Source organism: Pedobacter sp. MC2016-14, from assembly GCF_020991475.1.
Lineage (GTDB): Bacteria > Bacteroidota > Bacteroidia > Sphingobacteriales > Sphingobacteriaceae > Pedobacter.
Genome location: NZ_JAJMPA010000004.1, coordinates 288,357 through 346,027 on the forward strand (window position 1 = coordinate 288,357; position 57,671 = coordinate 346,027).

General features: G+C 39.6%; 43 protein-coding genes (2 of these 43 cut by a window edge). 7 read left to right on the forward strand and 36 right to left on the reverse strand.

Going from position 1 to position 57,671, the window contains the following annotated elements:
* From LPB86_RS19600 to eno, 3 genes are all read left to right on the forward strand, one after another.
* On the forward strand, positions 1-548 hold the 3' portion of the coding sequence (locus LPB86_RS19600; RefSeq protein WP_230693115.1) for an ABC transporter ATP-binding protein. Its footprint begins 220 nt before the window's first position; the window shows 548 of its 768 coding nt (coding positions 221-768); the start codon falls outside the window, past its left edge; the stop codon is at positions 546-548.
* A gap of 4 nt (positions 549-552) precedes the next feature.
* On the forward strand, positions 553-1,644 hold the full coding sequence (locus LPB86_RS19605; RefSeq protein ID WP_230693116.1) for an ABC transporter permease: 1,092 nt from the start codon (positions 553-555) through the stop codon (positions 1,642-1,644).
* Between the two features lie 124 nt (positions 1,645-1,768).
* Positions 1,769-3,064, forward strand: a complete 1,296-nt coding sequence (gene eno, locus LPB86_RS19610; RefSeq protein WP_230693117.1) for a phosphopyruvate hydratase — start codon at positions 1,769-1,771, stop codon at positions 3,062-3,064.
* A gap of 99 nt (positions 3,065-3,163) precedes the next feature.
* Here the strand turns inward: eno and LPB86_RS19615 are convergent, their stop codons facing one another.
* Entirely contained in the window at positions 3,164-3,907 is a 744-nt protein-coding gene (locus LPB86_RS19615; RefSeq protein ID WP_230693118.1) for a murein L,D-transpeptidase family protein, read from the reverse strand.
* A 154-nt stretch (positions 3,908-4,061) separates the two neighbouring features.
* Between LPB86_RS19615 and LPB86_RS19620 the strand changes: the two genes are divergently transcribed.
* Complete coding sequence (locus LPB86_RS19620; protein ID WP_230693119.1) at positions 4,062-6,143, forward strand: hypothetical protein; 2,082 nt, start codon at positions 4,062-4,064, stop codon at positions 6,141-6,143.
* Here LPB86_RS19620 and LPB86_RS19625 read toward each other — a convergent pair.
* The 21 genes from LPB86_RS19625 to LPB86_RS19725 all read right to left on the reverse strand — a co-directional run bounded on the left by LPB86_RS19625 (position 6,140) and on the right by LPB86_RS19725 (position 31,919).
* Positions 6,140-6,439, reverse strand: coding sequence for a septum formation initiator family protein (locus LPB86_RS19625; RefSeq protein WP_230693120.1), 300 nt, complete (start codon positions 6,437-6,439; stop codon positions 6,140-6,142). The two genes, LPB86_RS19620 and LPB86_RS19625, sit on opposite strands and share 4 nt — an antisense overlap.
* 113 nt (positions 6,440-6,552) lie before the next feature.
* Positions 6,553-7,296 (reverse strand): 3-oxoacyl-[acyl-carrier-protein] reductase, encoded by a 744-nt coding sequence (fabG, locus tag LPB86_RS19630; RefSeq protein ID WP_230693121.1) that lies wholly within the window; start codon positions 7,294-7,296, stop codon positions 6,553-6,555.
* Positions 7,297-7,324: 28 nt separating this feature from the next.
* Positions 7,325-8,380 carry an agmatine/peptidylarginine deiminase gene (locus tag LPB86_RS19635; RefSeq protein ID WP_230693122.1) on the reverse strand — a complete coding sequence of 352 codons (1,056 nt, stop codon included), beginning with the start codon at positions 8,378-8,380 and terminating at the stop codon, positions 7,325-7,327.
* A complete protein-coding gene (locus LPB86_RS19640) occupies positions 8,364-9,239 on the reverse strand; it encodes a carbon-nitrogen hydrolase (protein ID WP_230693123.1) in 876 nt (291 codons plus the stop codon). Before LPB86_RS19640 ends, LPB86_RS19635 begins: the two co-directional genes overlap by 17 nt.
* Positions 9,240-9,306: 67 nt before the next feature.
* Positions 9,307-9,510, reverse strand: a complete 204-nt coding sequence (locus LPB86_RS19645; protein ID WP_230693124.1) for a cysteine-rich CWC family protein — start codon at positions 9,508-9,510, stop codon at positions 9,307-9,309.
* 256 nt (positions 9,511-9,766) lie between these two features.
* A complete protein-coding gene (locus LPB86_RS19650) occupies positions 9,767-12,151 on the reverse strand; it encodes a ribonucleoside-diphosphate reductase subunit alpha (protein WP_230693125.1) in 2,385 nt (794 codons plus the stop codon).
* A gap of 69 nt (positions 12,152-12,220) precedes the next feature.
* Positions 12,221-13,195 carry a ribonucleoside-diphosphate reductase small subunit gene (locus tag LPB86_RS19655; RefSeq protein WP_230693126.1) on the reverse strand — a complete coding sequence of 325 codons (975 nt, stop codon included), beginning with the start codon at positions 13,193-13,195 and terminating at the stop codon, positions 12,221-12,223.
* 396 nt (positions 13,196-13,591) lie between these two features.
* Positions 13,592-14,023: a septal ring lytic transglycosylase RlpA family protein gene (locus tag LPB86_RS19660; protein WP_230693127.1), complete on the reverse strand. Its 432-nt coding sequence runs from the start codon at positions 14,021-14,023 to the stop codon at positions 13,592-13,594.
* 138 nt (positions 14,024-14,161) lie between these two features.
* The gene (locus LPB86_RS19665) at positions 14,162-14,653 is read right to left on the reverse strand and encodes a methionine-R-sulfoxide reductase (protein WP_230693128.1); all 492 of its coding nucleotides are present in this window, start codon (positions 14,651-14,653) and stop codon (positions 14,162-14,164) included.
* Positions 14,654-14,795: 142 nt separating this feature from the next.
* Positions 14,796-15,668 (reverse strand): succinate--CoA ligase subunit alpha, encoded by an 873-nt coding sequence (gene sucD / locus LPB86_RS19670; RefSeq protein WP_230693129.1) that lies wholly within the window; start codon positions 15,666-15,668, stop codon positions 14,796-14,798.
* Positions 15,669-15,745: 77 nt separating this feature from the next.
* Positions 15,746-17,017, reverse strand: a complete 1,272-nt coding sequence (dctA, locus tag LPB86_RS19675; RefSeq protein ID WP_230693130.1) for a C4-dicarboxylate transporter DctA — start codon at positions 17,015-17,017, stop codon at positions 15,746-15,748.
* A 139-nt stretch (positions 17,018-17,156) separates the two neighbouring features.
* The gene (locus LPB86_RS19680) at positions 17,157-19,451 is read right to left on the reverse strand and encodes a GH92 family glycosyl hydrolase (RefSeq protein WP_230693131.1); all 2,295 of its coding nucleotides are present in this window, start codon (positions 19,449-19,451) and stop codon (positions 17,157-17,159) included.
* A gap of 71 nt (positions 19,452-19,522) precedes the next feature.
* The gene (locus tag LPB86_RS19685; protein WP_230693132.1) at positions 19,523-20,947 is read right to left on the reverse strand and encodes an alpha-L-fucosidase; all 1,425 of its coding nucleotides are present in this window, start codon (positions 20,945-20,947) and stop codon (positions 19,523-19,525) included.
* A gap of 17 nt (positions 20,948-20,964) precedes the next feature.
* Complete coding sequence (locus LPB86_RS19690; protein ID WP_230693133.1) at positions 20,965-21,651, reverse strand: basic secretory family protein; 687 nt, start codon at positions 21,649-21,651, stop codon at positions 20,965-20,967.
* Positions 21,652-21,668: 17 nt separating this feature from the next.
* Positions 21,669-22,880, reverse strand: a complete 1,212-nt coding sequence (locus tag LPB86_RS19695; RefSeq protein ID WP_230693134.1) for a DUF4998 domain-containing protein — start codon at positions 22,878-22,880, stop codon at positions 21,669-21,671.
* 23 nt (positions 22,881-22,903) lie between these two features.
* Entirely contained in the window at positions 22,904-24,172 is a 1,269-nt protein-coding gene (locus tag LPB86_RS19700) for a DUF4959 domain-containing protein (protein WP_230693135.1), read from the reverse strand.
* A 27-nt stretch (positions 24,173-24,199) separates the two neighbouring features.
* Positions 24,200-26,122, reverse strand: coding sequence for a RagB/SusD family nutrient uptake outer membrane protein (locus tag LPB86_RS19705; RefSeq protein ID WP_230693136.1), 1,923 nt, complete (start codon positions 26,120-26,122; stop codon positions 24,200-24,202).
* A 12-nt stretch (positions 26,123-26,134) separates the two neighbouring features.
* On the reverse strand, positions 26,135-29,353 hold the full coding sequence (locus tag LPB86_RS19710; protein WP_230693137.1) for a TonB-dependent receptor: 3,219 nt from the start codon (positions 29,351-29,353) through the stop codon (positions 26,135-26,137).
* A gap of 173 nt (positions 29,354-29,526) precedes the next feature.
* Entirely contained in the window at positions 29,527-29,952 is a 426-nt protein-coding gene (locus tag LPB86_RS19715; RefSeq protein WP_230693138.1) for an L-rhamnose mutarotase, read from the reverse strand.
* Between the two features lie 2 nt (positions 29,953-29,954).
* Positions 29,955-30,869 carry a hypothetical protein gene (locus tag LPB86_RS19720; RefSeq protein ID WP_230693139.1) on the reverse strand — a complete coding sequence of 305 codons (915 nt, stop codon included), beginning with the start codon at positions 30,867-30,869 and terminating at the stop codon, positions 29,955-29,957.
* A 12-nt stretch (positions 30,870-30,881) separates the two neighbouring features.
* The gene (locus tag LPB86_RS19725) at positions 30,882-31,919 is read right to left on the reverse strand and encodes a LacI family DNA-binding transcriptional regulator (RefSeq protein ID WP_230693140.1); all 1,038 of its coding nucleotides are present in this window, start codon (positions 31,917-31,919) and stop codon (positions 30,882-30,884) included.
* Between the two features lie 327 nt (positions 31,920-32,246).
* Here LPB86_RS19725 and LPB86_RS19730 point away from each other — a divergent pair, with 327 nt between their 5' ends.
* On the forward strand, positions 32,247-34,535 hold the full coding sequence (locus tag LPB86_RS19730) for a GH92 family glycosyl hydrolase (protein WP_230693141.1): 2,289 nt from the start codon (positions 32,247-32,249) through the stop codon (positions 34,533-34,535).
* 27 nt (positions 34,536-34,562) lie between these two features.
* On the forward strand, positions 34,563-35,522 hold the full coding sequence (locus tag LPB86_RS19735; RefSeq protein ID WP_230693142.1) for a hypothetical protein: 960 nt from the start codon (positions 34,563-34,565) through the stop codon (positions 35,520-35,522).
* A gap of 57 nt (positions 35,523-35,579) precedes the next feature.
* Here the strand turns inward: LPB86_RS19735 and LPB86_RS19740 are convergent, their stop codons facing one another.
* The 10 genes from LPB86_RS19740 to LPB86_RS19785 form a co-directional block, all read right to left on the reverse strand.
* Entirely contained in the window at positions 35,580-37,031 is a 1,452-nt protein-coding gene (locus LPB86_RS19740; protein ID WP_230693143.1) for a trypsin-like peptidase domain-containing protein, read from the reverse strand.
* Positions 37,032-37,043: 12 nt separating this feature from the next.
* The gene (locus LPB86_RS19745; RefSeq protein ID WP_230693144.1) at positions 37,044-38,450 is read right to left on the reverse strand and encodes an alpha-L-fucosidase; all 1,407 of its coding nucleotides are present in this window, start codon (positions 38,448-38,450) and stop codon (positions 37,044-37,046) included.
* A gap of 4 nt (positions 38,451-38,454) precedes the next feature.
* A complete protein-coding gene (locus LPB86_RS19750) occupies positions 38,455-39,597 on the reverse strand; it encodes a TlpA disulfide reductase family protein (RefSeq protein ID WP_230693145.1) in 1,143 nt (380 codons plus the stop codon).
* 69 nt (positions 39,598-39,666) lie between these two features.
* Positions 39,667-40,650 (reverse strand): hypothetical protein, encoded by a 984-nt coding sequence (locus LPB86_RS19755; protein ID WP_230693146.1) that lies wholly within the window; start codon positions 40,648-40,650, stop codon positions 39,667-39,669.
* Positions 40,651-40,669: 19 nt separating this feature from the next.
* Positions 40,670-42,109, reverse strand: a complete 1,440-nt coding sequence (locus LPB86_RS19760; RefSeq protein WP_230693147.1) for a PKD-like family lipoprotein — start codon at positions 42,107-42,109, stop codon at positions 40,670-40,672.
* Positions 42,110-42,119: 10 nt separating this feature from the next.
* A complete protein-coding gene (locus LPB86_RS19765; RefSeq protein ID WP_230693148.1) occupies positions 42,120-42,980 on the reverse strand; it encodes a DUF4843 domain-containing protein in 861 nt (286 codons plus the stop codon).
* 10 nt (positions 42,981-42,990) lie between these two features.
* Positions 42,991-44,457 carry a RagB/SusD family nutrient uptake outer membrane protein gene (locus tag LPB86_RS19770; RefSeq protein WP_230693149.1) on the reverse strand — a complete coding sequence of 489 codons (1,467 nt, stop codon included), beginning with the start codon at positions 44,455-44,457 and terminating at the stop codon, positions 42,991-42,993.
* Positions 44,458-44,470: 13 nt separating this feature from the next.
* Complete coding sequence (locus tag LPB86_RS19775; protein ID WP_230693150.1) at positions 44,471-47,941, reverse strand: SusC/RagA family TonB-linked outer membrane protein; 3,471 nt, start codon at positions 47,939-47,941, stop codon at positions 44,471-44,473.
* Positions 47,942-48,115: 174 nt separating this feature from the next.
* Positions 48,116-49,312 (reverse strand): FecR family protein, encoded by a 1,197-nt coding sequence (locus LPB86_RS19780; RefSeq protein WP_230693151.1) that lies wholly within the window; start codon positions 49,310-49,312, stop codon positions 48,116-48,118.
* Between the two features lie 123 nt (positions 49,313-49,435).
* On the reverse strand, positions 49,436-50,017 hold the full coding sequence (locus LPB86_RS19785; RefSeq protein WP_230693152.1) for an RNA polymerase sigma factor: 582 nt from the start codon (positions 50,015-50,017) through the stop codon (positions 49,436-49,438).
* Between the two features lie 170 nt (positions 50,018-50,187).
* Between LPB86_RS19785 and LPB86_RS19790 the strand changes: the two genes are divergently transcribed.
* On the forward strand, positions 50,188-51,177 hold the full coding sequence (locus LPB86_RS19790) for an AraC family transcriptional regulator (RefSeq protein WP_230693153.1): 990 nt from the start codon (positions 50,188-50,190) through the stop codon (positions 51,175-51,177).
* A gap of 55 nt (positions 51,178-51,232) precedes the next feature.
* Here LPB86_RS19790 and LPB86_RS19795 read toward each other — a convergent pair whose 3' ends face one another.
* The 4 genes in view from LPB86_RS19795 to LPB86_RS19810 are tightly spaced (at most 26 nt apart) and all read right to left on the reverse strand, a layout consistent with a single transcriptional unit that may run on beyond the window.
* Positions 51,233-52,363 carry a TlpA disulfide reductase family protein gene (locus LPB86_RS19795; RefSeq protein WP_230693154.1) on the reverse strand — a complete coding sequence of 377 codons (1,131 nt, stop codon included), beginning with the start codon at positions 52,361-52,363 and terminating at the stop codon, positions 51,233-51,235.
* 26 nt (positions 52,364-52,389) lie between these two features.
* On the reverse strand, positions 52,390-53,520 hold the full coding sequence (locus tag LPB86_RS19800; RefSeq protein ID WP_230693155.1) for a TlpA disulfide reductase family protein: 1,131 nt from the start codon (positions 53,518-53,520) through the stop codon (positions 52,390-52,392).
* A 5-nt stretch (positions 53,521-53,525) separates the two neighbouring features.
* Positions 53,526-54,980 (reverse strand): RagB/SusD family nutrient uptake outer membrane protein, encoded by a 1,455-nt coding sequence (locus LPB86_RS19805; protein ID WP_230693156.1) that lies wholly within the window; start codon positions 54,978-54,980, stop codon positions 53,526-53,528.
* A 13-nt stretch (positions 54,981-54,993) separates the two neighbouring features.
* A protein-coding gene (locus LPB86_RS19810; protein ID WP_230693157.1) for a SusC/RagA family TonB-linked outer membrane protein crosses the window boundary here: on the reverse strand, positions 54,994-57,671 show its 3' portion. 883 nt of this gene lie beyond the right edge of the window; the window shows 2,678 of its 3,561 coding nt (coding positions 884-3,561); its start codon lies beyond the right edge, outside the window; its stop codon occupies positions 54,994-54,996.

Consider the following 57,671-nt stretch of genomic DNA (forward strand, 5'->3'; position numbering starts at 1 on the left):
AGGCTAGCGATATTAAGCAAATTATAGGCGTACAGCTTCAGGCAGCAGGTTATTACCCAAACTTAAATCTGGTAGAGCTGATGGAGCTTTTTTCCGGTTTGTATGGTGTAAAGGTGAAGCCAATGGAAATGCTGGAGAAAGTAAACCTGCAAGATAAAGCTAAAGCAAAATATAAAGCGCTTTCTGGGGGACAGAAACAACGGTTCTCTATTGCCACCACACTCATCAACGCCCCGCAAATTATTTTTCTGGATGAACCTACAACAGGTCTTGACCCACAGGCGAGGCGAAATCTATGGGACTTAATCATTGAGATCCGAAAAAATGGGACTACGGTTGTCTTAACTACACACTATATGGATGAGGCCGAGCAGCTTTGCGACCGCGTAGCTTTTGTGGAACGTGGAGAAATCATTGCATTAGACACGCCCGACAACCTGATAGACCAATTGGTAAACAGTGGGTTTGAACGTAAAAAAGAAGTTAAAAAAGCCAATCTTGAGGATGTATTTATCAACCTGACAGGTAAAGAATGGCGAGAAGGATAGCGTTATGAAACAAAAATACAACCATACTACAGCTACACTGGCTCTGGCCAAAGCTAGTTTCCGCTCCATCATGCGGAGCCCCTCAGCAGTAGTTTTTACCTTGGCATTCCCCCTTATCTTTATCCTTGTTTTTGGATTTTTGGGTGGAGGCGGCACCAAGGTTGACCTTGGAATTACTCCTGGATCTAACCGGCAAAATCCAGTTATAAAAGCATTAGAGCAAAGCTCCGTAATTCGTCTGTCTACGAATTTAAAACAGGAAGAGCTGGACAACGGCTTACTGAAAGGCAATTTAGACGGCGTTATTGATGTGCAAAAAAATCAAGCTGGCATGCCAGCCTATATTGTAAATGTAACCTACACTTCTGCATCACTTGACAAAGGAAACATCTTGAAATCTGTATTAAACAATCTCTTGTACACCCTGAACATCAAAGACCTTAAACCTACTGTAGCTGAAATACGCGCCAGCACTATGCAAGGCCGCACATACAGAACAATAGATTTTATACTCCCTGGTCAGCTTGGCTTCTCACTGTTAAGTACTGGTGTATTTGGTACTGCCTTTGTATTTTTTAATCTTAGACAAACCCTGGTCATCAAACGTTTTTTTGCCACACCAGTTCGCAAATCCAGCATCGTACTTGGCGAAGGCATCGCCAGAATTGGCTTTACTTTACTCGGCGCAATTTTCATCATTCTTCTAGGACATTTCTTTTTCAATTTTACTTTGATTAATGGGGCGCTTACTGTACTCAATATGCTGGTACTTGCCACACTTGGCGTTATCGTGTTTATGGGATTTGGATTTGTGGTTTCCGGGCTGGCAAAAAGTGAAAGCACCATCCCGCCCATTTCCAACATCATCACCTTACCACAATTCTTGCTATCAGGCACCTTTTTCTCTATAGACAATTTCCCTTCCTGGCTGCAACCAATCAGCAGGGCTTTACCACTAACTTATTTAAATGATGCGATGCGTAAAGTAGCCTTTGAAGGCGCAGGATTGTGGGATGTTAGAATGCAGATATTGATCATATTGATCTGGGGACTCGGCATCTATGCGCTTGCTGTAAAGGTTTTTAAATGGGAATAACAACAAAAATACCTGCATTACCTTCGATAATTTAAAATTTATTATAACTTTGAATTTTCACCTACTAATTGTATATTTTACACTAAGCAGGTTTAATAGAAATTAAAAACATAAAACCAATAGAATGAGCTTAATAATTGATGTCCATGCAAGACAAATCCTTGATTCGCGTGGCAATCCTACGATTGAAGTTGACGTAATTACAGAAAATGGTATCCAAGGTCGTGCGGCAGTACCATCAGGTGCTTCAACAGGAATGCACGAGGCTGTAGAACTGCGTGATAATGACAAATCTGTATACATGGGCAAAGGTGTTTTAAAAGCCGTTGCCAACGTAAATGAAAAAATTGCTCCGGAATTAAGAGGTGTTGATGTATTTGAGCAGAATGCAATTGATAGCATCATGCTTAAATTGGATGGCACTGCAAATAAAGGTAACCTGGGTGCAAATGCCATTTTAGGTGTTTCTTTGGCTGTGGCAAAAGCAGCTGCACAGGAAAGCCGTCAGCCTTTATATCGTTATATTGGCGGTGTTAATGCAAATATTCTTCCAATCCCAATGATGAACATCGTTAACGGTGGTTCTCACTCAGATGCACCTATTGCTTTCCAGGAATTTATGATTATGCCAGTTGGTGCATCTTCTTTCTCTGAAGCATTGAGATGGGGCACTGAAGTTTTTCATAACCTGAAAGCAATTCTACATGATCGCGGACTTTCTACTGCTGTAGGTGACGAAGGTGGTTTTGCACCTACTTTTGAGGGTACAGAGGATGCGGTTGAAACCATCATCAAAGCAATCGAAAAAGCTGGATATAAAGCTGGTGAGCAGATTTATATCGCATTTGATTGTGCTTCATCTGAATTCTATAAAGACGGAAAATACGATTACACTAAATTTGAAGGTGAAAAAGGTGCTATCCGTACCAGTGCGGAGCAAGCAGAATACCTGGCTCAGTTATCTGAGAAATATCCTATTCTTTCCATTGAGGACGGTATGGACGAGAATGATTGGGAAGGCTGGAAATTATTAACCGATAGAATTGGCGATAAAGTTCAGTTGGTTGGTGATGATTTGTTTGTAACCAACGTTACACGTTTACAAGACGGTATTGACAAGAAAACAGCTAACTCTATTTTAGTAAAAGTAAACCAAATCGGTTCTTTAACAGAAACAATTAATGCCGTTTCTTTAGCACAAACCAATGGTTACACTTCAGTAATGAGTCACCGTTCCGGCGAAACAGAAGATACCACTATAGCGGATCTGGCAGTTGCGTTAAACTGTGGCCAAATCAAAACTGGTTCTGCTTCACGTTCTGACAGGATTGCAAAATACAACCAGTTGTTACGTATTGAGGAGGAACTAGGTGCTGCAGCACGTTTTATCGGCAAAGACTTCAAATTCCTGAAGAAATAATACATTTCATCAGATCTCTCATAGATGCATTGCATCGAAATGAGGATTAATTTTAAAGATGAAGGAAACCTAACCGGCGGGCAAGTCCCCGCCGGTTTTTTATTTAAAGCTGTAGCCCATTTTTTTATCCTCTATTACATTTGGCAACTTTTTGTGCCGTTCAAAATACGTGTAGCCCTCCTGTAACTGCTCCCAAAACGCCTTGTGCCGGGGATAATATTTTAAATGAGCGGCTAAATTTTTGTCCGTCATTTTACAAGGAAATATGCTCACCGGGATCTCCACTTGCCCGGCATCCCTGGCCTCAATAGCCATCACATAAATTTCCTTGATCAATTCGTCTGTTAATGGAATACATCCTACAGTTACACAATTTCCATGAATATAAATTTCGCTGCCCGGCTTAACATTATTAACATCACTCCTGGCATAATCCACCTGATTAGGATAGTTAATCCCCAGAGACAAATAAAAATTACTTTGAGGGTTAAATGCTATGATATGATAAAAACCCTCGGGGGTCTGCCTGTCTCCCTCTCTTAATTTTGGCCCTGGTAAACCAGAATGCTGGCAAAAATGATAGCTTTTAAAAAGTTGGTATTTATCTCCGTCTGTATTTTGCAACCACAACTCCAAAATGCCCTCACTTTTAAATGCCCTTATACACATTTTAAATCCAGGATTAAAGCCTTTCATTTTCAGCTCGCTTTGTAAAGCAGGCCATTTATCCTGGTAAGCAACTTTTACCCGCTCAAATTTCATTTGCTGCTTTTTAAAACCTCCTTCTGTAAATGAATTTCCCATTGCAAGAATGATACTTAAGATAAATACTGAAACTTTCATCCGTTTATAATTTGCTTTTTATTTGTGATGAAGCTTAACATGACCTTAATCATTTGATTGTAGTTTTAAAAGACCGTGATGGTTTCATATTGTACAGTTTATGCAAACAAGTTACGTGTAAATTTTAAAAAATTAGCATCTTTACGATAATGCTATGAGTAATGCTGTGAATCTTTATTATTTACTTGGTCTTCCCGCCTGCCTGATAATCGGTATTGCTTATGCATGGCTCTTGTATGGCCATACAAAACAGCTAAATAAGCATTTACGCTTTTTACTGGCTACTTTCAGGGCAATAGCAGTAATGCTTGTATTGTGGTTATTATTTTCACCCTTGATACGTCAAATTTCTTATACGCTTGAAAAACCCATTCTCGTTATCGGACAGGACAACTCCATTTCTGCGGGAAATGCGCCTTCGGCTTTCAATAAAAAAAAATATGAAAGTGATTTAAAAACCTTGACTGAGCGGCTCTCCAGGAAGTTTGAAGTTCAAGTCTATAATTTTAGTGATAGTGTAAAGTCTGGCTTAGATTTTAATTATCCCGGAAAAACCAGCAATGCTGCCCATTTTATAAAAACCATTAACAATAAATACTTAAACCGTAATATTGGAGCTGTGGTATTGGCTACAGACGGCATCTTTAACCGGGGCGGAAACCCCATCTATGACTTAAATAATCTAAAAGCACCCGTATATACCATAGCACTCGGAGACACCATCCCTAAAAAGGATTTGCTCATTGCGAACGTCAACTATAACAATCTGGTTTACCTTGACAACGAATTTATTGTTGAAGTACAAACCGAGGCCTATGAAAGCAAAGGCGAAAACACCAAACTGTCTATCTTCGAAAATGGGAAGCAAATCCAGGGGCAGCAAATCCAACTCAATTCAAACGCATTTACAAAAAGCATTGCAGTTAAAATAAAGGCTACAAAACCCGGCTTCCATAAATACACCCTCAGTTTAAGTAAACTTGAAAACGAAGCTTCTTTAAAGAACAACAATCAGAATATTATCATAGAAGTAATAGATGACAGACAAAAAGTGCTCATTGCCGGCGCTGGGCCACATCCCGACATCGCAGCACTAAAACAGTCCATTACATTAAATAAACACTATGATGTTAATGTGGTGCTAAATGCAGATCTAGATACCGTAAAGCCTGCCAATTATGGCTTAGTGATTCTTTATCAGCTTCCTTCTGCTGGCTATAATACTGCCAATTTTAATAAAAAGCTAAAGGAAAGCAAAGCACCTGTCTGGTACATCACAGGTGCACAAAGTAATTTCACGTTATTCAATCAGGAACAACAAGCAGTTACCTTAGCATTAAGTTCAAGTGCAATTCTGGAAACATTTAGCAATGTTAATCCTGCTTTTAGCACTTTTAGCCTTGATGAAAATGCAAAAAGAACCATCAGTCAGTATGACCCCTTACAAATTCCCAGGTTAAAGGTAATTCTCAATACAATGGCCGACGTAGCCATACAACAACGTTTAGGCAAAAGCAACACTACAATACCACAATTGTTCTTTACAGCGCTCAATGGAAAAAAAACAGCATACTTAATTGGAGAGGGGCTGTGGAGATGGAGGTTATCCGAAGCGAAAAGTAGAGAAGAAGCAAAAGTCTTTAACCAGTTGATGTCGCAAACCGTACAATACTTATCTGTTAAAGACGACAAGCGAAAGTTCAAAGTAACACCGATTAAAAATGCATTTGATGAGAATGAAAGCATTCTGCTGAATGCTGTTCTCTATAACGATAGTTATCATCCTGTAAATGCACCAGAAGTAAACATTCAAATCCAGGACGAGCATAAAAAAACATTTAACTTTAGTTTTTCCAGATTAGAATCGGCTTACCAGCTAAATGCAGGTCCACTACCCGGAGGCAATTATTCATATACTGCCAATACGCAGCTAGGCAGCAAAAAATACAGTAGCACAGGAGCTTTTTATGTAAACACGTTGCTGGCAGAGTATCAGCAAACCATTGCAAACCATCAATTGCTATACACCATCAGTCACCAAAACAATGGAAAAATGTATGGCCCTGAAAATCTTTTGCAAATATTAAATGATCTGGAACAAAACGAGCAGATTAAAACGTTAAGTTATGAAGATAGAAAATTTGAAGAACTCATCAGCTTTAAATGGATTTTTGCAATCATCATAACGCTTCTTACCCTAGAATGGGTATTGAGAAAAAGGAATGCTGAAGTTTAATCTTTTGGTGCTTCATGTACAATCACAAAAACATCCTCATTGTCTTTTTTCATGAAATACTTTTCCCTTGCAAATTTCTCCGCTGTTTTTAAATCGGTATTCAGTTCATCAAGATCCTTTCTGATATGAGCAATCTCTTTCACATAAAAGTCCTTTTCTTCCTGCATCTTATTCACCTGCGATTTGTATTCGTACTGCGATAACATATCATTTTTGTCAAAAAACAACATCCATACAACGAAAGCCACTACAATGAGGAAGTATTTGTTACGGATCAATTCGAGTAAACGATTCATATTCACAAATATATGTTTTTCTTTATCAAACAATTGCAAAGCACAATTTTTATTAGATAACCAATCAGCCGTTTTAAAAGCGGCTGATTGGTTATAAGTTGAATTTCATTAAACTATAGCATACCTCCGCAAACAGATAATACCTGTCCGGTTACATAAGCACTCATATCAGATGCTAAAAACAAACATGCGTTTGCTACATCTTCCGTTTCTCCCGCACGTTTTAGCGGTATACCATCTTCCCAGCCTTTTACAACTTTAGGATCCAATACATCAGTCATTTCTGTACGGATAAAACCCGGTGCCACAACATTGGTACGGATATTACGTGATCCCAGTTCCTTAGCTACAGACTTAGAGAAACCAATTATTCCAGCTTTAGAAGCTGCATAATTAGCCTGACCAGCATTCCCCTGTACACCAACAACCGAACTCATATTAATGATAGACCCTTTACGGGCTTTCATCATAATCTTAGAAACAGCTTTAGTTACGTTAAATACCGATTTCAGGTTAACGTCCATTACATCGTCCCAGTTCTCTTCAGTCATGCGCATCAGCAAACCATCCTTAGTAATACCGGCATTGTTAACCACGATATCTACGGTGCCAAACTCGGCAACAATGTCGTTTATAAGTTGCTCCGCTTCATTAAATTTAGAAGCATCAGAACGGTAACCCTTAACCTTAGTCCCAAAACTTTGCAATTCCTGTTCCAGGGCCAATCCTTTCTCAACAGAAGATAAGTAGGTAAATGCAACATTGGCACCATGTTCAGCAAATTTCTCCGCTATCTTGCGGCCTATTCCTTTAGAAGCACCAGTAATCAGTGCCGTTTTTCCTTCTAATAGTTTCATTATATCGTTTAGTTATTCTTTTATTAAATTATACGAGGGGTTCCTGCTGACTTAAACAGTGGAAACTACCCAATCCCCAGATGATATCTGTTGAATCTATGCCAACTACCTTACGATCAGGAAATACACCCTGAATAATCTCCAATGCAATTGAATCATTAACATCTCTAAACGTAGGCACAATAACAGCTGCATTTGCAATATAAAAATTGGCATACGATGCAGGCAACCGTGTATCCTCATGGATCACTGGCGAAGGCATTGGCAATTCTACGATATTTAAAGGCATACCGTTAATTAAACGCATTGCTTTTAATTCTTTCAGATTTTCCTGAAGTAACAGATAGTTTTCATCCAAGGGATTCGACTCAATTACTGTTAAAACGGTATTTGGATTAACAAAACGGGTAATGTCATCAATATGACCATCAGTATCGTCACCAACAATCCCGTCACCAACCCAAAGCACCTGTAAGGCACCATAGCATTCCAATAAATATTCCTCAATTTGCTCCTTACTCAAGTGTGGATTTCTATTTTCGTTAAGCAAACAAGCCCTTGACGTCAAAATTGTACCTGCGCCATTAAATTCAACAGATCCTCCTTCCATTACAATTCCCGGATTGAATACCGGTAAATTGAAATGATCGCCAATCCGAGTCGGAATCACATCATCAAGTTCAAATGGAGGATATTTACCACCCCATGCATTATAACCCCAGTCTACAACCACCTTCTTTTGCTCCGAAGCCGGATTAATTAAAAATGCCGGCCCATGGTCACGACACCAGGCATCGTTGCTGGGATTAAAATAAAACTCAATCTGAGCAAGGTCTGCCCCAGCTTCCTGTAATTTACCAATCGCAAATGCCTTGGTTTTTTCATCATTAACATTGATCCTTACCTTCTCTCCCTGTGCTACTACTTTAATAAATTCGCAGTAAGGCGCATAAATGCTCTCAATTTTACCAGGCCAGGAAGCTTCCTTATGTGGCCATGTAAGCCATGTAGCCTCATGTTTTTCCCATTCAGCCGGAAAACGGTAACCAGCCCTTCTTGGCGAGTGATCAAACAGACTCGTCATCTATATATCTTTTTGTAATTTGTGCATAACTATCAATTCTTCTGTCACGTAAAAACGGCCAGTGGGTCCGGTAACTGTCAGATTTGGACAAATCCAGTTCCACAACCTTTAGCTCCTCTTTATCGTGTGATGCCTGGTACAGCAATGACCCAAAAGGATTGGATACAAACGACCCTCCCCAAAAGGAAACGCCAGCTTCTTCTCCTACCCTGTTGATGCTCACCACAGGTACACCATTGGCAATGGCATGAGCGCGTTGCATAGTCTGCCAGGCATTGTATTGTTCAACGTTGGTATCTTCGTCTTGTGTAGTCGCCCAGCCTATTGCAGTTGGATATACCAAGAAATCCGCCCCCATTAAAGCAGTTAAACGTGCAGCTTCCGGATACCACTGATCCCAGCAAATCAGCACGCCAATCTTCGCATATTTTGTCTTAAAAACTTTGTATCCCAGATCACCAGGAGTGAAGTAAAATTTCTCATAAAACCCAGGATCATCCGGGATGTGCATCTTACGGTATTTACCTAAATAACTACCATCTGCATCTAATACAGCCGTGGTATTATGGTATAAACCTTCCGCTCTTTTTTCAAACAAAGAGGCTACAATTACCACATTAAGTTCTTTAGCCACCACAGACAAAACATCTGTAGATGGGCCGGGAATGGCCTCTGCAAGCTTAAAGTTTTCATAGTCTTCTTCATCGCAAAAATAAAGCGAAGTAAATAGCTCTTGCAAACACACCACTTGCGCGCCCTGAGCAGCAATTTCGCGGATTTTCGCAATCGCTTTATCTAAATTTTCCTGTTTATTATTGCTGCAGCTCATCTGCACCAATCCAACTTGTACTTTAGCCATTCTTAGTTAACAAATAATTTGTCGCAAAGTTAACCAAAATAAATAAAAGTAGGGCCGTTCAGATCGGCTATGATGCTATAGCATCTTTATATTCCTGCTGTAGTTCAAACAGACATTTTGCACAAAGACAACCATCATATAACTCACTGATGTATTGTACCTCATTTAAATTGAGCTGCACAGCACTACACTGACATTTGGTGTAAGAATTAGCCTTGCACTCTATGGGAGTACTGCATCGTTCACAAGATATGATTTCGTGCTTAGCCATTTGGTGTAACGAGTTTGGATTAAGGAGTAAGGAATAAGGATGAAAAGATTAGATGATTACCCGGCAAAGTTTGTGATGGAGTAAGGAATAAGGATTAAGGATGAACAGATTAAAGATTAGCTGATTACCCCGCAAAGATAGCAAAAACAAAAAAAGGATCAAAGCTGGTGTGCGCTCTGATCCTTGTTCTTTATTCTATTAGTCCCTGGTCTTTATTCTACTAGTCCTTGTTCTTTATTCTATTAGTCCTGATCCTCTAACCCGAGCAGCTAATGCAGCCCTCTTCCATAGAACAAACAGGTCCATCAGTAATCTCTTCAGCTACCTGTGCTGCTTCCATATGTTCAGGAATTACCGGCTCCATATTTTTACCAGCCTGGTTCTCTACTGTAAACTTAACAGCTTGAGAAGCCGCTTGTGTACGCAGGTAATACATACCAGTTTTCAATCCTTTTTTCCATGCATAGAAGTGCATAGAAGTCAGTTTTGAAGTATTTGGTGCATTGATAAATAAGTTTAAAGATTGCGACTGGCAAATGTAAGCACCACGGTCTGCAGCCATATCAATGATACTTCGCATTTTAATCTCCCAAACAGTTTTATACAGCTCTTTAATGTAATCAGGAATCTCGGCAATGTCCTGGATAGAACCATTCGCTAAAATAATCCTGTCTTTCATTGCAGGGTTCCATAAACCTAAAGCAACAAGATCTTTTAACAAGTGTTTATTCACAACCACAAACTCACCGCTCAAAACACGACGAGTGTAGATATTAGAAGTGTAGGGCTCAAAACATTCGTTATTGCCCAAAATTTGCGAAGTAGATGCTGTAGGCATTGGCGCAACCAATAAAGAGTTATAAGCACCATCTTTCATTACTTTGGTACGCAAGGTATCCCAGTCCCAACGGCCACTATCCGGAGTTACATTCCAAAGGTCAAATTGAAACTGGCCTTTAGATAAAGGTGAACCTTCAAAACTTTGGTAAGGGCCATGTTTTACAGCAAGGTCATTTGATGCAGTCATTGCCGCAAAATAGATGGTTTCAAAAATCTCTTTGTTCAAAATACGGGCACCTTCACTTTCAAAAGGTAAACGCATTAAAATAAATGCATCCGCAAGACCCTGTACACCCAAACCAACAGGCCTATGGCGCATATTTGAATTTCTTGCTTCCTCTACCGGGTAATAATTATGGTCAATAATTTTATTCAGGTTAATCGTTGCCTGATAAGTCACGTCATATAACCGCTGGTGGTCAAACTCACCATTCACTACATATCTTGGCAAGGCTAAAGAGGCAAGGTTACAAACGGCAACCTCATCTTTAGAAGTGTATTCTATAATCTCTGTACATAAGTTAGAGCTTTTAATCGTTCCCAGGTTTTGCTGGTTAGATTTACTGTTAGCAGCATCTTTGTATAACAAATAAGGTGTACCAGTCTCAATTTGCGAGTCTAAGATCGCAAACCAAAGCTCTTGTGCTTTAACTACTTTACGTGCACGTCCTTCCTTCTCATAACGCTCATATAAAGCATCAAATTCCGAACTATGGCAATCTGACAAGCCAGGAGCTTCATCAGGAGAGAATAAACTCCAGTCGCCATTCTCTTCCACACGTCTCATAAACAAATCGCAAACCCATAGTGCATAGAACAAATCACGCGCACGCATTTCCTCTTTACCATGGTTTTTACGCAAGTCAAGGAAGGCAAAAACGTCGGCATGCCAAGGCTCTAAGTAAATGGCAAAAGCACCTTTACGTTTACCTCCACCCTGATCCACATAGCGGGCAGTATCGTTAAATACCTTTAGCATTGGCACAATACCATTACTGGTACCGTTAGTTCCACCAATATAAGCGCCTGTAGCACGGATGTTGTGAATACTTAAACCAATTCCTCCTGCACTTTGTGAAATCTTAGCAGTTTGTTTCAGCGTATCATAAATTCCTTCAATACTATCATCCTGCATAGTTAACAAAAAGCAAGACGACATTTGAGGTTTTGGAGTAGCAGCATTAAATAAGGTAGGAGTAGCATGTGTAAACCAACGCTCGCTCATCAAATTGTAGGTAGCAATAGCACTATCAATATCTTCTTTATGGATACCTACTGCAACACGCATAAATAAATGTTGCGGACGCTCTACAATCTGGCCTTCAACTTTTAGCAAATATGATTTTTCCAGGGTTTTAAAACCGAAATAGTCAAAACCAAAATCCCTGTCGTAAATAATGGTACTATCAAGGATATCAGCATTTTCTTTGATTACTTCCCATACATCATCTGCAATCAGAGAAGAAGGTTTACCTGTTTTCTCATCAATATAATTATACAGCATTTCCATCGTTTTAGAAAACGACTTGGTGGTATTTTTATGCAAGTTAGACACTGCAATACGAGAGGCTAAAAGAGCATAATCAGGATGCTTGGTTGTCAAAGAGGCGGCAGTCTCCGCAGCAAGATTATCAAGTTCTGAAGTTGTTACGCCATCGTACAATCCTTCAATCACCTTTTTAGCCACATCAATTGGATCAACCAATTCCGCGTTAAAACCATAACATAACTTTTCTATCCGGGCAGTTATCTTATCAAATCTCACCGCTTCTTTGCGGCCATCTCTTTTTAGTACAAACATATTTTTCAGGTATTAAGTAGTAATTCTTTATTAGTAGTTTGAGAACGCCAAATAAATAGTTGTAGCTGGCTAAAAATCGTCATCCAGAGAAAAAGCCGCAGCTTTATCTTCAGAAGAGGTCAGCACACCACTTTTCTGGTAATCTCCTACCCTTTTTTCAAAGAAATTGGTTTTCCCCTGCAGGGAAATCATTTCCATAAAGTCGAAAGGATTGGTTGCGTTATATATTTTGCTGTAACCCAATTCCTGCAACCATCTGTCAGCAACAAATTCAATATACTGCGACATCAATTTAGCATTCATGCCAATTAAGGCAACAGGAAGCGCATCGGTGACAAATTCTTTTTCAATTTCCACGGCATCGCTAATGATTCCATGAACCTGCTCTTCGCTCAATTTATTTTTCAGCATTCCATACAACAGGCATGCAAATTCACAATGAGAACCCTCATCTCTTGAGATAAGTTCATTGCTAAATGTCAATCCCGGCATCAGTCCGCGTTTCTTCAACCAGAAAATAGAACAGAAAGATCCGCTGAAGAAAATCCCTTCAACTGCTGCAAAAGCCACCAATCGTTCCGCAAAATTACCGTTATCAATCCAGCGTAATGCCCATTCTGCCTTACGCTTAACGCAAGGTACAGTTTCTATAGCATGAAACAGACGGTCTTTTTCTTCCGGATCTTTAATGTAAGTATCGATCAGTAACGCATAGGTCTCCGAATGGATATTTTCCATCATGATCTGGAAACCGTAAAAGCAACGGGCCTCAGGCAATTGAACCTCGCTCATGAAATTTACCGCAAGGTTTTCATTCACAATTCCGTCACTGGCAGAAAAGAAAGCAAGAATATGAGAAATAAAATGTCGCTCACCATCATTAAGGTTATCCCAATGTTTCTGATCGTCAGACAAGTCAATTTCCTCAGCAGTCCAGAAACTCGCCTCACTCTTTTTGTACATTTCCCAGATGGCTGGATATTTAATAGGCAATAAAACAAACCTGTCTTTATTTTCCCTTAATAATACTTCTTCTTCTTGCATATGCACCAGTTTTATAAATGTAAATAATCCACAAAGTTCATTCAATATTCCCCATAAATCTAAATCGTCAACCAAGCCGTATTTAACTAAAGGATTTAATTGACCTGAATAAGATCGTCAAACCTCAAATAATTAAATACCAACACCTTAACAAGAAAAATTGTAGTGGTTTGTATATGAACGTTGTGTTAACAAATATAAAGTAAGCGAGCTCGGGTTCAGCAGAATAGTTCTTAACAAGCGTCCATTTTTATCCACAGCATGAGGAGAAAATGACGCATTTATTACGCTAAAAAATGCCGCATTGTAGGTTTTTACAGTGCGGCATTTGTATATAAAATTTGTGGAAAATTTTAAAAAACTGACTTTAACCGGGTTAAAGTTAAAGCGGAGGACTTAATCTGCCTCTTCGTCTTCAGGAAGTGTATAACTAATTTCTACACGTGACTGCCCCATCCTGTAAAACCCAAGTTCTTTAGCTGCGCCTTCAGAAATATCAATCATATATTTTTTTGAATGAGGGCCTCTGTCGTTTACTTCTACCTCTACAGACTTACCATTGCTAAGGTTGGTAACCGTTACAATAGTTCCAAATGGCAAATGAAGGTGAGCGGCAGTCATCTTTTTAGCACGATATTTTGCTCCACTGCTTGTACGTCTTCCTTCAAACTTTTTAGCGTAATAAGTAGCAAAACCGGTTTTGGTAATGGTGTTGTCAGATTTGCCGGAAATTCCGGTCCTTTTGGTTTTATCAAGGCTGCTCAATGCTGGATTTTCATCCTGCGCAGTGCCTGTATTTTGTGCGAATCCTGTAAAGGAAAGTAACATACCGCATAACAATAAACAATACTTCATCTATTTACTTTAGTTGGTGAGCAGGCAAACATAAACAAACAAAATGCTTAGAAACAAAAAATGCCTAAGGATTTATCCTCAGGCACACCTAAAATTTCCTCCTTAATTAAACTATTTCTTATCAGGAACAAATTTCATAGAAATAGAGTTCACACAGTTCCTTGTATTCTTCGCTGTAAATCCTTCACCAAAGAAGACATGCCCCAGGTGCGCCTTACAATTCGAGCAAACAATTTCTGTACGCATGCCATCGGCATCGGGAATCCTGATCACAGCACCTTTAATTTCATCATCAAAACTTGGCCATCCGCATTCCGACTCAAATTTTGACTCAGAACGGTATAACGGAGCATCACAACGCCTGCAAACATATGTACCTTTTTCTTTATTGTTCAGCAGCTTTCCGGTACCCGGATACTCCGTGCCTTTATGCACAATTACAGCTTCTTCCTCTTTCGTTAATTTATTCCACTCCATACGGTTTGTCGTTTTTTTAGGTAGTACTACCTCTTTAGTTTTTTCTTGTTTTTGAGCGCAGGCGAGCAGACTGCTTAGCCACAACATTCCGCCCAATACCACTGTTTTACCGATCATTGCATTCATAGCATTTGTGTATATACTAATATACGCTTAAGGAGGCACAATAGTTTAGCTGCATTGCCATAATTCAGTCATTCAGTTCAGGCCAAAAAAAAAGCCCCGGTGATGTTGTCACCAGGGCTCCTATATCAAAACTTGTATTTGCTTACTTGTTCATCAATGCTACCATAGCAGCACCAATTTCAGCAGGACTTTCTACTACAGTAATCCCACACTCTGCCATAATTTTCATTTTAGCAGCAGCAGTATCATCAGCACCACCAACAATGGCACCAGCATGCCCCATTCTACGACCCGCAGGTGCAGTCTGACCAGCGATAAAACCTACTACAGGTTTCGTACCGTTATCTTTAATCCAAAGTGCAGCTTCAGCTTCCATACCGCCACCAATTTCACCAATCATGATGATACCTTCAGTTTCAGGATCGTTCATTAGCAATTCAACAGCTTGTTTAGTGGTAGTACCAATAATTGGGTCACCACCAATACCAATTGCAGTAGAGATGCCCATACCAGCTTTTACAACCTGGTCAACAGCCTCATAAGTTAAAGTACCTGATTTAGATACCACACCAATTTTACCTTTTTTAAAGATAAAGCCTGGCATAATACCCACTTTAGCTTCATCTGCAGTAATTACACCCGGACAGTTAGGACCAATCAGGATACAATCTTTATCAGAAATATATTCTTTAACCTGAATCATATCCTTTGTCGGGATACCTTCAGTAATACAAACAATCACTTTAATTCCAGCCTCAGCAGCTTCCATTACCGCATCTGCAGCAAAAGCAGGTGGCACAAAAATAATAGACACATTGGCACCAGCCTGATCTACAGCATCTTTAACAGTATTAAATACAGGTTTATCAAGATGCGTTTGACCGCCTTTACCAGGAGTAACCCCGCCAACAAGATTAGTTCCGTATTCTATCATTTGCGAAGCATGGTATGAACCTTCATTTCCGGTAAAACCCTGAACAATAACTTTCGAATCCTTATTTACTAAAACACTCATGTTTCTATTTTTTTGTTGCAAACCTAAGTAAAATGGAATGCAATATCAAGTCCATAATTATTTAAATGAGCCATTAATTAAACATTCTCCTCTGCCTTTTCTATTGCGGCAGGCTGAATAGCCAGCTGATACTTAGCCTCATCAAATTCGTTCTCACTTTTTGCAATTACAATTGTAGCAATTCCATTACCTATCATATTGGTGATTGCGCGGGCTTCAGACATAAATCTATCTACACCCAGCAAAATTGCGATGTGCTCAACTGGCATGATTTTAAGCGCAGTTAAAGTAGAAGCCAATACAATAAATCCACTTCCCGTTACCCCTGCAGCACCTTTACTCGTTACCATTAATACGGCCAGTACAGAAAGCTGCTGCCCTATGCTCAGCGATACGCCAAAAACCTGACACAAAAATATAACCGACATAGAAAGGTAAATCGCAGTCCCGTCCAGGTTAAATGAATAACCGGTAGGGATAACCAATCCTACCACAGATTTTTTACACCCAATGGCTTCCATCTTCTGCATCATACTGGGCAAAACCGATTCAGATGAAGAGGTACCCAAAACAATCAGAATTTCCTGGCGAATGTATTTCAAATATTGCCAAAGGCTAAATTTATAATAACGGCAAATGCCGTTGAGTACCACAAAAATAAACAGGATGCAGGTTAAATAAACCGATCCCATTAGTTTGGCCATTGGCAATAGGGTATGCAAGCCATAAGTTCCCACACTATAAGCCATACCACCAAAGGCACCCAGCGGAGCGAAACGCATCACTACTTTCATGATGTTAAACAGCACTTTGCTGATTTTCTCAAAAGTACCCAGCAAGGATTTGCCATCTTCAGCAAGTTTACTCAATCCATAACCAAAAAGAATCGCAAAAAAGAGAATTTGCAAAATGTCGCCCTTGGTAAAAGACTCAAATACATTATGAGGAATAATGTGCGAAATAAATTCCAGCCAATTGATCCCACCTGCCTGATCTGCGTAAGTCTGGATTTTAGAGCTATCCCCCTGCGGCACCTTAATCCCTTCACCAGGTTTTAATACATTGGCCACTACCATACCTATTGCAATGGCCAATGTGGTTACAATCTCAAAATACAACAAAGCCTTTCCACCAACACGTCCTACTTTTTTCATATCCCCCATATGAGCGATACCTAAAACGATGGTAAAAAATATAATCGGCGCAATGAGCATGCTGATCATATTGATAAAACTTTGACTGATCAACTTAGCATGTGGTGCAAAACCGGGAAAAAACGCACCTACTGTTACGCCAAGCGCAATCGCCAGCAGCACTTGAAATGTTAAGTTCGAAAAAATAGATTTCATGCCGCTATGATACCATATTAATTGGTATTTAGCAAATTGGGCTTAGGTCCCATCACAAATTCTAGTGTACTATACGCTTGTGAAGAAGCCATCATGATCTTAATCACAATGGCTTCCTAAAAGAATTAATCAGAGTTGTTTATTTTTCTGCAGAAATGGAATAGGGAAAATCTTCCTGTTTTGTTCCACGTAATGTATTGGGCTGGTCAGACATATCGATGTCAATAGTAGCCCCCTTCATCAATGAGGCATGACTAATCCAGTTCTTCCCATAAAGCCTACCATTGTACTTAAATGCCTTAATGTACTTATTCGATGCACTGTTTGAGCTGGCATTTATGATCACTTTTTTACCGTTCTCCAAATTCAAAGTTACTTTTTTAAACAAGGGTGCACCCAAAACATACTGGTCTACCGCTGGCGTAACGGGATAAAATCCTAAGGCAGAAAATACGTACCAGGCAGACGTTTGTCCGTTGTCTTCGTCACCACAATAACCATCCGGTGTAGCTTTGTACATCCTGTTCATCGTCTCCCTCGCCCAGTATTGGGTTTTCCAGGGTTGACCCGCATAATTGTACAAATAAATCATATGCTGAATCGGCTGGTTGCCATGTGCGTATTGACCCATGTTTGCAATTTGCATTTCTCTGATCTCATGAATCGTGCCTCCGTAATAACTATCGTCATACACAGGAGGAAGGGTAAATACTGAATCCAGCTTCTCGATGAACTTATTTTTTCCGCCCATCAGCCTGGAGAGGCCGTCAATATCCTGAAATACCGACCATGAATAATGCCAGCTGTTGCCTTCTGTAAATGCATCTCCCCATTTAAAAGGATTAAATGGCGACTGGAACTTACCATCCTTATTTTTGCCGCGCATCAAACCACTGGCCGGATCAAATAGTTTTTTATAGTTCATCGCCCGGTTTTTATACACCTCAATCTCAGCGGCAGGTTTACCCAGAGCTCTGCCCAATTGGTAAATGGCAAAGTCATCATAAGCATACTCAAGCGTCCTGGCGGCATTTTCATTAATATTTACATCATACGGCACGTAGCCAAGTTCATTGTAATACTTAACACCAGCACGACCAACAGCAGTCATCGGTCCTTCATTATTGGCCCCGTGTTTTACAGCTTCCCACAAAGTATTAACGTCATATCCCCTCAGGCCTTTAATATAAGCATCAGCAACCACAGCGGCAGAATTATTACCAACCATTATGTTCGCATACCCAGGACTCGACCATTCCGGCAGCCATCCCCCTTCTTTATAATCATTGGCCAAGCCTTCCTGCATTTCCTTATTGATTGCGGGGTACATTAAATTTAAGAAGGGATATAGTGCCCTGAAAGTATCCCAAAAACCTGTACCACCAAACATATATCCAGGTAAAACATTGCCATTGTATGGACTCCAGTGTACTACCTTATTGCTGGCATCCAATTCGTACAATTTATTCGGAAAAAACAAGGTGCGGTAAAGGCAACTGTAAAAAGTACGTTTCTGATCCAGGGTACCACCTTCAACAGTTAAACGGCTCAGGGTTTTGTTCCATATACTTTTTGCCCTGGCTTTAGTCTGCTCAAAATTGTCGCCTGTCAATTCCCTTTTTAAATTAAGTTCTGCCTGCTCAATGCTGATAAACGAGGAAGCCACCTTCAGATTTACCCTTTCGGCTTTAGTTGTTTTAAAACCGATCACAGCACCAGTATGATCTGCAGTCTGTTCTAAAACATCATTTAAAAGATCGTTTCCCTTAAAAGTATTGGCAGATGCAAATGCTTTATCAAAATAAATCACAAAGTAGTTTTTAAAGTTCTTAGGAGTTCCATGTGCATGTTTTGTGCTGTAACCCACAATTTTTCGTTCAGCAGGAATAATTTTAACATATGACCCTTTATCAAACGCATCTACAACAACATAAGATTCCTCTGATTTAGGGAAAGTAAATCGGAACTGCGCTGCTCTTTCAGTAGGCGTAATTTCAGTACTAACATCCGCATCAGCAAGATAAACACTATAATAATAAGGTGTTACGGTTTCAGATTTGTGCGAAAACCAGCTTGCACGGTCATCTTCCTTAAATTTTAGCTTACCCGTTACTGGCATAATTGAAAACTGACCGTAATCGTTCATCCAGGGACTTGGCTGATGCGTTTGCTTAAATCCGCGGATCTTGTCAGCGTCATAGGTATACTGCCATCCATCTCCCATTTTTCCCGTTTGCGGGGTCCAGAAATTCATGCCCCAGGGTAAAGCAATGGCTGGGTAGGTGTTTCCGTTAGAAAGGTCAATTTTAGATTGTGTACCCATTAAGGGATTAACGTAAGCTACCACATCTTCTTCCGCAAGAGCTTTTTGAGCTGATGCCTGGTTAAGAAAGAAGAAAGCAATCATCACGTTAAAAAGAAAAAAGTGTTTCATCAGATTATATTTGAGTTTTATCTTTGATAAAGTTATAACATTATTATTTACTAACTGAACAATAACCAGAATTACAACCTTCGTTCATTATAAACACCAAATTCAGCAATTGATGGGTTAGATTTAGACCCATCTATCAAGATCCTAACTTTCCCTCCCCATACGCTTTCAAACCGATGAATTTTTACTTTATTCGTTTCATTTCCTGAAGTAAGCGGCTTCCATACCCCATTCGAAAAATACTCTAGTCTATAACTATTAATATTCGGTCTCCTTTCAGTAATTACGATCGTATTAAATCTTTGATCTTTTTGAAGGTCAATTTCAAACCAAGGATTTTTAACCGAAGGATTAGAACTCCAGGAAGTGCCAAAATTATCATCATTACCAAAGTCCATAATATTCATATCATCACTCCAGCTGCCATCAGCAGGTTTAAATTTAGCCAGGTTCGGTGAAATGATCGGTGCCGGTCCTTCCGGGAATTTAGGTAAAGATGAAACTGGCTGGTATAGTTTACCCATTTCTTTCAGTGCAACTATAGCATTGTCATCAATCAATCCATCACGATTCGGTGCAACATTTAAAAGAAAGTTACAATAGATCTGATTATATGGAAGGGCATTCTCCTTAATCATTTTTTCAGGTGATTTCACCGCTGTTGTTGGGAATGACTCTTTCCAAAACCAATTCTCCTGTAAAGGCAGGCAAGCAAGTGCAGGAAGACGGTTGCTTTCTTTCGAAATGTGTTGACCCGCACCTTGCTCATAAGATTTGATATCTGTATAAAATAATGCTTCTGCTGGATATTTTGCAGAATTTAAGTCCATCACTACGCAACTTGGCTGAAGAGATTTTATTAATGTATACATTTCTTCAAAAGGAACATCATCATAGGAAATTCTTGACCAAGGCGCATCCCAGCCATCTATGATTAGCGCCTTAATTTCACCATAGTTAGTCATCAATTCAGTAAGCTGTTGTTTAATCATTTTTATATGGACCGGAGTAATATGCCCAGGGCGCAATTTATGGTGTGTGTCCAGAATAGAATAATAAAGTGCTACTCCCAGGCCCTGCTTGCGAAAAGCATTTACATATTCCCGTACCACGTCTTTTTTATACGGGCTGTTCATCACACTATAATCTGTAGTTTTAGTATCCCAAATTGCGAAACCACTATGGTGCTTTGTTGTTAAACAACCATAAGACATATTTGCCGACTTCGCTGCTTTAGCCCATTGCTCAGCATTTAATTTCTTTGGGTTAAAAATTGACGGAGAAGCATCCGGATCAGCCCAATCATCATTCATATAAGTTGGGATATTGTAATGGATGAACATTCCAAAACCTAAATTTACAAAATCCTGTTGTGCTTCTCTTAACGAAACCGTCGGTTTTTTTGTATCCTGCGCATAACTAGTGATACTGATGCAAAGACCTGCTATAACAGCAAGGACCATCGTTCTTATCATATTAAAGTTTCCTGTTTTCATTTGCGTATTTATTGTGTTTATGTTGTTTTAGATGCTTGTTTGGCATAATCATCCCAAAGCGAGTCTAATGACTTACCAGTTTGTTTTTCCCAAAAATCATTGGTGAAGGTTTTGGCACGAAGTAATTTGTCTGCAGATTTAACCAGACCATTGTGTTCTGCTTCCAGCCAATTTAAAAAGCCTGCCGTCACACGGTAGCTATTGGTATAGCTAAATGAACTTTTAAAAGCCGGCAAAGACCATCCTGCTCCTTTATTATCCACGCCAAATTTAAACCGTACGTAGTCTGCAATTCCTTCTGTTAACCATCCCGGACCACTGCCATTTGGGTAGGCCTGTACAAGATGCATTACTTCGTGGGTTAATAGATCTGTATCCTCAGGATGTTTTTCCAACCAAGCCTGACTGATTACAATAGCGCCATTGTTTGCATAAGCAACACCGTCATAAAGACTATCTACAGATACTTTTACATTTCTTGTGGCGTCCTTATTGAAAGTCTTAACAAGTTTTGGATAAACCTTGAAAAACACCTCTATCAAATGTTGGTTCACGGCTTCGTTATGCCAGGAGCTTGGAGTGACGAAAGTAAGGTTAAATCCTTTTTTCGAAATCAGTTTAGTTGTATTGGCAGAAATCCTGCTGCTGTAACACAGCAACAGGATGAAAGAAACCAATAATGGTTTTAAAATTTGTTTTGTCATTTCTATTTTTGTCCTTGTTATTTATACCAGAAAGATACTTCACTGATGTTACTATAGGCAGCATCTCCACTTGAGGTGCCAATTACCCTGATTCTAATGTATCGCACAGGAATTGAATTTTCATCAAACTTCACTTTATATGGTGCTTTCCCATCATCAGTACGAGTCACATCTTTCAGTAAACTCCAGCCCCTGCCTTGCATTTCCTGGCTCCATCCAGCTACGTTTGGAGGGGTTGCTGTAATCGTTGAGGCATCTAAAACCGATACTCCCCAAATCTCAAATCTAACTGGATTATTACAACAGTCGCGACCTATAATTTCAAACTGAGATAAACCAGTATATATTTTTCCTAAATCAAATGTCAACTGATGCGGAAGCGGATGGCTTCCATCACTGTGAAAGATATCCGGATACCCTGTTGGACTAGTGTTTCCATTCCATATTTGACTAAGAGATGTTGAGCCGTTGTAAGTACCCACATCATTTGTAACATGAACTTCCTTAAATAAGGATTTGTCTAACGGAATAATAATATTTGACAGACTTGTATAATCTGTAGTCGTGAATATGTCAATAGCATTACTTACAGGCTTGTAACTTGATTTGTATAAAATTGGTGTACCTGATTTATAACCAGGCAGATAAATTGAGTATACAGAAGAATCAATTGTTAACGATTTAATCATATTGTCATTCATCGTGTATTTAATCTCCGTAGCCACATTAATTGTATCTGCTTTTTCAAAATTCAAGGTAATTCCACTTGTACCCAGATCATATGGGGTAGCTACATTTAAAAACCTATTCGTTAAACTTGCTGCGTAACTTTCGCCATAAACTTTAACATTATTAATAGCAACTGGAACAGAACGATTTCCTTTTTGGTCATAAGAATACACCGTAAATGAATAATCATATTCATTTAAATTCTCAATCATTTTAGAAATCATATCCGCTGGATTATGATTATTTGAATTGAATTGAACAGAATCAGCACCATTATTCCAGAATATTCTATACTGGGTTACAGTTGGATCAGGACTGGGATGCCATGAAAGGGTTACTCTATGGTTTCCTGGAGCCGCCTGTATTTGCTTTGGAAGTCCGGGATATGTTTTCTCTGCGCCGTCGAGGTAGTCTCTGTAATCAAGCGCGTCTTTACTACAGCTATTAACCAAAAATAAAGTGGCAATGCAGGCAGTTAGGATATATATATTAAATTTCATATTAGCTGTTTTAAAATCTGACATTATTTGGTATTTCCGTAAAAGGATAATTCCATCACGTGTGCAAAATCCGTTTTACCCCATGTAGAACTTACAGCCAAACGGATAAACTTTACTTTGGGTGCACTTAATGGAATATTGAATTCAAAGCCAGCATATACTGCAGCCAAATCCGCAGGCGTAATTTGATTCGGCGAACTTCCTGATGGCGGTGGTGGACATGTGAAATTACCCAGGTTAACCCAATCGCCCACAACTGTACCATATTCTGAAGTCAAAGGCAATTCTATATCTTGTGGTGCAGTTTTGTCAGACCCCCATAACGTCCATGTTTTAGCATTTGCATGTTTATAGGCATAATTATTCCCAAAGGCTTCACCTCTTTCCCAAAGTTTATACCTACTAAGTTTAGTCAGCTTACCAATGCTAAATGTGCAAATTTGTAATGGCTTCCCTGAGCCCGCTTCAGTATGCCATCCCGGATCCTTCGTATTGTCATCCCATAACCGGGTAGTGTTCCATCCAAGGCCGGTAGCCCCAAGCGTAGCATCCGAGGCAAGACGATACTCACTAAAACCTGACTTAGGAACGAGTTCTTCAAAAATTGGTGTGATCTTAGCCTTCAGCGTGTCAGAGATATTCCCCCATCTATCAGTAATATATACTCCAAAGTCTCGCTCAATTGCATCGTAACCACGCACACTAAAATTTACATTTGCTACTGTTGTATAGTACTGTTCCACTGGAAGAAGCTTTCCGGTTGTTGCATCTGTAGAGATCACAATAACTCCAATTGGTTGCTTATCCGGGTTACTTGCCACAACATTAACGCCTCCAAAATCCGCTTGCATCATCACCGATGGACGAACGGCAAGGTAAGAAGGTATCTGAGGATGAACTTTAACTGTCATTGGGTCTGACTTTACTTCCGCTCTGGACACAGCGTATAAGGTCACATCATAATCCTGACTTTTTTCAAACCCCTCTACCCGAATTGTATCGGTATAATAAGAGGACTTTGACTGCCTCACCACCCGATCATTAATGCGGTACTCTGCCATAATATATAGCAAGTTATCAGTCTTTGGCAGAGAATAAGTGATTACAGCTCCACCAGCGTAATTATCAACTTTTACCGCAGTCACTTGTGAAGGCTTGGTAGGATCGCTAGAAACAGCTGTGTTAAAGCCTTCGGTTTCTTTACAAGAAACCATTAATAAAAGCATACTTCCTAAAGTCAGCATTAATATACTGGCGAAGTTGCTTCTCGCATTCAATTGAATAAATTTCATAATCGTCTTTTTTTAGCGTGGAAGAATTTACCAGTAAGGATTTTGTACAAGATTTGGGTTAATTATCAATTCATCATATTTTATCGGCCATAAGTAATCCTTTAAACCAAATACAGGTATCGCTAAATTTCTTTGTCTGTAATAACCTACGGCAGATTCCTCTGAGATATTCCATCCCTGCAATGGCGTACTTAATACTTGTTGCATTACTTTCCACCTTCTTAAGTCCCAACCTATCCTACCTTCAAAACAGAGTTCAATCCTTCTCTCCTGTTGTATGATTGAACGAAGTCCGTTTTTAGTATCCGGCTTTGTAGGATTTGAAGAATATTTGGTCCAAGAGTCTTTTACACCTTCTAATCCGGCTCTTTCCCGAACAAGATCAATATATTTGAAGGCTTCAGCAGTTGGCCCGTTGACTTCATTTACGGTTTCAGCATACATTAAATACAACCCGGCAAGACGAATCAAAGGCATATGGTAACTGTTTTCCGTTACATCTTTGCCATAAACAGATTGATAGCTCACCAACTTTTGCGGCCAATAACCGGAAACATTTACCCTGACATTATCTTTTGGTCCAGCTACAGAGGTGGCTCCTCTTGCTTCAACATGAAAAAGATCTGTTGGGGTTACATTTCCATTGCCCAGATACTTGCTTCCGTCAAATGCCAGGTCTGCATAAAACCTTGGTTCACGCCCCATATGCATTTTAACAGTTTCATAACCCGATTCCAACACATATTCCTCAGATGATGGAACATTATCAACAGTATAGCGCCCCCGATAATCATAGGCCTTATCCTCGTTCATAGGAACGCCATTTTTAGTGTAAAACAACTCTGCCATTACAATAGGCACGGCGAAGTTTCCAGGTGCACCACCTAAATTTTCTACCATTTCAGAATTCAATCTAGGGATAGACATATTCTGATTTCCAAAAGTATTGTTCGTTGCCCAAATTAGTTCTGGATTTAGCTGCCACTTTTCTGTGATGCTTTGCTTAATGTCCATTATCGTTTTTAATCGGTCAGGCAGCGTTGGAAAATTTCCCGGTGCAATAAATTTATACAACGCTAAATTATTTCCAATACAATAGTCAATCGCTAATCTGCAAGCGTTCATTGCAACTCTCCACTTTTCCGGATCATACACCACCGGAAAAAGTTGGGTGCCATCCTTATCTTTAAATCCTGCATAATCAGGATTTCCATTAAAGAATGGACTCGCTTCTGTCGTTAATATTTCTGCCTTTAGCGACAATGCTATAAGCTGTGTTATCCGTCCTAAACCCTGAACAGGGTTTTGTATCGTAGTTGGCAAATCAGGTGTTGCCTCATCAATAAGATCTTCAACATATTTAAAAGCCACCTGAACTGGTTCACGCTTCACCCTAAGTTCTTCCGTACTTGCATCAATTGCTGCGTTTGTACGTATTAAAGGTATTGGTCCATACATACGAAGCAAATAATAATGATAGTAAGCTTTTAAAAACTTTACCTCTGCAATCCATCTGCTTTTTTCAAATTGAGGCAAATCTTTTGGCTTGTCAATATTTTCCAAAAAGATATTACATCTCCGAATGGCAGTAAAAAGAGATTGTCCTAGATTTTGACCGTTCCAATAATTTAAAGCTGGATTATCAGAGTTCTGGTTTCCATTTAGTATACGAAAACCAACATCATTACCCCCACCAAGTGTCGCTTCGTCTAAGTTATTTGGATAGTAAATCTCCCCTGAACTTGTAAAGGCAGGATCGCTTGGCCCAATGGTCATGCGCTGTAATGTTGAATAACAAGTAAAAAGGTAATTTTCCGTTTCGTTACGATTACGAAAGGCATAATCAATGGTTGCGACATTATCTGGGGTAACGTCTAAATATTTCTTACATGATGTAAAGGAAGTCACAAATAAAAGTGCACCAGTTAATAGTTGTATTTGAAATTTCATAGCTGGTCGTTATTATAAGTTAATGTTTAGGCCAATGTTGTACACCTTCTGCAATGGATAACTAAAACCATTTGAGGATAATTCCGGATCCCAATCTTTAAATCTGCTGAAGGTTACCAAATTAAGTGCGTTAAAGTAAATCCTGCATTTTTGTATAAAAGCTCTCTTAGTTATCTTATCCGGAATGGTATAACCCAATTCCAGGGATTTCAGTCTTATAAATGCCCCATCGCGCATCCACCATGAGCTGGTCTGCATATTGTTCTCTACATCGTTTGCATTTAATCCTAATCTTGGGAACTTAGCATATAGGTTTTGCTTTTCTTCAGACCAATAACTATCTGCAAATGGCTGCAGTACCTGACGATTATTCAAAAATGGGCTGGTACTTCTAGGATCAATAAAGAAAGAAGTTCTACCAACACCCTGGAAAAATGCAGATAAGTCGAAATTTTTGAACCCACTTGAAATACCAAATCCGTAAACGATTTCCGGAGTTTCAGGCAAACCTAAAAACACTTGATCGGCCGCTGTGATCTTTCCATCACCATTCATATCGCGATACTTAATATCACCCCCTTTAGGAGGGTTTGCATTATTAAAAAGTTGGGATGGAGAAGCCGCTGCCTCATTATCGTCTACAAATAATCTTTCCGCGATGTAGCCCCATCTAACCCCTATTTTCTGCCCATTCAGAATACGCCAAGGCTCTTGATAAGCAGGTTGTTCGTAATTTACATACCTATTCTGCGAGAAAGTAAAGTTTGCACGCCCAGACATCCAGAAAGATTTTGATATTGTTTTACTGTAATCAGCAGACAAATCTACCCCCCTCGATTTAGCTTTTCCAATGTTTGAGCTCACGCCTGCTTCCAAGCCATTTGTGGCTGTTGCCACACGTTGCATTAATATATCGTAACGATCTTGCTTATACCCTTCTGCAATGATATTCAAGCTTTTAAATAACGTAAATTCTAATCCAATATTTAACTGCTTCGATTTCTCCCAGGTTACATCATCATTTGCATAATTTTGAATACTTACACCTGGCCTTGAAATCCCATTGTCCTGACCAAATGAAGCTGAGTTACCACCATTCAAATTAACAGTTGACAAGTAAAAAAAGCGTTGAGCACCAATAGCATCGTTACCAACAAGACCATAACTACCTCTAAGTTTCAATTTGTTAACAACATTATTGATTCCATCACCCCAAAATTTTTCCTTTGAAATTAGCCAGGACGCTCCAATGGTAGGAAAGAATCCATACCGATTTTTAGCGGCAAAACGTTCTGTACCATTATAGCCAAAATTAAATTCTAGGAAGTACCTGCTAGCATATGAGTACGTTGTACGCCCTGAAAGCCCTAAGTTCCGGTAAGGCAGAGAATATTGTAAAGTAGGTGTAAGTGTTGCCGGGTCAATTGCATTCGCCTTCAAAGTCTGTTGACGTGTGCCAATCAAAGTAGCCGCAATATTATGATTTTGCCCAATTTGTCTGCTGTAGTCTAAAACGCCTTGTAAATATAAAAATGTATTGATATCATTTGCACCGCCAGCATAATCCAGATATTCAGTAGCTTGTCCAGAACTACTATTTAACCAATTTAAAGTGTAGTCATTAGTAAAACGATCATATGTCGCTACATCATAATAGAAGGGTTTATAAGAGCGGGACAGATCAAAATAAGAATATCGATTGGTATTAAAGATCCCTCTAAAGGTCAAACCTTTGGTAAAAAATTCCAAGTTCTGATTCAATTCCAATTGTGCAGACATTCTGGATCTTGAGAATGACTTAAATCCCTTCATCATGTCTGCATATGGATTTGTATATAAGTCAGTTCCTGTCCCCGCCCTTCTATTTCCGAATAAAATATGGGTATCTATTCCTAAGGCGGCATTTTCAGGAAAGAACGCGGGAAAGTCAACCGGACTTGTATGCAATGCTTTAAAATACAAATCAGAAGCAAAAGAACCATCTGCCGTTAAAGGGCCATTATATTCATCAAAAGTCCCAGACAGCCTCAAGACGATTTCAGTAGTTGGCGTTACATTGATATTAATATTTGAACGAAGTTGATAGTTCTCCAACTTCACATTATTATTAAAATTGTTGACCGGACTAACCTTTAAATTTCCATTATCCAAATTATAAGACGTACCGATATAATACCGCGCTATTTTCCCGCCGCCGCTTACGCTTGCATTTAACCGTTGATTATTTGTCCTTTCTTTGAAAAGCTCATTGAGCCAGTTCACAGCTGGATAAACATACTGATTACTTCCTGGTGCATTCGCAAGTGTTTGCTGTGTATTATAAATATCGTTCTGTGAATAACGAGGTGTTCCTAAAACATTTCTTGTTTTGATCGCTTCATTGAGCATCGTCATGTAAGTTATTGGATCAGCAATATTGATTTGCTGCGTCGCTTCGGAAATTGAATTTTCAAAACGAACGTTCACCTGAGCTTTTCCTTCTACACCTTCCTTTGTAGTGACCAGGATTACTCCATTTGCACCGCGTGCTCCGTATAAGGCCGTCGCACTGGCATCTTTTAAAATCGAAAAACTTTGAATGTCATCCACCTGAAGCCTGGCCAGGTCATTAGCCGTCAATTCCACGTTATCTACCAATATTAACGGATCCTGCTTATAACCAAAGGTGGTTACCCCCCTAATAAAAAACGTAGAATTGTCCAATCCCGGCTGACCACTTCGCTGGTAGGCCACAACACCAGCAATTTGCCCCGCCATAGCATTGGTCAAGTTGCTGGACGGAATTTTTAGTTTTGCAGGGCTGATGCTCGTTACTGAGCCAACAACAGCCTCTCTCCTTTCCTTTTTACCAAAAGCCGTTACCACAACTTCTGATAAAGCTCCATCGTCTGATGTAAGCGTAATGTTGATTTGTAATTTGTTTGGATCAGCAATGAAGCTTCGGGTAACGAAACCTACTGATGATATCATTACTTTTGAGGAGGGCGCAACCTCTAAAGTAAATTTACCATTGTTATCAGTAACAGTCCCAACATTTCTGTTCTGCTCTAAAAAAACACTTGCGCCCGGTATTCCTACGCCCGTTGTGTCTTTTACGACACCCGATATCCGGATTTTTGAGTTCTGGGCGCTAGCCGGTGAGAACAAAACAAGCAAATTTAATGCGATGCCTAGGCAAATTACTTGAGGTAAGTAAAGTTGCCTGACGAAATTTGTGTAAAATTTTTTCATTCAGTTTTGGTTATGGGTTAAGGTTGAAAATTACACAGCGCTCAAAAACAACCGTGTACCCAAAACTAAAACGTTTTAGTAAAAAAAGAAATAGACTTTTCTACGAAAAGCATGCATTATCCTGTGATTAAATTATGATTATTACAAAAAGCTAACCGGCCAAAACCGCCATATCAATTGGTATGAAAAACTTCTTCCATATCACTCCATATTTTTCTCTTTTCAGTAGCGTCTGGCAAAGGTTGCTGACATGGATCAGTCTCTTTCCACCAGCGTTGAGTAACTGTATCTGCAGCCATTTTCCTCATGTCACGATCTAAATTATCACCAACATATTCGAAATAGCTAAACAGATAATATTTACCCTCAATTCGCTTCAAATAAATGGAATAGTTCTGAATATTTGAAGCTCTGATACGCTTTAATACACCAGGCCATGCAGCAGCATGCAACTTCTTATAAGCTTGCAACTTTTCGGGTTTCACACCTGTTACAGAGGCAAATCGCTTAACCTCCCGACTTGCCTTCCCATCGTTGCAAGCACAGGTCAATGATAACATCAGGATACAGGCGGCTACAGATCTTTTTAGGCCAAGCATATTTATTTGTACTTTAATGGAAAGTCGTGTTGCGCAGTTTTTAGCTCCTTTTCCCATTCAGGGCTCCAGCCGAATGCCAGTTCTGCCTGCTTTTTAAGATTTACCCCCGCTGCTGCGCTCCAAAAATGAATAAATTCACCCCAATTTAGATTTCTCGTAAAACTATTGTGCTGATCTTTTGGAAAATTTCTAGCCAGCAATTCAAAATAGGTATTTAAAACCGCTGCTTTACCATGTTTTTCATAAATCGGGTAAAACCAATTTTTAAACCACTGACTTCCTGATCTTGGAAAATCATCGTATTGAGTTTGCATTTGAATAAAAACGCGTTCAGCCTCATCCTTCCTTCCAATATTCATTAATACATCGTAATTGAATATTTCCATAAACTTACTGTCTCCCCACAATGCATCTGATGGTGAGCCATTGACTCCATGACTATTTCCAGTTACAATATGACCAATTTCATGAATTGGCATCCCAATTTGCTCGCCAGTCGGTTTAGTCCAGTCGGATAAGCCACAATCTAGTGTATTGTGGTAATCGTGACTTTTATTAAAATAAGAAGATGGATGACCGCCAGCAAGTTTACCATTTACCACTTTATGAAAAACTACATATAACCTCGGATCAGGTCCAAAATCGCCATAAGTTTTCTTCACATACGCCCAGGTATCAGACATAGCCTTAAAAGGCCAGGTCACAGAAGTATCCATATTTTTATCGTAATAAAATGCAACATTATCATCATAGTAAACACGGGAAACCAATAGATCGTGCTCCCACCAATGCTCTTGCCATTGTTCTTGTGGTATAGGCAACCTGGTAGTTTTCTTATTTTGCGCAAATGAAATGAAGGATAATCCGATTAAAGTCAAAGCTAAGATGCTTTCCTTTTTCAAAACTGATATGGTCATATATAGTGAATTTTAATTATTAGCAGATTGCATATTTTTGCTAAGCGATGATTCCCTGATGATGATAGACGCAGGCAAAATTACCTGTTCCGGCTTTCCCCCGTCATGCTCAGTATTCAATTTATTCAGTAGTATTTTCATGATGTGATCTGCAATAGCTTTCAGCGGTTGGGCAACTGCTGTTACAGGTGGGGTGCAGAATTCCAGCAATTCAAAATCATCAAAAGAAACTATAGCCAAATCAGTCCAAATCCTTTTGCCAATCTTTTTAAATGCCCTTAATCCATCCATACAGATATAATTTGCTGAAAAAATTACCGCATCAAGTTGAGTTTGTGTATTTAGAAAATCAATAATGTCCTGCACAGGCGAATCCGTGACCTTGTAATCAAGTTTCTTAACACAAAGTGGCAATTTAGAGGAAATCATCGCCTCCTCATAACCTTGAAGCCGATCGATCATTTGTTGCTCGGCCGAGTGTATCGTAACTAGCCCTATATTCTTATATCCATTGGCTATTAAATGGCGTGTTGCATTACCCATGCTATTTTTATTGTCTATAATTACATAGTTGGTCTCTACCGACTTTACATACCGGTCGAACAGAACTACTGGGGTCTTAGCCTCAATAAATTTGTTGACTTCATCTTCCAATCCCTCAGGAAGCGCAATAACATAGCCATCAACATGACGTTCCTTGAAAATACCTAACAATTCTATGGCCTTTTTTGTACTACCCCTTGTGCTACTGAATAAAATTTTATATCCCTCTTCCGAAGCCTTCTCATCAATAAACCTTGCTATACCAGCAAAAAATGGCTCCGAAATATCATCCACTAAAAAACCAATAATCTTAGTCTTCCCCGTTCTTAAACTTTGGGCTAATGAATTGGGTTGATACCCCAATTCTGCGACGAGATTTAACACCTCTTGCGTAACTTTCGGACTAATATTCTTTTCTTTCGCCTTACCGTTAATTACAAAAGAAACAGTTGTGATGGAAACCCCAAGCTGATTGGCAATATCCTTGATTGAAACTTTTTTACTCATACTGATGGTGCCAAGTTAAGAGAAGTTTTTCAAAATTGATCAAATACAAGCACATTTCATGTGAAAAATCCTTTTGAGTACATAAAAAGCACTCAAACTTTGATTATTTGGAATTAATAGCTATAATTGCCATCCTAAAACGTTTTAGCATTAATCTAAAATTGCATTGTTTTTGGTCTGATGATGGGTCTGGGTAATGGATTTTGTGTTGCATTTCTCTAGTCTTCTGCCGACCAACAACTCTAATTTACAAAGATTAGACAAGGCAAGTTTAATTACATAAAACAAAATTCTTAATTGATTTACGATAAAAACCTCAATAAATAAATGACGAAAATACTTTTATACGCGCTGTTTTGTACCTCAATTGCTGCAAACGCCCAGCAAAATCTTTCTAAATATGTAAAGCCAATAATTGGAACCCAGAAAATGGGTCATACGTATCCAGGTGCCACAGTACCATTTGGAGCTGTACAGCTTAGTCCGGAAACAGATACAATCTCATATGAGCTTAATGGCAAGTACAACGGTGACGTCTACAAATATTGCGCCGGGTATAAATATGAGGACAAAACAATTGTAGGCTTTAGCCATACCCACTTTAGCGGGACCGGCCACTCCGATCTTGGCGATTTTCTAATTATGCCAACCCAGGGCAAGCTTCAATTAAACCCCGGAACCGCTAGCGATGCTAAAAGTGGATTTCGCTCCGCATTCTCTCACAAAAATGAAGTTGCAAAAGCTGGATATTATAAAGTGAAATTGGATGATGACAACATCTTGGCCGAATTGACCGCCACAAAAAGAGTTGGTATGCACCAGTATACTTTCCCTAAATCAGACCAGTCTCATATTATTTTAGATTTAATGTCTGGCATATATAACTATGAAGAAAAAAATGTCTGGACTTATGTGCGGGTAGTGAATGATACGCTTATCACCGGCTATCGCCAAACAAACGGATGGGCAAGAACAAGAACTGTTTATTTTGCTTTGTCATTCTCCAAACCGTTCATAAATTATGGGCAAAAAAATCATGATGCAAAACAACCGTACCGTGGGTTCTGGGGAAAGTTTGACCAAAGTAAAAACTTCCCTGAAATAGCTGGAAAGCAAATTAGAATGTATTTTGATTTTAAGACTGAAGAGCAGGAAAAAATCAAAATAAAACTCGCTCTTTCACCAGTCAGTCAGGAAAATGCCGTTAAAAATATGCAGACAGAAATACCCGGCTGGAATTTTAATGCAATACGAGAACAGGCAGAGAAGGATTGGGACAACGAGTTGAGTAAAATTGTAGTGAATGCTAAAGAAGAGGACAAGGTAAATTTTTACACTGCAATGTACCACGCCTTTATAAGCCCAACCACTTACAGTGATGTAAATGGGCAATACAAAGGTTTGGACCAAAACGTTCACGAAGCAAAAGGCTTCAACAATTACACAACTTTTTCTCTTTGGGATACCTACCGGGCATTACACCCATTTTTTAACATCATACAACCATCGAGAAATAATGATATGGTTAAATCCATGATGGCACATTATGATCAAAGTGCTTTGAAAATGCTGCCCATTTGGTCTCATTATGCAAACGACAATTGGTGTATGAGCGGATACCATAGTGTATCGGTTGTTGCCGACGCAGTAATTAAGGGCGTCTATAATGGTGATCCTGAAGCAGCCTTACAGGCTTGTATTGCTACTGCCAACCATAGGAATTACGAAGGAATCGGTTTATACATTGATAAAGGATACATCCCGGCAGAAAAAAGTGGTGTATCCATATCAAATACGCTAGAATATGCTTATGATGACTGGTGCATTGCTCAGTTGGCAAAAAAAATAAACAAACAAGACATCTATAATGAATACCTAAAACGCTCAGGTAATTGGGAAAATAATTTTGATCCTTCCTCGGGCTTTATGCGAGCAAGAATGGAAGATGGGTCTTTTCAAAAAAAGTTTGATACCATGAGCACCCATGGCCAGGGTTTTATAGAAGGGAACTCCTGGAATTATAGCTTCTTCGTTCCGCAAGATCCGTCTTTACTGATGCAACGCATGGGTGGAAAGAAAAAATTTGCAGAAAAGCTGGATACACTATTCACCATGCATTTACCAGATGAATTTTTCGCAGACACGGAAGACATCACACGTGAAGGAATAATTGGTGGATATGTCCATGGAAATGAACCTGCTCATCATGTTGCTTATTTATACAATTGGGCAGATCAACCCTGGAAAACTCAGTCACGAGTAAGAATGATTTTGAAAATGCAATACGGCCCTACACCTGATGGATTAGGAGGAAATGACGATTGTGGTCAGATGAGTGCGTGGTATATATTCTCCTCACTAGGATTTTACCCCGTTGCACCCGGATCAGATGAATATGCCATTGGAAGCCCTGCAATAAAATCGGCAACATTAAAACTAGAAAATGGAAAGACATTTAACATTGAGGCCATTAATCAGGGTGATGAAAATGTATATGTCTCTAAAGTGTTGCTAAATGGAAATCCGTTGAAAAGACTTACACTTAAGCATGATGAGATCATAAAAGGAGGGAAACTTACCTTCTACATGTCTGCCAAGCCAACAAAATTCAAATAAATTAATCAACCACCAACCACAAAAAACATGAAGTCAATTAAACCAATCCTCCTGGCAGCTACCCTATGTGCTCTAACTTTATTATCCTCCTGTAAAAAATCCGGCTCCGATGATTCGCCTGAAGAAACGAGTGCCTTAACTCCTCCCGTAGAAACCTGGCAGGAACATTGGTTCCAACACACACAGCTGGTAAAAAGAGTCTACTATGATGACAAGGTGGCGGTATATGATGATCCATATATGTCTACGATTCGCCACGAATGGATCAATAAAACCATGGGCGATGTATGGACGTATGTTAAAAAGAACTATGGTCAATTTGGAAACGGAGATCCCCGGTTATATGTGGTTACACATGGTGTGATCGGAAATCTTAACAGCAGCTATTCCGGGGGGCACCCCGATAGCTATTTCGGTGCTAATCATGACTATAGGAATATGATTGATGTAGGCTTAGGGGCCGATTCCTGGACATCAGAAACAGGACAAGCTATCGGTATTATGACGCATGAAGTTGGACATATTGTATGTGGTGCAAACAACGGTGTTAATGGATCGCCCTCGGATGCACTTTGGGGCGATAGTAAATTCATGGAGATCTTTAACTATGATGTTTTTGCGAATATTAATCGTCAATCCGAGGCAGATTTAGTGTACAGCCAAATGCAAACCCAATATGACAATTTTCCTCAAGCAGGTACGCAGTGGTTCAAAAATTGGTTCTATCCTATTTATACCAATTATGGAAGAGGGGCGGTACTCAGTAAGTACTTTCAATTGCTTGCTGCAAATTTTCCGTCCGTTAATAAATTGTACGCAAGAGACATTAACCTGGGCGAGTTTGTTCACTTCTGGAGCGGCGCAGCAGGTGTGAATTTGGAAGCGAGAGCCTTGTTAGCATTTGGAGCAAGCTGGAGTAATGAAACAACACAAGCTCAGTTCAGAATTGCCAAAGTAGCGTTCCCGAACGTGAAGTATACAAATTAAAATAAAGTCTGCCTGGTGTTGAAATTAAACTTCACCAGGCAGATTTCACATATTGTATCAGTAAGACTTTAGTAACTGAACAATAACAGCTGCAGGCACTACAACACTGCATACCCTACTGTAGCGTGCTATATTTATCCCATAAAAATTTCCATTCGCATCAAATACAGGCCCGCCGCATTGCGCAGGCTGTAAAACTGCGTCATGGGCAAAAACTTTTTTAAATCTATCTCTCCGTATGCTCTTACCACCAGCAAACTGCGCCGCCGGATGGTTATAATAAGCTTGTGGCAATGTTTTAGAAACTGGAAACTCTGGTATAGAAAATTCACCGCTCCCAATTACGCTAGGCACAAAAGTTCCATCGGCAAGCGGCGAGAAAAGAAATGTGCCCAACTGGCCGAACTTTAAGTCACCCATATTCATTTTAGCTAAACTTATACCGCCCTTTAGTCTGCGGGGAGTCGACAATAAAACAAGGTCATTTGCTTCATCGCGCGCAATGATAGTTAGTGCATATTGCTTGCCCGAGATTTTTACAATTGGCTTAGCACCCACCATAGAGCTTTTACTCAGCAAAATGCCCCGATTTTTGAAACGTTCAGTCAAGGGCAAATCAACCGCACTAAAATGGGTCCCCTGTAACGTTTGAGGCTTTCCCTCCAATGTGCTTTCAATTAGATAAACATCGCGGTTAAACAACTTAAAAATGTGCTTAGAAAGCACATCGGCTGTATCGACACCAAAAAACACAGCATCAGCTTTTTTCAAAGAATCCAGACCTACAGCATCTTCCATAACCGGATAAACCTTATAACTCTCGGGCTTTTTTAAAGCGGTCCAATATTTTCTGTATAAATCAACAGGGATTTCGAAGTTGCTTTTTTCAGGAATTTCAATACCACTGTGTAATCCAATCAACCTTCCTTCGATATCAAACAATGGCCCACCAGAATCACCCGGCTCCATAATACAGGTAGAGGTCATGAATCCATATTTGTTTTTTAACTCCGTTACCTTACCGACACGAACCAAAGGTAAAGTTTGGCTCAAGCTCTCTGGATAGGCAATGCTAATACAAGGCTCGTTCTGTTTAACACCAGATGACCAACCCATTTCTGCACAAGCCCATTTCCCGGCACCTATAATCTTCATCATCGCCACATCAGGGACAAACTTATTATTTTCAAGTTCTATTTCTCCCAATCCGCAGGCAATCTGACTGGAACCATCAGGAAACATCACCATATAGCTTTGTCCCGGGGTATTCACGTGCGCAGCAGTCAAAATATAACCATCCGCATCCACTACAACGCCACTAAATTGTCCCCCTGTACGCATTTGCCTGTCAACATCAAAGGCCCACATCCTTACACAGGCGCCGTAAGCTTTCCGTATTGCCTTCTCTAAGGCTTTATTTACAGAAGCCGGGCTCAGCTTTTGTCCATAGGCAAGACTGTTGACGCCTGCAAAAAACAGCAAGGCAATCAAAACCATCCAATTCTTCATCCAGTTGATATGCTATTTGCGTTCATTGTAAATTCCAAATTCTGAAATCGAGGCAGTGCTGCTAAAAGAATTATATTTAATTCGCACTTTTTCGCCCCAAACCCTTTTAAAGCGGTGTATTAAAATTCTTGCACTACTGCTGCTGTCAGTTAAAGGATGCCAGGTGTTGTTAGCAAAATATTCCAGTGTGTAGGAAATCGTATTCGCTTTTTCCTGGGTAATTACTACCATATTAAAACCCTCTTCTTTGGCCAGATCTACCTCAAACCATGGATTTTTTACTGTAGGATGTGAGGTCCAGTTAGACCCAAAATCATCGTCGTTCGCAAAATCCATAATAGACATATCCCAGCTCCAACTCGCATTCGCTGGTTTTCTTTTTGCCAGGTTCGATGAAACAACAGGGGCATCCGCGGCCGGAAATTTAGGCAACGAAGCCGCCGGTTTATATAATTTCCCCATCTCGCTCAAAGCCTGCAGCGCATTATCATCAATCATCCCATCCCGGTTAGGTGCTACATTTAAAATAAAATTGCAAAATACCTGATTGTAAGGCAATGCATTTTCATTAACCATTTTTTCAGGAGATTTAACCGGAGTGGTAGTGAAAGATGTTTTCCAGAACCAGTTTGCCTGTAGAGGTAAACAAGCCAAAGCAGGCAATTTATTGCTTTCCTTAGAAATGTGCTGCCCCGCTCCTTGTTCGTAAGATTTAATATCCGTGTAGAACAATGCTTCTGTGGGGTATTTTGCAGCATTTAAATCCATCACCAAACAGTTTGGCTGGATAGATTTAATCAGACTGTATATTTCTTCAAATGGCACATCATCGTAAGATATTCTAGACCATGGTGCATCCCAGCCATCGATAATCAATGCCGATATTTCACCATAATTGCTCAATAATTCTGTCAACTGTGCTTTAACCATCTTAATATGTGCTGGCTTAATTTGACCAGGTCGAAGTTTATGATGCGTATCTAAGATAGAATAGTATAACATTACTTTCAATCCGGCTTTACGAAATGAGGCCACATATTCTTTGACTACATCACGTTTCAGCGGGCTGTTCATCACATTATAAGACGTAGTTTTGGTATCCCAAATTGCAAATCCGCTGTGGTGTTTAGTTGTTAAACAACCGTATGACATGTTTGCCGATTTCGCGGCTTTAGCCCATTGGTCTGTATTTAGTTTTTTAGGATTAAAGATTGCTGGCGAAGCTTCCGGATCTGCCCAGTCATCGTTCATATACGTAGGAATGTTGTAATGAATAAACATGCCAAATCCAAGATCAACAAACTGCTGCTGTAGCTGCGTTAAAGGTAGCGGGGCGGCAGCAGTTTGACTAAATGTTTTTTGCGTAGAAAAGATGTAAACGCCACACAGGAAGGCAGCAAACAATAAAAATTTCTTCATGATGTTAGTTCAGCAATGCTGCAAGTTTTTTGTTCAATACCTCACCCATCAGGTGCGATCCAATAATTTTTCCATCCGGACTGATTAGAAAATTAGCCGGTACACCGGTAATTCCGTATACCTTACGCGCTTCATTGTCCCAACCCTTCAGATCAGAAATCTGAGGCCAGGTCAATCCATCCTTTTTAACAGCTTCTACCCATTTAGCTTTATCGCTATCTACAGAAACGCCTAAAATTTCAAAGCCTTTATCTTTAAACATTGCGTATTGTTTCAACAAATTTGGGCTTTCTGCTCGACAAGGAGAACACCAGCTGGCCCAAAACTCCACCAATACATACTTGCCCTTAAAATCAGCCAACGACACCGCTTTACCCTGCATATCTTTTTGAGTAAAATTGGGTGCATTTACGCCTATCGCGGTAACCGTAGAGGCATTCAAAAGTTGATACAATCCCTGTCCCGTATAAGAAAGCCTCAGTTTTTCATTTAGCTTATTAAATATCGGCATAGCAACGTCCGATTTAATACCGTAGCCACCCACCAATTCAGATAAGGCTTGCAATGAAAAATAAGAATTTGGATTGGCCTTAGCAAACATAAGCATCTTCTCACCCCTGGATTTACGGAATGTTGTTACCTGCTTATCCAATGCTTTAAAAAACAAGGTATCTTTTTGAAGTTCCGGACTTGCCCTGTTAATGGCCACATTGGCATTGTGGTGCACAGTCATAACCGTAGGACCAACAGTCGCATCAAAAGCTTTCATCTCTTCATAAACTTTTGAGCCAGTCCATTTGGCATTGTAAAGCGAATCGGCAGAAGCAATCTTAATGTTCTCCTGTCCAAAGTTGATATAAACTACATCTCCTAAACCTTTGGTGCCGTAAATTTCTTTATCGCGGATGCCCTCCCGAGATAAAGTCATTCGTCCACTGGCATAGCCAGATACTGTTCCTGAAAATTTAAAGGTCCCATTAATCATTTCGCAAGAGTCTGTTGCACCCTTACCTTCAGAAGTATAATCCAGATAGATTTTCGCCGGTTTATTTAAAGTACCAATTTTACCAGCTATGTTAAAATTGGGCGTTTGTGCTGCAGCCATAATGGGAGCCATCAGGCCAAGCACTAAAAATTTCAATTTCATTGTGTGTGTTTTAATATAGGGTTTAATAAACCTGCAGGCACGTTAAACGTCCCGCAGGTTTTGGAGTACTTAAGGCGTATAAGTTATGTTTGGAAAGTCTTGCTTCGCATTTGATAGCTGGGCCTCAACAAGTGGGGTCCAATAAGTACCAAAAGCCAATTGTGCCTGGGCTTTTAGGTTCACACCGGCAGCGCCGCTCCAGAAATGGACAAATTCGCCCAAATTTAAATACCGGAAATAGATTTTATTGTTAGCTGGAAAATTGGCAGCCACAAGTTTAAAATACTTACCCAGTAGGGCGCCTCTTCCGTGCGCAGTATAAATTGGATAAAACCAGTCCATGAACCAATTTACCCCACGAAATTTAATCCCGGGATAATTAGCAGTAGGATCCAGAACCTGCATTTGCGCATATACTTTAGCCGCTTCAGCCTCCATGCCAATATTCATAAATACATCGTAATTGAAAATCTCCATGAATTTACTGTCACCCCACAGCTCATCACTTGGCGCACCACTCATCCCGTTGTTTGCACCGCATACAATATGTCCGGCTTCATGCACAAGAACACCAATGGACTGCCCTGTAGAAGAAGCCCATACCGATCCTCCTAGCCCTACATCAACTACATTCTTGTAGTCGTGGCTTGCATTTAAGTAAGCAGAAGGATGACCTCCGGCATATGGTGCAGTAGATGGAAGATTAACATCATCTACCCGATGGCAAATTACGTACAGACGCGGATCTTTTGCATCTCCAAAATCACCATAGTTCTTTTTAACATAAGCCCAGGTATCGCTCATCTTTTTATTGATCCAGCTCACATCCCCCACAACACCAGACATATACTGATCGTGGTAAACAGCAACATTGTTATCGGTATAAGTTCGGGTTAACAACCTAGAATGTACATCCCAATGTTCCTGCCAGGTGGCCGGAGGCGTACCCTCTTTTTCCGGCTCTGTTACAACCTCGTCAGTACTTCCTGATTTTTTGCATGACATAGATAAGGTCAGCATGATGATAAACAGCGCAACTAATTTTAATTTCATAATTTATAAGGACTGATGTTTAATTTACTTTGTTAACTATGTCTATTGGAGCACCCGGAATACCGGTTACGGTTTGTATGATATTGCCATTGGCACCAGCGGCAGTATTTAAGACCATGATATTTCCATCCACGCCGGCGGTCAGCGTATTGCCATCATCACTCAATTTAATCATCGTAACCTTTTTACCCGCAAAATTTGCCGACAACTGCGTCAGTTCCTCATTGATTGGATTATACCTGTAAATCTTATCATTAGAAGTAAAATAGTATACATCTGTTAAAGAACGTTGCCATTTGGTGTCTGCCATTACGTTTGCCGAGCCTTTAAATATCCGGGTTGAAATTGGCTTAATCGCCCTGTTGTCGTAATTCCCCATGTTGATAATGAAAGACAATTCAGTAACAGTACCTGCGCTATTCCTAAAAAAGGCGTAAGTTGTTCCTAATACAGGCTTCATAAACAGAAGATCTGTCATTCCCACAGCTTTCGGATTAAACGGTGATGGCGGATCTGTGGCTTCCCGTGTTACAACATAGTCAGTGCCATTATAGGCAGCTCCGCCATTAAAGGATACAAATGCACCTGCCTTGGTATCAAATCCAAAATAGCAAGTAAATAAATAGCCAAAATACTTAGACAGTTGGTAATCGCCCGGCTTAGGCGCGGTAAACTTGCCAAAATCCGGGGCAAAAGGAGCCGTTTCAAATACACTGGTATATAATTTATTATTAATTACCCCGATTGGCATCCCGGCTGGAGCTTCAAAAGAGTTAGGCACCAGTGTGCTTGGCGTTACCAGAAACTGGGCAGAGAAGTTTTTCTTCTTTAGCATTGTTCCGCCGTCAATGATTACACCACCCGTAGCATTATCCTGACAAATTACCCAATAGTCCTCAACAGTACCTGCCTGGTAAGGCCTCGGCTTCGCAAACAACTGAATTGGATTTGCAGGCAAGGTCTCATGATTCAAAATTGAATACAAATCACTTTGCACTGTACGCCCGTCAGGTTTAATAAAAGACAATTTTGTGATGCCATTATCAACACTCAATACAGTACGTCCTATAGAGAAAGGTGTAGTACCCAACAATTTAAAATTGAACAAGTACCGCATTCCATTTCTTTTGTCGTTTACCGTTAATGTACCGTTACGAAGACCCGGAGGTAGATTGTAAACTACCTTAAGCGGATAACCAGAATATCTTTGCGTTCTGGCTTCTTCAGCAACCTGGATAGCCCATTCAAAACTAAGGTCCTTCAGCGGATCAGCACCTTCCAGTGAAACATTAGGCCTCAAAATTAAAGAATCACCAATTACCGCATTAAAGGTATTGTCTGTAAAGTCTTGCAGCATCGGTACAGATGGAGGGGAATAGGTATAATTTCCCAGGTCCTTTTTGCAGGAACAAGCAAAAAGAACAATGCATATATAGAATATTATTGATTTACTTTTCATGTTTTATCTATTAAAATATGATCTGGTTTAAATTTTCATCCACAAATACATACTTATTTGCATCAGCAAAAAATTTCAAATGAAACTTGATGTTGGGCGTGTTTACGTTATAAAAATCATAGTCTTCAGCAGTTCCGGCTCTTTTAGTTAACACATAGCCTTTATCCGGATTGTCTTGTACCCAGGCAAAAGGATAGTTGAGCAGGTAACGCGTATTACTGATGTGAAATAGTCCCTTTGGCCTGTCCAGATAAGCATTTGGATTGTTTACAACATTTACGATATCAACAGTACCAGATGAGATAAGAAAAAGCTGATGCTTCATTCTGCTATAAAAACCCAACTCGCCTTGCCAACCGTCCCACCATAATGGTTTTTCCAGGCGATTGGAGAAGGTTATTGTCTTTGTCCTTAACTTTTCAGGCAAATCAGTCTTAAAATCGTCACCTCCGGAAACTTGAAAGGTAAGAAAGGCAGACTGCGAATCCAGTCCGGCCGCATTGAATACCACAATTGGAATATGCACAACGCCAGAATCCTTCGGCATCACGTAAGAGGCTTTAAAGGGCTCATAATGATAACCTCTTACGGCGTTAATTTCATCATTTCGTGTGATAACAATAGGAGTTTCCTTGATGGTAAATTTCCGGTCATGGTCTGCCCTTTTTCCTGCAATCTTAACAGGAACCCATATGGTATCCTTGCTCACACCTGGTGTATAAGCAAAGGTATAGACCACATAATCATCAACAGAATTGGTGTAACCTAAGTAAACATTGTCTGTTTCCTCGTCGTAAAGAAACTCCTCTGTCCGCTTACACGAAAATAAGATCGTGGATGCGAAGAATAATAGTATTATGTTCAGTTTCATAAATTTCAGGTTAATTGTTGGTTTCAGTTTCATTTGCGGGTAAAGGAAAAACGAAGATGTCATCCGATGGGAGCCTAACCTCCGTTGAAGAAATAGTCACCGCATGATTCAGCCGCTTATACATGTAAAAGATTTGGCTTTCCCCATAAAATTCCTTGCGTGCTTCTTTCAACAACAAGTTGATAAAATCTTCTCTTGAAGGTACTCCTGTGATATTCGTATTGATCCCCCTGCGCTGACGGGCATAGTTAAAATAAGCCACCGCAAGACCTGGATCTGTGTCGTAACTCGATTCCGCAGCAATATAATACATCTCCAAAAGCCTGATGGCTGGCGCCATGAGCGGATGTAAATTAGTTAAAGGCGTAGAATTTACCACGTATTTCTGTAATACTGCTACATCCTTACCCTGCATTTTCTGTTCAGTTCTTAAAAACAAATATTTATATCGGTAATCATCTGCGCCAACTGTGCTGCGCTCGTAAATTTCATCCAGTTTATCAACAGTCAAACCATATTGCGGAATGTTTGAGGAGAACAAGACATTCAGCATGTCTTTGGCATTCGGTACATACCATCCAGTCAAAATCTCTTTATAAAAAATCCTGTCCTTTTTTTGCACATCAGTTGCTACAATATCACTTACATCTGTAAAGCGAAATTTTCCAGCATTGATCACAATATTTGCATTTAATAAGCTGTTGGCATAATCCGACCTATAGAGATACACTCTGGCCAATTCCCCGCATACAGAATAATAGTTCATCCGGTGTCTCCTGTTTTGCAAAAACAAATTAGGGTTATCGGTTTCAGTAGCGATTTCTTCAGAAGGGTATCCAACAACATAAGCTGATGATAAAATCGGATCTGAATCAGCAAGAAGGCGCTTGGCTTCGGTAAGGTCGGCAATTGCTTTATCAAGCACTACACTGGTTAACGAGAAAGGTGTATTATTAGTAGTAACAGTAGTTACATACGGGATCCCCTTTCCTCCAGGTTTACTGGCATAAGAAGGTGCAAAAAGACGCAACATGTCAAAGTGTAGGTATGCTCTTAAGGCGAGTGCCTCACCTTTAATAAGGGCATAGTTATTGGCTGTAAACAAAGACTTATTGGCTTCCATTGCAATTAAAATATTATTACAATTGGCAATCCCCCGGTAAGCCTCCTCCCAAATGGTCTGACTGTCAGACCTCAGACGGGCATAAGTAAAATCAAATGCAGCAATTCGCTGGGAATTTACATCCGTGAAGGTGTAATTCTGCCCCATAATATCCAAGCTGCTAAACGTTAAGTAGCCACCATATAGATATTGACCAGCACAATGGTTATACACCCCATTCAATGCCTCTTTAAAACCATTTTCAGTAGAAAACAGTTCGTTTTTATCAATTTCAGACTGCGGTTTCACATCCAGAAATTTTTTACAGGAAGTAAAAGCCAGCAGAATCGCGATTATATATATGTATTTCTTCATATCTGTATTTTTATTAAAATGTAGCGGTTAATGAAAAAGTCACGCTTCTGGAATAGGGATAATAAATTCCGCGCTCCGTTTCAATACTCGAAAAGCGCAATACATCATTTGCCGTAACAGCAGGTCTCAATGTTTGGAATCCGATTTTGCGGGCCATACTCTTCTTAAAATCGTAGGATAAATAAACCGACTGCAAATTGATGAAGTTATATCGCTGTACAAAACGAGAGGAAGTTCTGGTATTATCCAGGTTTACACCTCCATCTGCTATATTTTTATAGAACGCAATGTCACCCGGCTTGGTCCATTTTTCCGTCAATGCCCTGCTGTCTACATTGTACCTTGGATCAGCATTTTCAACGCGATCAACTAAGGTCTGGTTGTACTTGTCGCCACCGTATTCGTATGCAAAACTAAAACTCAATAAAAACTGCTTATAGGTAATGTTACTACCCCAGCTACCCGAAATTTTAGGCGTAGCCTCACCTACAACTTGTACATCTTTTATGTCATAGTCATAAGTCAACGAGCCATCCAGCTTCTGAAAAATTTCCTTCCCATTTTCAGGATCAATACCAAGTGATTTAACCGCATAAATGGCATTCACAGATTGTCCCTCTTTAAAACGTAACAATGGTATCGTAGTTGCTTTGTTGTCTGCATCATTTTGAACATCATCTACCCTATGGTTATAGGCATCCAGGGCATCATAAATTTTAATTACTTTATTGGAATTATGTGCCAGGTTTCCGGTAATGTTGATGTTCCAGTCTTTTGTTTTAAAAGCATTCCAGGTCGCATAAATTTCATAACCCCTATTCACCATATCTCCAAGATTGGCTTTATAAACCGTGAACCCTGTTGATGGAGAAATATTAATATCAGTTAAAAGTCCGTAAGTTGTTTTATAATAGTAGCCCGGTCTTATCGAAAAACGATCATTAAATAAACCCAAGTCTACTGTAAAATCATAATCTCTGGTTTTCTGCCATTTCAAACTCTCATTACCATATCCGGTAACCGTAGCACCCACACCGGTAGAATACCAATTCGATTTTTGATAGGCATAAATAGATTTTGACAGATTTACCGGAACGGAAGCCGAACCAGTAAAACCGGTGGTTGCGGTTAACCGTAGCCGGGAAATTACCGGAGCTAATGCTTTCATAAAATCTTCATTGTGCATATTCCAACCAATACCTGTAGACCAGAATGGAGAAAAACGACCGGCTGATGCAAATGCAGATGAACCATCTAAACGGAAAGAAGCATCCAATAAATACTTATTTTTCCAGGAATAATTCTCTGCTATAGCAAAGCCTAGTAGGCGGTTTTCAACTATGGCACCAGTCGGAGCCTTATTTTCTTCATAGGTTCTGGCAAAACTAATGTCAGAAAACTTATCGCTGCTAAAGCCCCTGGCTACAAATTTCCTGTTTTGTGCCCTATCAGCAATCACATTGGTTACCAATGTAGTGTTAAAGCTATGTTCTTTTACCTGTTTGTTGTGAAGCAAACGAATGGTACCATCTACTTTCCAGGCATTATCGGTTGAATATTCATATCGTCCGCGATTTTGAATCTGATCTGCCGCCCCATCAATATATTCATTGCTAAAGGGAGACACAAACTTATTTGCATTCGCTAAATTTTTATTCAGGCTGATCAACCCAACTAATCGAAAAGATGGAGATATTTTCCAGTCTGCCTCCATTCGATCAATAAATTCAAAATAGCTATTTTTATCAAAGTTCCCCAAGCTAGCTTCGTATAATGGGTTGTACACCCTTCTTTGCTGATATTGATCTCCTCCAGACTGATGAGTATCTACATCCCAGGTACCTACCTGCCGCAATACATTGCCATTTTCATCATTCATGGGGTAATAAGGATTCATGTTTACATAGTTAGAAAAATCCCCGTATTTAGAATTCTCTGCGTCCACCTGCATCAAACTGATCTCATTTCTAATCAACAGTTTTGGCGTAGGATTGTAATTGAAGGTCATCCCACCACTATATTGGTTCCTGCCAGAGCCTTTCATTACACCGGGGTTACTTTCATAGCGCATATCCAAACCATACCTGAACTTTGCATCTCCACCCTGTGCATTGATAGAATGTTTATGACCAAATGCGTTTTGCAATGGCTGTGAAAGCCAATAGGTATTTACCCCGCTTACTACATTCTTCAACTTACTGTAATAAATTATATCAAGGTCATTTTGACTTCCAACAGTATTATAACCTTTTACACTTGGATCACTGGATGCGGAAGTATATAAACCAGAAATCCGCTCAAACTGTAATTTATCTGCAGCATTTAGCACGTGATAATCCGAAAGATCTGGACCGTTAAAGTTCAACTCATAGTTATAAGAAAGCTGCAATTTCCCTGGAAGAGGTGCTTTTGTAGTGATGACCACTACACCATTTGCAGCCCGGGAACCATAAATGGCCGTAGCTGCCGCATCCTTCAGAATAGTCATAGATTCTATTCTATTGATGTCCAAATCACTTACTTTCTGCAAGGAAACTTCAAATCCATCCAAAATAAAAGTCGGCAGGTTATAAGAGCTGGATAAATTGTTGCGGTCCAAAACATTGTCTGTAATAGATGGCAATGCCGTAGCACCCCTGACATTTATCCTCGGCAGCGCATTTGGGTCAGATCCCAATAGGTTATTGTCTAACATTCTGAATGAGGGGTCAAATGCCTGAATGCTCTTCAATACATTCTGAGGGTTCAACTGTTTCAGATCAGATCCTTTTATGGTAATTGCGTTACCAGTGTAACTTTCCTTTTTAATGGTCTGGTATCCTGTAATAACCACATCGTCCATGTTATTTACCTGTGAGATCAAACTAATCAGAAGAAACTTATCATTAGTCACCCTAACCTCTTTTGGTTTGTAACCGATATAGCTATAAATCAAAATGTCACCAGCCTGGGCTTCAATTCTAAACTCTCCACTAGAATTACTTTGCGTGCGCACAGACCTATCCCTTTTTAAAAGAATGTTTACGCCAGGAATAGGCTCTTTCGTTGCACTATCTATAATTTTACCCTGTAACGAAAGTGCGTTTTTAAGCAGACTTAGGTTTGCCTGAGACACAGTGGAAACCTTGTTGCGGATCACAATCGTTTTGTTTACGATATCATACGTAAGGTCAAGGTTTTTTAAACAAGCATTTAATGCCTCTTCAAGTGGTGCATTTTTAAACTCTACTGTAAGGTAATTACTGGTAATATTTACCTTTTCAGTATAAAAAAACAAGTAACCGGTCTGCTTTTTAATGTCTTTAAAAACAGTTTCCAGTGAGGTATTTCTCCTGGAAATGGTTACCGTTTGGGAAAAACTTGTGGCCGAAACATGTAACGTGCCAATCAGTAATAAAATAGAAGTCAATTTCATCACCATCAGTAATTTAGACTTTACGTGCTGTATTCTCCATACAGGTTTGTAAAGAGTGGTTAATTTCATACTTTTGAATAGGATTAGGTTAATAAATAAGCAGCTTGGTTCAAACAGTGCTGCAGACCTTTTTTGTGCCGGGGGCAGTGAGATGCTTCCGGCTTTTTAGTCGATAGTTTTAGGAATTTTTGCGTAGTTATCTCTTCATCGTTGATTATTATGGGTTAAAAATTTAGTTTAGTACTAGTTTGCAGCAGATACCCTAACGGTTTTCCCGCTAACATTGAACTCTACATTATTCAGTTCCAATATTTTAAAGACCTCAGAGAGGTTGCTGTTTCTTGATATTTCTCCAAAAAACTTGTCCTCTGGAGAAGGCCCTTCATAAACGATCTTAACATCGTACCAGCGCTCAATTTGCCGCATTACAGACCTAAGATCATCGTTTTCAAAAGAAAAAACACCATTTTTCCAGGCTACCACCTTATCTACATTCACCTTAGTATTTAAGGCTGTCTCCATATTAGCACGTCTCAGCACCGCTTGCTGTCCGGGTTCTAAGGTTAAATCCTGGCTGCCAGAAAACTTTGCACTGTTTACAGACTTTACCGTAACACGTACAGCACCTTCCAACAAGGTCGTTTTGATAGTGGGCTCATCCTCATAAGCATTAATATTAAAGTGTGTGCCTAACACTTCAATGGTTTCCAATGCAGTCTTTACTTTAAAAGGCATGGTTTTATCTTTGGCAACCTCAAAATACGCTTCACCTTGCAATTCCACAACTCTTTCCCCTCCTGTAAAAGCCGTTGGGTACCTTAAGGAAGACACTGAATTTAGCCATACTCTGGTGCCATCCGGTAGCAGTACCTGATATTGTCCGCTTTTTGGTGTAGAAATCGTATTTGATAGAGCAGGATTTGCCCTTTGATCTTCATTACCCAATATGGTGTAAATGATCTGTCCATTCGCAGTCTTGGTAATGCTAATTCCCGGCTGCTTCGCAATTTCACCATTGGCAGCCTGGTCAAGTAAAATTTTCTTGCCGTTTGCAAGTGTTAAAACAGCTCTGTTGCTGCCTGGGCCAATTTCATTTGCAACAGCAACTTTATTTACATCGGTTTTTATAAATTTTAAGACAAAATAGCTGCTGATCGTCAGAAGCACCAGTAATATAGCAGCAGCAGGATAATATTTTACAATTTTCTTGCTAAGAGGTAAAGGTGCCACAGCAGGTTTCAGTGCATTAATCTCCTTATTTATGCTACTAAGAATCCGCTCCTTCATTGCATCTTCTTCTGTTAAATCAAGGTTTAGCACTTCATTTTCTTCAAACACCTTATAATACGCCATCAGGAAATCAATTTCTTCTTGAGAAGCCTTTCCCAAACGATATTTCTTAATAATCTCAAAAAAATGCTGCTTATAAATGTCTTTCATTTGCCCTGCTTATATATACATGAGTCAAAAAAACCAAAAGAGCCCATGCGCAATGAAAATATTTTTAAAAAAAATCAGGAATGCCCTAAAAACATCATAAAAACACAAGACCTATTAAGCAATCTACTTACTCAGATAGCAAAACAATAACAAATGCAGTACTAAAAGCGAGCTCCTCAGTTTCGCAAGTGCTTTACCCAATTGATTTCGAACGGTTTTCACAGAGATATTCAGTCTTTCAGCAATTTCCGAGCTGCTTAAATCTTCTTCATAACGCATTTTAAAAATTAAACGCTGTTGCTCTGGCAATGTATTCACAAGTTCTTCGAAAGCTTTTAGAAATTCCTGATGTAGCAGCGTTGAATCTGCATTTCCCCCCTGGTCCTCCAACTGAATAGTCAAATCTGGGAGTGCTGTGTATCTTGCTTCCTTCTCCAGTAATTTGAATACACTGTTTCTTGTAACCGTATGCAGATAAGCGGGTAAGTTTTCGATAGGAGCAGCTTTAGAACCTCTGATCCAAAGTTGCACAAAAACATCCTGGGCAATATCTTCCGCTTGCTGACGATCGCTTAATCTTTTATAGGCTGTATTGAATACCAGCTTAAAATATTTGTCATAAAGTGCGTCAAAAGCAAGCTTACTACCTCCACTTAATTGAAGCAAAAGCAAACTATCTTCTGAACTAGGGAGCGGATCCTGCATCTTATACCTTAATCTTATCAAACCTATGAACACTAAAGGTACATAATTTCATTTGCCACCGTCATTTTTTTGTGAGAAAGACATCATATTAGCATCATATAGATGCCAAATGAATTACTAATTCTAATAAAATAACAGAATATAATTTTTAACCTCTAAACAGTATCAACATGGACTCACATGTCAATCTCGCCCTGGCATCGGCGAAGTATCAACCCATTGCGGCTAAACATCTTGTGGAAATTAGCAAATTTCCAATGAAATTCATGAACCCAAGCCTAATTCACATTGCTGAAGGCGCCATACTTCGGCAATATTATGACCATCCTAATACCAGCCTGGACCTTTATGAATTTACACTCACAAAAACTGCAGCCATTCAGTTTTCTGTAAACGCACCAACTATATGCATGGTTATGATGTTAAAAGGGAAGATGAACGTGGTACCGCAGCAGCATCAAAAGATCACGAATCCACAAGTGCCCTACTGCAGACTAAATTACACAGAAGCCGGCGCTTATACCGCAAACTTTCCAGCTGGTGAGCACAAAGTCATGTTTCTGGCACTCAACCAGGCCTGGTTTAAAACCATCGCCAATATCAACCCCAACTTCCAACAAATCATCAATCCAGAAAAACCTACGGGAAGCTCCATATATCTACCCGCTTGTATCGTGATCAGAGAAATTTCAAGGGCAATAACACGCCTGGAATCACAATATTTAGATGAACAAGTAAAAAAAGATGGTGCAGTATCGCTCTTTGTAAATCAAATTCTAACTTATTATAGCCAATTGCTTAGCAGCAAACAATATGTAGCTGAAGAACAGCATCGATTAAAGGGGGCACAAATCCGGGACTTCGTCGAGAAGCACTATTCAACGGAAATCGTAGAAGACAAAGAAAAAATTGCAAGACAACTTTATCTTTCAGTTACGCAATTAATGAGGTTAGCAGTAAAGGAATTTGGCATGCCCTTACATCAATACATTATCTTCTACCGGACAGCGATGGCCCACAAGGAACTCTTATTAACAAAAAAAACCATCGGAGATATTGCAAGGGAAGTAGGCTATTCAGATCCGCTGTATTTCAGTAAGGCATTTAAGAAACGTTACGGAATACCGCCCAGCCAGGTCTTCCGTTCAAAGTGCGATTAAATACTTAAAAAATTTAGCATTAGGCTGTGGCAGGCAAAGCAGCCACAGCCTAATTTTACTTTATAAATGCAGCTATTTTTTCATTAACATCCTCACCCCTTAAATTTTTCGCGACAATCACCCCATCAGGATTGATCAGGAAATTTTGAGGAATTGCCGAGATACCATATTTAACAGCGATCTCGCTTTTAAAACCCTTCAAATCACTTACCTGAATCCAGGGCATGCCGTCATGCTTAACCGCATTTAACCAAGCTGCTTTGGTTTCATCTAATGAGATACCAACAATTTCGAAATTCTTATTTTTTAGCTGATTGTAAGCTTTTAGCAAATGCGGATTTTCTGCACGACAAGGTACACACCAGCTGGCCCAGAAATCAACGAGAACATATTTCCCCTTTAAAGAAGACAGCTTGAACTCATTGCCCTTGTCGTCCGTTTGTGTAAAATCGACTGCTTTGCCAACAGCAATTTGTTTTGCTTTGTCGTATTTAGCAGTCAGCCTTTTACCATTAAAACTTGCCAGCACCCTTGGGCTTAACGCTTTATAATAAGGCTCAAAAACAACCGGATCTATCACGGCAGTTTTATTTTCGGCAATCAAGTCCACCGTTACATACGAGTCCGGATGACTAAAAATAAAAGAATCCAAAGCCTTTTCAATTTTAGCATGCACCGGTCTGGCTTCAAACTGAATGGTCTTGATCGCTATCGTGTCTTTCACTTTAGCATACCATACTTTAGTAAACCTTTGGCTGATCTCCTTAAACTGTGCAAGCAATTTCTTTGTTTGGATATTGTACTGTATAAAATCTGTTTGCGCCTGTGCCCCTGTAATCACAGCCGTACTCATGCTGTCTTTTCCTGCCACAGTGTACTTGCCCTTCTCCAGGTAAAATAACTGGTCATCTGATGACCTGCTTCGTTTTGTTGTATCCTTTTTAACAGGAAGCAAACTTAAATAAGCTTTATTGCCAAATGCAGTGGTGCCAGCTAAAGCAAATTTACCATTTTTAACCAGGGAACTATCTCTAACATCTTTACCCTCGCTGTTTTTATAGCTCAGCATTACCATTTTATCCTTACCTGCCGCAGAAAGCTTCCCGGATATTTCAAACTTATCTTGTGCCGTGCAGAAAGCCGCTGGCAACAATAAAAGTGCACTAATAATTGCTTTAATATTCATACTGATGGAATGTATTAATGATTGATTTATTTGATCAGCGCGGCTAGTTTTGCCGGTAACTCTTCACCTCGAAGGTTAGTCGCAATGATGATGCCTTCTGGATTGATCAGCAGGTTCTGGGGGATGGCTTTAATGTCTAACATGGCCGCCAATCCATCTCGTACTTGCATCCCTTTAAGATCAGACACCTGTAACCATGGAAGTTTATCTTCTTTCACAGCGTTTTCCCATGCAGCTTTACTTTCATCAAAAGATATGCTTACAATTTCCAGGTTTCTGTCCTTCAATTGCTCATAGGCTTTCAACACGTTAGGGTTTTCCTTACGGCACCAATAACACCAGCTTGCCCAAAAATCTAAAAACACATATTTGCCGCGCAAGGATTGCATGTTGAATGGTTTACCGCTGATATCTGTTTGCACAAAGTCGATGATTTTTACACCTACCGCACGCTTTCCATTAGCCAAAATCCTGTCTAAGGCTAGTTGACCTAATGCTGAGGACTGAAGTTGGGGAGAGAATTTAGTGTACAATGGCATCACTTCAGCAGAGTCGAAATGACTGCCGAGTATAGAGGTGTTGAAGGTATACAAGCCCATGTACGAATTCAAGTGTGTCTCCACGAATTTCTGCTGGATAGTTCTAATCTGTTTTACGTAACTATTTAAACTGTCCTGCGCTTCTTTACGCTGCTCCAGGGTCTTTCCTTCAACTACCCCATGGTCTCCTTTTGAAAATTCACGTTGAATCTTCATGATCTTTTTTGTGAAAGGAGTTGTCATTGCAGATAATTCGCGGTTTTCCCGATCTGACACAGAACCTGTAACAATTGCTGTTTTAATAGAATCTTTACCGGTAACTGTAATTTTAGAATTTTCCAGGTAGAAACTCAAATTATCCGGCTGTTTGCCAGATCCAGATAATTTTTTGACTGCGATAAGCGCGCTTTGAGGCTGATCTACCTTTCCAATAAACTGGAATTTGCCATCTATAATTACAACCGAGTCTGTTTCTTTCCATGCTCCTTTTTGAAAAGTAACCAGATAGGCTTTAGCCGGCACCTTCAAGGTGGATAATTTTCCGGTTAGGGTATAGCTTTTTTGAGCTGCTACCACAAATGGTAGCAGCATCAAAAGTAAAGTTATTCCTTTTTTCATAGTAATTAAGGATTATTAGGCATCCCTGGATTTTGATCTATCAATTTTTGAGGAAATCTCATCACCAAACGCTCAGGTCGCAGTGTAATAGTTTCAGCTACAGTTCCTGTTGCAGAAAATATAGTATGGGTATAAGTGTTTTGCATAAAAAGGGGATCTACCGATAATCTTCTCATGTCAAACCATCTATATCCCATAACAGCAAACTCACGGATACGTTCATTTAAAATGAAGTTCAAAAGAGGCATTTTCTGACCAACTATATTTGCAGGTACTGCAATGGCAGGATCATTAGCTGGAAATCTATTGATACGCAATGCTTCTACATCAGCTTTGGCACCACTGAAGTCATTATTCCTAACTTTGGCTTCAGCTCTAAGTAAATATAGATCCGGAACCAAAACACCAAATGGTGTTTGTGTACTACCATTCTTTTTCAAAACATTTGCAGGGTAAGCTGGTCCAGATCTCGCGGTTGGAGTATACCACCTCAAACGCAAATCCGTAGAGCTAAATAAAGCTACGGTTTGAGGGCTAATAACAATTTCATTTGATGATCCCATCCAGTTCGCAGAGAATTGTTTTGCATATACGCTTTCAGCCTGATTTACTATCGTAGGTGTGGCTGGTCCATTTGTTCCAATAGGAGTGAAAGCTCCACCTGTTGCTAACTCAACTTTATAATCATATATCCTTACCGGCACAGTTGCATTTTGCAAGCCTGAAATTGCGGCATCAAAGTGCGGAATTGCTTCATTATACCTCCCCATAAACACCAAAACTTTTCCCAGTATGCCTTCTGCTGCGGATTTTGACATCCTTGTACGATGAGATATTTGAGCAGGTAGGTTTGGAATAGCGGCATTAAGGTCTTGCAGTATAAATTCGTAAACTTCTTTAACGCTAGCTCTTGTAAATTTCGTTTCCGCAACATCCGCTTCAGTAACTATTGGATAGCCAAGATCAGTTGCAGATGTATTTTCGTTGTACGGTTTACCGAAATAATTTATAAGTTGAAAATAAGTCCATGCTCTTCCTGCCCTAGCTTCTGCCTCAATTCTCAATTTATCTTGTTCTGTACCTTCTATTGCATCAGGAACCTCATTTATCACTTTGTTGTACAAATATATGTTAGTCATAGGAACAACAATTTCCCCGGCGTCCTCTTCAGGCTGATAGAGAATATCTTCCCATTTAAATGTACGCTGCGTCTTTAAAACAGCAGCACTAAAATAAGGCTCAAATGCTGCCACCTCGTCCCCCATTAAAACCTGAGAATTGGATGCGCCTATATTAATTAAAGGAAGGTTACTCAATAGCAGATTGTATTCAGACACTTTTTGAGCAAGTAGTTTTCCTTTTGGCACTACCTCAAGAAATTCCTTCTTGCAGGAGCCTAGTGTCACTACCATCGTTAGCGCCACTACTTTTATCATATTTTTATATGCTAATTTCTTCATTTTCGATTTAGGATTAGAATTTAACGTTTAAACCAAATGTTATTGTGCCTTGGTTACTAGGCAACATTCTATAGCCACCATTAGGACCATTGGCAAGATGGAATTCTGGATCAATCCCGTCATCATTAGCTTTCCATAACATTAAGTTAGATACCTGGGCGCGCAGTGTGATCTGATCTACCTTTGCCTTGCTAAGCAAGTTCCTTGGCAACGCATATATCAAAGAAATATCGCGAAGTTTAATATAAGATGCACTGATTACGTTAATGTCAGCAAAAGTATAATAAGGCAGATAACGACGCGAAGCATTTAAAGATGTATTACCCTCATAAGATGGAATATTTGTAATTAACTCGTCGCCTGGATTTTTCCAGCGATTTGCAAAGTCAGCATGAACATTCCCCGAAGCAAATCCTTCTGATAAACTAAAATGCGTAAATCTGCCCCCAGAATAAACATCATTTACGTCTCTCCTCATTACATGTCCAAGGTTAAAGATCATGTTTGCACTTAAAGAAAGATTTTTATAGCTAAAAGTATTTGATAATCCACCACTCCATACAGGCTGCGAAGTACCTTTAAATTTCATGTCCTCAAGCTTTGCAGCATTTGGCAGTTTCGTAACCGTGCCATCTGCAAGTCTGATCTGTGGATCGCCGTTAACATTATCTAGACCCGCATATTCATACGCAAAAACTGCATAAGCAGCATATCCAGCTACATATTGTTCTGTAACCCTGCCATTTCCTGTTGTAACAGGAACCCTATTGGTCAAGGAAGTAATGACATTTTTATTGTAAGCAAGATTAAAAAGGCTTGTCCATCGAAAATTATTAGTCACTATGTTCGTTGAATTAAGTGACAATTCGAAACCATCGTTTTTCATGTTACCTATATTTCCAAGAACATTCGCATATCCTGTAAAACCATTTGTAGGCACCTGCCCAAGCATATCTGTGGTTTTTCTCTGGTAATAATCTACCGATCCATTAATCCTTCTTGTGAGAACTGAAAAGTCAATCCCCAAATTTAAGGTTGATGTACTCTCCCATGATAGTCTCCTATTTGCAGGTGTCGAGATAGTTAAGCCGGTGTTATCAGGCAAAAAGACACTACTAGTAGGACTAATCAAATCAAACGAAGCTGCAGTACCTGGCGATGGCGCCATACCTCCTATTCCATAGGTAGTTCTAACTGCGAGATTGTTAAGCCAGTTAACATTTTTCAAGAAAGATTCTTCACTGATTAGCCATTTAACACCTGTACTCCATGACGGTTTGTTTTGGGCAGATTTATCTAAACCAAATAGGTTACTTTTATCTACACGGAAACTTGAATTGATTGTGTATTTACTATGAAATGTGTATGCGCCATTTGCGTAATATGATGTGAATCTAACTGGGGTTCCAGAATTAATACCAAAGTAACCTTCATTTAAAATACTGGATGTTCCATTGTTTGGCCACACTGTATTTGGTATTCCGGCGTTTAGCAATGCATAATTTAAAACCGTGTAATTTTGTAGCAAGTCATTATAACCTCTTACTTTGCTGGTATTCGTTGTAGCCAATGACTCCTGTGCTTCCTGTCCAAGCAATATGTTTAACTGATGCAAGCCATTAACCCAATTTTTATCGTAGTTCAACTGGTTTCTGATGGTCCAATTTCGTTGGTTGGCATTAACTATTTGCAGAGTTCCTCCGGTTGTTGGTAGATTATAAACAGGTACAGATGCTGCTGTAGGCGCAACTGTAAACCTTACCACCTCCCTTCTTAGTCCATAACTTTTTGAATCATCGTAAGTATCGGTTTTGGTATTACCCTTTACAAAGCCATAAGTACCATTGAATGACAAACCATCAATTAACTTTATATTAGCTCCTAAAATATTACGACTCAAAAACATGTCAGCTTTTGTATATCCATAATCGACTTCGTCTAGTGGATTATAATTAAGGTCAATTCTGCTTCGGGTTTGATAGTCTATCCGGGAGGACTCGCTTAGGGAGGTCATGTACGGCATAGAAATGTTATTACCATTTGCATCACGAAACAATTGATATGGATAAAAACGATTATCCACTGTAATATTCCGCGGATTCTTTGTCACGTTATTTGTAACATCAGATATTAAATTAAACTTAACGCGACTTCCAATAGAAAAATCCTGTCTTAAATTAATTTTATAGGTTTCATTTTTTTCTCCCGGACGGTTACTGCGATTTGAGGTATAAGATCCTGAACCGTAAAATGAATACTTTTGTCCACCGCCAGATAAAGAAATTGTCTGATTAGACAACATACCATTTCTGTACCAAATATCCCTAATCTGTCCCTTGTTATCAATCGCGGCCAAGCTATCCAAGCCTCTGCGAGCGCCTGTCGGATTAGATTGCAAACCATAAAGCAAAATATCATGAGGAGCATAATCGAAGGTTGGAGAATAAGGATACCTCACTGGATCAAATATTTCCTCGGCTGCCTGTATAAATTGTTGGCTGTTCAACACAGGTAAATAATTCAAATCAGGTTTACCTAAAAAATTTACAAACCCATCGTATTGTATTTTTACCTTTTCGTTTTTAGTTCCTTTTTTTGTTGTGATTACAATGACTCCGTTAGCTGCCCTGGCTCCCCAAATAGAAGCAGCAGAGGCATCTTTGAGCACCGTTATGTCCTCTACGTCTTGGG

Bases quoted from the DNA above. Each gene is read 5' to 3' on its own strand.
- LPB86_RS19605 (WP_230693116.1), top strand. From the start codon at position 553: ATGAAACAAAAATACAACCATACTACAGCTACACTGGCTCTGGCCAAA.
- eno (WP_230693117.1), top strand. From the start codon at position 1,769: ATGAGCTTAATAATTGATGTCCATGCAAGACAAATCCTTGATTCGCGT.
- LPB86_RS19615 (WP_230693118.1), bottom strand. From the start codon at position 3,907: ATGAAAGTTTCAGTATTTATCTTAAGTATCATTCTTGCAATGGGAAAT.
- LPB86_RS19620 (WP_230693119.1), top strand. From the start codon at position 4,062: ATGAGTAATGCTGTGAATCTTTATTATTTACTTGGTCTTCCCGCCTGC.
- LPB86_RS19625 (WP_230693120.1), bottom strand. From the start codon at position 6,439: ATGAATCGTTTACTCGAATTGATCCGTAACAAATACTTCCTCATTGTA.
- fabG (WP_230693121.1), bottom strand. From the start codon at position 7,296: ATGAAACTATTAGAAGGAAAAACGGCACTGATTACTGGTGCTTCTAAA.
- LPB86_RS19635 (WP_230693122.1), bottom strand. From the start codon at position 8,380: ATGACGAGTCTGTTTGATCACTCGCCAAGAAGGGCTGGTTACCGTTTT.
- LPB86_RS19640 (WP_230693123.1), bottom strand. From the start codon at position 9,239: ATGGCTAAAGTACAAGTTGGATTGGTGCAGATGAGCTGCAGCAATAAT.
- LPB86_RS19645 (WP_230693124.1), bottom strand. From the start codon at position 9,510: ATGGCTAAGCACGAAATCATATCTTGTGAACGATGCAGTACTCCCATA.
- LPB86_RS19650 (WP_230693125.1), bottom strand. From the start codon at position 12,151: ATGTTTGTACTAAAAAGAGATGGCCGCAAAGAAGCGGTGAGATTTGAT.
- LPB86_RS19655 (WP_230693126.1), bottom strand. From the start codon at position 13,195: ATGCAAGAAGAAGAAGTATTATTAAGGGAAAATAAAGACAGGTTTGTT.
- LPB86_RS19660 (WP_230693127.1), bottom strand. From the start codon at position 14,023: ATGTTACTTTCCTTTACAGGATTCGCACAAAATACAGGCACTGCGCAG.
- LPB86_RS19665 (WP_230693128.1), bottom strand. From the start codon at position 14,653: ATGAATGCAATGATCGGTAAAACAGTGGTATTGGGCGGAATGTTGTGG.
- sucD (WP_230693129.1), bottom strand. From the start codon at position 15,668: ATGAGTGTTTTAGTAAATAAGGATTCGAAAGTTATTGTTCAGGGTTTT.
- dctA (WP_230693130.1), bottom strand. From the start codon at position 17,017: ATGAAATCTATTTTTTCGAACTTAACATTTCAAGTGCTGCTGGCGATT.
- LPB86_RS19680 (WP_230693131.1), bottom strand. From the start codon at position 19,451: ATGAAACACTTTTTTCTTTTTAACGTGATGATTGCTTTCTTCTTTCTT.
- LPB86_RS19685 (WP_230693132.1), bottom strand. From the start codon at position 20,947: ATGAAAACAGGAAACTTTAATATGATAAGAACGATGGTCCTTGCTGTT.
- LPB86_RS19690 (WP_230693133.1), bottom strand. From the start codon at position 21,651: ATGACAAAACAAATTTTAAAACCATTATTGGTTTCTTTCATCCTGTTG.
- LPB86_RS19695 (WP_230693134.1), bottom strand. From the start codon at position 22,880: ATGAAATTTAATATATATATCCTAACTGCCTGCATTGCCACTTTATTT.
- LPB86_RS19700 (WP_230693135.1), bottom strand. From the start codon at position 24,172: ATGAAATTTATTCAATTGAATGCGAGAAGCAACTTCGCCAGTATATTA.
- LPB86_RS19705 (WP_230693136.1), bottom strand. From the start codon at position 26,122: ATGAAATTTCAAATACAACTATTAACTGGTGCACTTTTATTTGTGACT.
- LPB86_RS19710 (WP_230693137.1), bottom strand. From the start codon at position 29,353: ATGAAAAAATTTTACACAAATTTCGTCAGGCAACTTTACTTACCTCAA.
- LPB86_RS19715 (WP_230693138.1), bottom strand. From the start codon at position 29,952: ATGCTTGGCCTAAAAAGATCTGTAGCCGCCTGTATCCTGATGTTATCA.
- LPB86_RS19720 (WP_230693139.1), bottom strand. From the start codon at position 30,869: ATGACCATATCAGTTTTGAAAAAGGAAAGCATCTTAGCTTTGACTTTA.
- LPB86_RS19725 (WP_230693140.1), bottom strand. From the start codon at position 31,919: ATGAGTAAAAAAGTTTCAATCAAGGATATTGCCAATCAGCTTGGGGTT.
- LPB86_RS19730 (WP_230693141.1), top strand. From the start codon at position 32,247: ATGACGAAAATACTTTTATACGCGCTGTTTTGTACCTCAATTGCTGCA.
- LPB86_RS19735 (WP_230693142.1), top strand. From the start codon at position 34,563: ATGAAGTCAATTAAACCAATCCTCCTGGCAGCTACCCTATGTGCTCTA.
- LPB86_RS19740 (WP_230693143.1), bottom strand. From the start codon at position 37,031: ATGAAGAATTGGATGGTTTTGATTGCCTTGCTGTTTTTTGCAGGCGTC.
- LPB86_RS19745 (WP_230693144.1), bottom strand. From the start codon at position 38,450: ATGAAGAAATTTTTATTGTTTGCTGCCTTCCTGTGTGGCGTTTACATC.
- LPB86_RS19750 (WP_230693145.1), bottom strand. From the start codon at position 39,597: ATGAAATTGAAATTTTTAGTGCTTGGCCTGATGGCTCCCATTATGGCT.
- LPB86_RS19755 (WP_230693146.1), bottom strand. From the start codon at position 40,650: ATGAAATTAAAATTAGTTGCGCTGTTTATCATCATGCTGACCTTATCT.
- LPB86_RS19760 (WP_230693147.1), bottom strand. From the start codon at position 42,109: ATGAAAAGTAAATCAATAATATTCTATATATGCATTGTTCTTTTTGCT.
- LPB86_RS19765 (WP_230693148.1), bottom strand. From the start codon at position 42,980: ATGAAACTGAACATAATACTATTATTCTTCGCATCCACGATCTTATTT.
- LPB86_RS19770 (WP_230693149.1), bottom strand. From the start codon at position 44,457: ATGAAGAAATACATATATATAATCGCGATTCTGCTGGCTTTTACTTCC.
- LPB86_RS19775 (WP_230693150.1), bottom strand. From the start codon at position 47,941: ATGAAATTAACCACTCTTTACAAACCTGTATGGAGAATACAGCACGTA.
- LPB86_RS19780 (WP_230693151.1), bottom strand. From the start codon at position 49,312: ATGAAAGACATTTATAAGCAGCATTTTTTTGAGATTATTAAGAAATAT.
- LPB86_RS19785 (WP_230693152.1), bottom strand. From the start codon at position 50,017: ATGCAGGATCCGCTCCCTAGTTCAGAAGATAGTTTGCTTTTGCTTCAA.
- LPB86_RS19790 (WP_230693153.1), top strand. From the start codon at position 50,188: ATGGACTCACATGTCAATCTCGCCCTGGCATCGGCGAAGTATCAACCC.
- LPB86_RS19795 (WP_230693154.1), bottom strand. From the start codon at position 52,363: ATGAATATTAAAGCAATTATTAGTGCACTTTTATTGTTGCCAGCGGCT.
- LPB86_RS19800 (WP_230693155.1), bottom strand. From the start codon at position 53,520: ATGAAAAAAGGAATAACTTTACTTTTGATGCTGCTACCATTTGTGGTA.
- LPB86_RS19805 (WP_230693156.1), bottom strand. From the start codon at position 54,980: ATGAAGAAATTAGCATATAAAAATATGATAAAAGTAGTGGCGCTAACG.